Annotated in this window: 41 protein-coding genes, 1 other RNA gene and 1 pseudogene (2 of these 43 only partly in view); 17 read left to right on the top strand and 26 right to left on the bottom strand. The window is 65.6% G+C overall.

All coding sequences use genetic code 11. The annotated features are described in order from the left end of the window. Positions 1 to 57, bottom strand: the beginning of a protein-coding gene (gene xdhA / locus PRtIB026_RS21250; protein ID WP_203651749.1) for a xanthine dehydrogenase small subunit. It extends 1,398 nt beyond the left edge of the window; the window shows 57 of its 1,455 coding nt (coding positions 1-57); the start codon lies at positions 55 to 57; the stop codon falls past the left edge of the window. 272 nt (positions 58 to 329) lie between these two features. On the opposite strand from xdhA, the gene PRtIB026_RS21245 reads away from it, so the two are divergent. The 7 genes from PRtIB026_RS21245 to PRtIB026_RS21215 all read left to right on the top strand — a co-directional run bounded on the left by PRtIB026_RS21245 (position 330) and on the right by PRtIB026_RS21215 (position 10,940). Further along, positions 330 to 989 carry a GntR family transcriptional regulator gene (locus PRtIB026_RS21245; RefSeq protein WP_203651751.1) on the top strand — a complete coding sequence of 220 codons (660 nt, stop codon included), beginning with the start codon at positions 330 to 332 and terminating at the stop codon, positions 987 to 989. Positions 990 to 992: 3 nt separating this feature from the next. Further along, positions 993 to 4,481: a chromosome segregation protein SMC gene (smc, locus tag PRtIB026_RS21240; protein WP_203651752.1), complete on the top strand. Its 3,489-nt coding sequence runs from the start codon at positions 993 to 995 to the stop codon at positions 4,479 to 4,481. 205 nt (positions 4,482 to 4,686) lie between these two features. Continuing rightward, positions 4,687 to 5,577 carry a cell division protein ZipA gene (zipA, locus tag PRtIB026_RS21235; protein ID WP_203651753.1) on the top strand — a complete coding sequence of 297 codons (891 nt, stop codon included), beginning with the start codon at positions 4,687 to 4,689 and terminating at the stop codon, positions 5,575 to 5,577. 100 nt (positions 5,578 to 5,677) lie between these two features. Beyond that, on the top strand, positions 5,678 to 8,020 hold the full coding sequence (gene ligA, locus PRtIB026_RS21230) for an NAD-dependent DNA ligase LigA (protein WP_203651754.1): 2,343 nt from the start codon (positions 5,678 to 5,680) through the stop codon (positions 8,018 to 8,020). 291 nt (positions 8,021 to 8,311) lie between these two features. After that, positions 8,312 to 8,408: signal recognition particle sRNA small type (gene ffs, locus PRtIB026_RS21225), an RNA gene on the top strand. Between the two features lie 163 nt (positions 8,409 to 8,571). Continuing rightward, the gene (locus tag PRtIB026_RS21220) at positions 8,572 to 8,967 is read left to right on the top strand and encodes a hypothetical protein (RefSeq protein WP_203651755.1); all 396 of its coding nucleotides are present in this window, start codon (positions 8,572 to 8,574) and stop codon (positions 8,965 to 8,967) included. 23 nt (positions 8,968 to 8,990) lie between these two features. Continuing rightward, positions 8,991 to 10,940: a hypothetical protein gene (locus PRtIB026_RS21215; protein ID WP_203652620.1), complete on the top strand. Its 1,950-nt coding sequence runs from the start codon at positions 8,991 to 8,993 to the stop codon at positions 10,938 to 10,940. Positions 10,941 to 10,973: 33 nt separating this feature from the next. Here the strand turns inward: PRtIB026_RS21215 and PRtIB026_RS21210 are convergent, their stop codons facing one another. Then, positions 10,974 to 11,375, bottom strand: coding sequence for a helix-turn-helix domain-containing protein (locus PRtIB026_RS21210; protein ID WP_203651757.1), 402 nt, complete (start codon positions 11,373 to 11,375; stop codon positions 10,974 to 10,976). A gap of 84 nt (positions 11,376 to 11,459) precedes the next feature. On the opposite strand from PRtIB026_RS21210, the gene PRtIB026_RS21205 reads away from it, so the two are divergent. Then, positions 11,460 to 11,966 (top strand): DUF2938 domain-containing protein, encoded by a 507-nt coding sequence (locus PRtIB026_RS21205; protein ID WP_203652621.1) that lies wholly within the window; start codon positions 11,460 to 11,462, stop codon positions 11,964 to 11,966. 377 nt (positions 11,967 to 12,343) lie between these two features. Here PRtIB026_RS21205 and PRtIB026_RS21200 read toward each other — a convergent pair whose 3' ends face one another. Next, positions 12,344 to 13,369, bottom strand: a complete 1,026-nt coding sequence (locus tag PRtIB026_RS21200) for an IS110 family transposase (protein WP_203646634.1) — start codon at positions 13,367 to 13,369, stop codon at positions 12,344 to 12,346. A 296-nt stretch (positions 13,370 to 13,665) separates the two neighbouring features. Next, entirely contained in the window at positions 13,666 to 14,424 is a 759-nt protein-coding gene (locus PRtIB026_RS21195) for a substrate-binding periplasmic protein (RefSeq protein ID WP_203651759.1), read from the bottom strand. Between the two features lie 131 nt (positions 14,425 to 14,555). On the opposite strand from PRtIB026_RS21195, the gene dnaX reads away from it, so the two are divergent. The 3 genes from dnaX to recR all read left to right on the top strand — a co-directional run bounded on the left by dnaX (position 14,556) and on the right by recR (position 17,712). After that, positions 14,556 to 16,622: a DNA polymerase III subunit gamma/tau gene (gene dnaX / locus PRtIB026_RS21190; protein WP_203651761.1), complete on the top strand. Its 2,067-nt coding sequence runs from the start codon at positions 14,556 to 14,558 to the stop codon at positions 16,620 to 16,622. 63 nt (positions 16,623 to 16,685) lie between these two features. Next, positions 16,686 to 17,021: a YbaB/EbfC family nucleoid-associated protein gene (locus PRtIB026_RS21185; protein ID WP_023632783.1), complete on the top strand. Its 336-nt coding sequence runs from the start codon at positions 16,686 to 16,688 to the stop codon at positions 17,019 to 17,021. Between the two features lie 88 nt (positions 17,022 to 17,109). Then, entirely contained in the window at positions 17,110 to 17,712 is a 603-nt protein-coding gene (gene recR, locus PRtIB026_RS21180; protein WP_028692866.1) for a recombination mediator RecR, read from the top strand. Between the two features lie 247 nt (positions 17,713 to 17,959). Here the strand turns inward: recR and PRtIB026_RS21175 are convergent, their stop codons facing one another. The 16 genes from PRtIB026_RS21175 to ccoN (PRtIB026_RS21100) form a co-directional block, all read right to left on the bottom strand. Then, positions 17,960 to 18,508, bottom strand: coding sequence for an adenine phosphoribosyltransferase (locus PRtIB026_RS21175; RefSeq protein WP_203651763.1), 549 nt, complete (start codon positions 18,506 to 18,508; stop codon positions 17,960 to 17,962). A 52-nt stretch (positions 18,509 to 18,560) separates the two neighbouring features. Beyond that, on the bottom strand, positions 18,561 to 19,295 hold the full coding sequence (gene fnrA / locus PRtIB026_RS21170; RefSeq protein WP_110739928.1) for a Crp/Fnr family transcriptional regulator FnrA: 735 nt from the start codon (positions 19,293 to 19,295) through the stop codon (positions 18,561 to 18,563). 187 nt (positions 19,296 to 19,482) lie between these two features. Next, positions 19,483 to 20,865, bottom strand: coding sequence for an oxygen-independent coproporphyrinogen III oxidase (gene hemN / locus PRtIB026_RS21165; protein ID WP_050706579.1), 1,383 nt, complete (start codon positions 20,863 to 20,865; stop codon positions 19,483 to 19,485). A gap of 128 nt (positions 20,866 to 20,993) precedes the next feature. After that, positions 20,994 to 21,677 carry a sulfite exporter TauE/SafE family protein gene (locus PRtIB026_RS21160; RefSeq protein WP_203651764.1) on the bottom strand — a complete coding sequence of 228 codons (684 nt, stop codon included), beginning with the start codon at positions 21,675 to 21,677 and terminating at the stop codon, positions 20,994 to 20,996. Next, on the bottom strand, positions 21,670 to 21,882 hold the full coding sequence (ccoS, locus tag PRtIB026_RS21155; RefSeq protein WP_050706577.1) for a cbb3-type cytochrome oxidase assembly protein CcoS: 213 nt from the start codon (positions 21,880 to 21,882) through the stop codon (positions 21,670 to 21,672). Before ccoS ends, PRtIB026_RS21160 begins: the two co-directional genes overlap by 8 nt. Further along, positions 21,864 to 24,335 (bottom strand): heavy metal translocating P-type ATPase, encoded by a 2,472-nt coding sequence (locus PRtIB026_RS21150; RefSeq protein WP_203651765.1) that lies wholly within the window; start codon positions 24,333 to 24,335, stop codon positions 21,864 to 21,866. The genes ccoS and PRtIB026_RS21150 overlap by 19 nt, the downstream gene beginning before the upstream one ends. A 148-nt stretch (positions 24,336 to 24,483) precedes the next feature. Continuing rightward, positions 24,484 to 25,014 carry a FixH family protein gene (locus tag PRtIB026_RS21145; RefSeq protein WP_028692872.1) on the bottom strand — a complete coding sequence of 177 codons (531 nt, stop codon included), beginning with the start codon at positions 25,012 to 25,014 and terminating at the stop codon, positions 24,484 to 24,486. Between the two features lie 15 nt (positions 25,015 to 25,029). Beyond that, positions 25,030 to 26,445 (bottom strand): cytochrome c oxidase accessory protein CcoG, encoded by a 1,416-nt coding sequence (ccoG, locus tag PRtIB026_RS21140; protein ID WP_203651766.1) that lies wholly within the window; start codon positions 26,443 to 26,445, stop codon positions 25,030 to 25,032. Between the two features lie 304 nt (positions 26,446 to 26,749). Then, positions 26,750 to 27,727 carry a cytochrome-c oxidase, cbb3-type subunit III gene (gene ccoP / locus PRtIB026_RS21135; protein WP_203651767.1) on the bottom strand — a complete coding sequence of 326 codons (978 nt, stop codon included), beginning with the start codon at positions 27,725 to 27,727 and terminating at the stop codon, positions 26,750 to 26,752. Beyond that, on the bottom strand, positions 27,724 to 27,915 hold the full coding sequence (locus PRtIB026_RS21130) for a cbb3-type cytochrome oxidase subunit 3 (RefSeq protein WP_186715629.1): 192 nt from the start codon (positions 27,913 to 27,915) through the stop codon (positions 27,724 to 27,726). The genes ccoP (PRtIB026_RS21135) and PRtIB026_RS21130 overlap by 4 nt, the downstream gene beginning before the upstream one ends. Positions 27,916 to 27,920: 5 nt before the next feature. Next, positions 27,921 to 28,529 (bottom strand): cytochrome-c oxidase, cbb3-type subunit II, encoded by a 609-nt coding sequence (ccoO, locus tag PRtIB026_RS21125; RefSeq protein WP_203651768.1) that lies wholly within the window; start codon positions 28,527 to 28,529, stop codon positions 27,921 to 27,923. Beyond that, on the bottom strand, positions 28,529 to 29,971 hold the full coding sequence (gene ccoN, locus PRtIB026_RS21120; protein WP_011533054.1) for a cytochrome-c oxidase, cbb3-type subunit I: 1,443 nt from the start codon (positions 29,969 to 29,971) through the stop codon (positions 28,529 to 28,531). The genes ccoO (PRtIB026_RS21125) and ccoN (PRtIB026_RS21120) overlap by 1 nt, the downstream gene beginning before the upstream one ends. Before the next feature lie 574 nt (positions 29,972 to 30,545). Beyond that, the gene (ccoP, locus tag PRtIB026_RS21115) at positions 30,546 to 31,487 is read right to left on the bottom strand and encodes a cytochrome-c oxidase, cbb3-type subunit III (protein WP_203651769.1); all 942 of its coding nucleotides are present in this window, start codon (positions 31,485 to 31,487) and stop codon (positions 30,546 to 30,548) included. Further along, on the bottom strand, positions 31,484 to 31,678 hold the full coding sequence (locus PRtIB026_RS21110) for a cbb3-type cytochrome oxidase subunit 3 (RefSeq protein WP_023632287.1): 195 nt from the start codon (positions 31,676 to 31,678) through the stop codon (positions 31,484 to 31,486). The genes ccoP (PRtIB026_RS21115) and PRtIB026_RS21110 overlap by 4 nt, the downstream gene beginning before the upstream one ends. 5 nt (positions 31,679 to 31,683) lie before the next feature. After that, entirely contained in the window at positions 31,684 to 32,292 is a 609-nt protein-coding gene (gene ccoO / locus PRtIB026_RS21105; protein ID WP_028692880.1) for a cytochrome-c oxidase, cbb3-type subunit II, read from the bottom strand. 13 nt (positions 32,293 to 32,305) lie between these two features. Further along, positions 32,306 to 33,730, bottom strand: coding sequence for a cytochrome-c oxidase, cbb3-type subunit I (gene ccoN / locus PRtIB026_RS21100; protein ID WP_050706570.1), 1,425 nt, complete (start codon positions 33,728 to 33,730; stop codon positions 32,306 to 32,308). A gap of 49 nt (positions 33,731 to 33,779) precedes the next feature. Here ccoN (PRtIB026_RS21100) and PRtIB026_RS21095 point away from each other — a divergent pair, with 49 nt between their 5' ends. Further along, complete coding sequence (locus PRtIB026_RS21095) at positions 33,780 to 34,472, top strand: alpha/beta family hydrolase (RefSeq protein ID WP_203651771.1); 693 nt, start codon at positions 33,780 to 33,782, stop codon at positions 34,470 to 34,472. Positions 34,473 to 34,574: 102 nt separating this feature from the next. Here the strand turns inward: PRtIB026_RS21095 and PRtIB026_RS21090 are convergent, their stop codons facing one another. Next, entirely contained in the window at positions 34,575 to 34,859 is a 285-nt protein-coding gene (locus PRtIB026_RS21090) for a pyrimidine/purine nucleoside phosphorylase (RefSeq protein ID WP_038705716.1), read from the bottom strand. A gap of 73 nt (positions 34,860 to 34,932) precedes the next feature. Beyond that, positions 34,933 to 35,484: an exonuclease domain-containing protein gene (locus tag PRtIB026_RS21085; RefSeq protein WP_203651773.1), complete on the bottom strand. Its 552-nt coding sequence runs from the start codon at positions 35,482 to 35,484 to the stop codon at positions 34,933 to 34,935. A 188-nt stretch (positions 35,485 to 35,672) separates the two neighbouring features. On the opposite strand from PRtIB026_RS21085, the gene PRtIB026_RS21080 reads away from it, so the two are divergent. Then, positions 35,673 to 36,473 carry a substrate-binding periplasmic protein gene (locus PRtIB026_RS21080; protein WP_203651775.1) on the top strand — a complete coding sequence of 267 codons (801 nt, stop codon included), beginning with the start codon at positions 35,673 to 35,675 and terminating at the stop codon, positions 36,471 to 36,473. Positions 36,474 to 36,660: 187 nt separating this feature from the next. On the opposite strand, the gene PRtIB026_RS21075 is transcribed toward PRtIB026_RS21080, so the two are convergent. Next, positions 36,661 to 37,188 (bottom strand): RNA polymerase factor sigma-70, encoded by a 528-nt coding sequence (locus PRtIB026_RS21075; protein WP_203651777.1) that lies wholly within the window; start codon positions 37,186 to 37,188, stop codon positions 36,661 to 36,663. Between the two features lie 319 nt (positions 37,189 to 37,507). Here PRtIB026_RS21075 and PRtIB026_RS21070 point away from each other — a divergent pair, with 319 nt between their 5' ends. From PRtIB026_RS21070 to PRtIB026_RS21055, 4 genes and pseudogenes are all read left to right on the top strand, one after another. Next, positions 37,508 to 50,455 carry a non-ribosomal peptide synthetase gene (locus PRtIB026_RS21070; RefSeq protein WP_267812856.1) on the top strand — a complete coding sequence of 4,316 codons (12,948 nt, stop codon included), beginning with the start codon at positions 37,508 to 37,510 and terminating at the stop codon, positions 50,453 to 50,455. 148 nt (positions 50,456 to 50,603) lie between these two features. Then, positions 50,604 to 55,163, top strand: coding sequence for an RHS repeat-associated core domain-containing protein (locus PRtIB026_RS21065; RefSeq protein ID WP_203651779.1), 4,560 nt, complete (start codon positions 50,604 to 50,606; stop codon positions 55,161 to 55,163). Between the two features lie 11 nt (positions 55,164 to 55,174). Beyond that, positions 55,175 to 55,594 carry a hypothetical protein gene (locus tag PRtIB026_RS21060; protein ID WP_203651781.1) on the top strand — a complete coding sequence of 140 codons (420 nt, stop codon included), beginning with the start codon at positions 55,175 to 55,177 and terminating at the stop codon, positions 55,592 to 55,594. 86 nt (positions 55,595 to 55,680) lie between these two features. Then, positions 55,681 to 55,815 (top strand): annotated as a pseudogene (locus PRtIB026_RS21055) (IS5/IS1182 family transposase); the annotation flags it as partial. A 182-nt stretch (positions 55,816 to 55,997) separates the two neighbouring features. Here PRtIB026_RS21055 and dsbG read toward each other — a convergent pair. The 3 genes in view from dsbG to dsbD are tightly spaced (at most 1 nt apart) and all read right to left on the bottom strand, a layout consistent with a single transcriptional unit that may run on beyond the window. After that, on the bottom strand, positions 55,998 to 56,756 hold the full coding sequence (gene dsbG, locus PRtIB026_RS21050; protein WP_203651783.1) for a thiol:disulfide interchange protein DsbG: 759 nt from the start codon (positions 56,754 to 56,756) through the stop codon (positions 55,998 to 56,000). 1 nt (position 56,757) lies between these two features. Continuing rightward, positions 56,758 to 57,588 (bottom strand): TlpA family protein disulfide reductase, encoded by an 831-nt coding sequence (locus tag PRtIB026_RS21045; RefSeq protein ID WP_198742788.1) that lies wholly within the window; start codon positions 57,586 to 57,588, stop codon positions 56,758 to 56,760. Next, positions 57,588 to 57,671, bottom strand: the 3' end of a protein-coding gene (gene dsbD, locus PRtIB026_RS21040; RefSeq protein WP_203651785.1) for a protein-disulfide reductase DsbD. Its footprint extends 1,635 nt past the window's final position; 84 of the gene's 1,719 nt are visible here — the last part of the coding sequence; its start codon lies beyond the right edge, outside the window; its stop codon occupies positions 57,588 to 57,590. Before dsbD ends, PRtIB026_RS21045 begins: the two co-directional genes overlap by 1 nt.

The following is a 57,671-nucleotide window of genomic DNA, read 5'->3' as shown; positions in this document are numbered from 1 at the left end:
GTTCGGGTCCAGGGCGTGCTCGTTGCGCAGCTCCTGGTTGACGAGAAACTGGATCACGGGGGAGGGCCTCGCAATGGTTTTATTGTTGTTCGGGCGGACTCTAAGCAACGCTTGACCCTGAGGTCAATAATTTTCTGACTCAAAGGTCAAGATTTCGTCCAGAGGCCTTCCGAACCGCTTCATCGAGCCTTTCTCCAAGCATAGTTCGCGCCGAGTGGGAAAGTTGACCCGCCAGTCGCACAAAGCGCGTCGCGCCGCTGCGCGGGCACGGGACAAGTGCGCTACAATCGCGCCCTTGTGCACAGCTACCCAGATCGCGAAGGAAAACCATGACGTTCAAGGCGCCGGACAGCCTCTCCGAGCAAATTGCCCACTACCTGGCCGAGCGGATCATCCGCGGCGAACTCGCACCCGGCGAGCGCATCCAGGAGCAGAAGGTCACCCAGGCCCTCAACGTCAGCCGCGGCTCGGTGCGCGAGGCGCTGCTCATTCTCGAACGCCGTCACCTGGTGGCGATCCTGCCGCGCCGTGGCGCCCATGTGACCGAACTGGACGAAAACAGCGTGCGCAGCCTGTGCACCCTGATGGGCGAGTTCTACATCCTGCTGGGCAACGCTGTTGCCCAGCATTGGCGCAGCGACAGCGACCTGCGCCCATTCCTGGACATCCAGCAGCGCCTCAAGCAGGCCCATGTCGCCAAGGACATCAAGGCCTTCGTTGGCGACAGCTTCGCGGTGATGCGCGCCGCCTACCCGTTCGCCAACAACCCGTACCTGCAGGAAACCGTCGAGAACCTGCAGCCGGCCATGAGCCGCGCCTACTACCTGGCCCTGGACCAGCGCCAGGCCAACATGGTCGACTACCTCGAGCTGTTCGCCCGCCTGCTCGAAGCCGTGGTCGCCCGCGACCTGCCGCGCATCCGCGAGGTGCTCACCGCCTATTGCCAGCGCAGTTGCGAACTGGTGCTGGCGGCGCTGGCGCGGGTCTGACCGATGCGCCTGAAGTGCATCCGCCTGGCCGGATTCAAGTCCTTCGTCGACCCGACCACGGTCAATTTTCCCAGCAACATGGCGGCCGTGGTCGGTCCCAATGGCTGCGGCAAGTCCAACATCATCGACGCGGTGCGCTGGGTGATGGGCGAAAGCTCGGCCAAAAACCTGCGCGGCGAGTCGATGACCGATGTCATCTTCAACGGCTCCACCAGCCGCAAACCGGTCAGCCAGGCCAGCATCGAACTGGTGTTCGACAACAGCGACAACACCCTGGTCGGCGAGTACGCCGCCTACGCCGAGATCTCGATCCGCCGCAAGGTCACCCGCGACGGGCAGAACACCTATTACCTCAACGGCACCAAGTGCCGGCGCCGTGATATCACCGATATCTTCCTCGGCACGGGCCTGGGGCCGCGTAGCTACTCGATCATCGAGCAGGGCATGATCTCCAAGCTGATCGAGGCCAAGCCCGAGGAGCTGCGCAATTTCATCGAGGAGGCGGCCGGCATCTCCAAGTACAAGGAGCGCCGCCGCGAGACCGAGAACCGTATCCGCCGCACCCAGGAGAACCTGGCGCGCCTGACCGACCTGCGCGAAGAGCTGGAGCGCCAGCTCGAGCGCCTGCACCGACAGGCCCAGGCCGCCGAGAAGTACCGCGAGTACAAGGCCGAGGAACGCCAGCTCAAGGCGCGCCTGGCGGCCCTGCGCTGGCGCGACCTGGACCAGCGGGTGCGCCAGCGCGAGGCGGTCATCGGCGACCAGGAGATCGCCTTCGAGGCGCTGGTGGCCGAGCAGCGCAATGCCGATGCCAGCATCGAGCGCCTGCGCGACGGCCATCATGAGCTGTCCGAACGCTTCAACCAGGTGCAGGGCCGCTTCTATTCAGTGGCCGGCGATATTGCCCGGGTCGAGCAGAGCATCCAGCATGGCCAGCAACGCCTGCGTCAGTTGCACGACGACCTCAAGGAAGCCGAGCGCAGCCGCCTGGAAACCGAATCGCACCTGGGGCACGACCGCACCTTGCTGGCGACCCTCGGTGAAGAGTTGACCATGCTCGAACCCGAGCAGGAACTGACCCTGGCTGCGGCCGAGGAGGCCGCCGCGACCCTGGAGGAGGCCGAGCAGGGCATGCACGGCTGGCAGGAGCAGTGGGACAGCTTCAACACCCGCTCCGCCGAGCCGCGCCGCCAGGCCGAAGTGCAGCAGGCGCGCCTGGCGCAGCTGGAGGCCAGCCTGGAGCGTCTGGCCGAGCGCCAGCGCAAGCTGGGCGAAGAGCGTGACCAGCTCGGCGAGGATACGCAGGATACCGAGACCAGCGACCTGGGCGAGCAGGTGGCCGGCAGTGAGTTGCTGCTCGAGGAACTCCAGCTGCAGGAGCGGCAGGTGGTCGAGCAGCTGGATGCGTTGCGCGAGCAGATGCAGCAGGCCAGCCAGGCGCAGCAGCAACAGCAGGGTGACCTGCAGCGCCTGGGCGGGCGCCTGGCGTCCCTCGAAGCCTTGCAGCAGGCCGCGCTGGAACCGGGTGTCGGGGCCGCCGACTGGCTGCGCGCCCAGGGCCTGGAACAGCGCCCACGGCTGGCCGAGGGGCTGCGGGTCGAGCCCGGCTGGGAGCTGGCGGTGGAAACGGTGCTGGGCGCCGATCTGCAGGCAGTGCTGCTGGATGATTTCGCCGGCCTGGAGTTCGCCGCGCTGGAGCAGGGCGAACTGCGCCTGCTGATGGCGGGGGGAGAGGGCGCGACCGTCGCCGGCAGCCTGCTCGACAAGGTCGAAGGGCGCGTCGACCTGTCGCCCTGGCTGGGCCAGGTCATGCCGGTGGACACCCTGGAGCAGGCCCTGGCCCGGCGGGCGTCGCTGAACGATGGGCAGAGCCTGGTCAGCCGTGACGGCTATTGGGTCGGGCGACACTTCCTGCGGGTCAGCCGAGGAAGCGAGGCCCAGGGTGGCGTGCTGGCCCGTGGCCAGGAGATCGAGCGCCTGGGGCAGGAACAGTTGGAACAGGAGGCCTTGCTCGAACAGCTCGACGAACAGTTGCAACGCCTGCGCGAGCAGCAGCTCGACCTGGAGGAGCAACGCGAGCAGCTGCGTCGTCGCAGTCAGGACGAAGGCCGTCAGCACGGCGAGCTCAAGGCGCGCCTGTCCGCCGGCCGTGCCCGTGCCGAGCAGCTGGAGCTGCGCCGCCGGCGCCTGCAGGAAGAACTGACCGAGCTGCAGGAGCAGCGCGCCCTGGAGCACGAGCAACTGGGCGAGGCGCGCCTGTTGCTGCAGGAAGCCCTGGAACTGATGGCCCAGGACACCGAGCAGCGCGAGCTGTTGATGGCGCGCCGCGACACCCTGCGCGAAGGTCTCGACCGCATCCGCCAGGAGGCCCGCCAGCACAAGGACCACGGTCACCAGCTGGCCGTGCGCCTGGGCTCGCTGCGCGCCCAGCATGACTCGACCCGTCAGGCCCTCGAACGCTTGGAACAGCAGGCCGCACGCCTGGGCGAGCGCCAGGAGCAGTTGAACCTGAACCTGGAGGAGGGCGAGGCGCCGCTGGAAGAATTGCGCCTCAAGCTCGAAGAGCTGCTGGAGCGACGCATGAGCGTCGACGAGGAAATGCGCCAGGCGCGCCTGCACATGGACGAGGCCGACCGTGAGCTGCGCGATGCCGAACGGCGCCGCACCCAGGCCGAGCAGCAGTCGCAACTGTTGCGCGGCCAGCTGGAGCAGCAGCGCCTGGAGTCCCAGGGCCTGGACGTGCGACGCAAGACCTTGCAGGAACAACTGCTCGCCGACGGCTACGATCTTCAGGGCGTGCTCGCCACGCTCGAGGCCGATGCCAGCGAGCAGGGTACCGAACAGGCATTGGAGCAGATCGAGGCGCGCATCCAGCGCCTGGGCGCGATCAACCTGGCGGCCATCGAGGAATACGAACAGCAGTCCGAACGCAAGCGTTACCTGGACGCCCAGGACGCCGACCTGGTTGAGGCGCTGGAGACCCTGGAAAACGTCATCCGCAAGATCGACAAGGAAACCCGCAACCGCTTCAAGGATACCTTTGATCAGATAAATGCCGGATTACAGGCACTTTTCCCAAAAGTTTTCGGTGGCGGCAGCGCTTATCTGGAACTGACGGGCGAAGATCTACTCGATACAGGGGTGACGATCATGGCGCGTCCACCGGGCAAGAAGAACAGCACCATCCATCTGTTGTCCGGCGGCGAGAAGGCACTGACGGCCCTGGCCCTGGTGTTCGCCATCTTCAAGCTGAACCCGGCGCCGTTCTGCATGCTCGACGAGGTCGACGCGCCGCTGGACGACGCCAACGTCGGGCGCTATGCCCGCCTGGTCAAGGAAATGAGCGAGACCGTGCAGTTCATCTACATCACCCACAACAAGATCGCCATGGAAATGGCCGACCAGCTGATGGGGGTGACCATGCACGAGCCGGGTTGTTCACGTCTTGTTGCAGTTGATGTGGAAGAGGCAATGGCCATGGTCGATGCGTAAGGGGTAAAGAATGGGTGTGAACATGTAGGCAAAAGCCTCAGCAGATGCGACAGACGGTGTAAAGTTGCCTTTGGTCGTGCTAGCTTAATGTCACTTGTTTTTTGCGTGGGTAAAACGCCTGTCAGAACATAGAGTTGGCGCCACGTGTTAAAGGCCTTTGAAGCCTTTGTTTTCAAGCATATTTTTTATAGAGGCACGGGATTACATGGAAATCGGTCTGCGCGAGTGGCTGATCGTCATCGGCATCATTGTCATCGCCGGTATTCTTTTCGACGGCTGGCGCCGCATGCGCGGCGGCAAGGGCAAGTTGAAGTTCCGTCTGGACCGTAGCTACGCCAACGCCCCGGACGACGACAGCGGCAGCGCCGAGGTGCTCGGCCCTGCGCGTGTGCTGGATACCCATAAAGAGCCCGAGCTGGACGAGTCCGACCTGCCGTCGGTGAGCGTCCCTGCGCGTGAACGGGAGCGCGAGCGCGAACCCAAGCCGGCCAAGGCCAAGCGCGGCAAGCGCAACCACAGCGAGCCGCAGCAGGGTGACCTGAACCTGGCCGCCGAGCCCCGCGAGCCCGACCTGTTCGAGGGTGGCGACGACGATTTCGCCGCCGACAACACCCGCGCCAACGGCTTCACCGCGCCGAGCACGCCGGCCAAGGAGCTGCCGCCGGCCGAGGAAGTGCTGGTGATCAGCGTCATTTCCCGTGACGAAGGTGGCTTCAAGGGCCCGGCGCTGCTGCAGAACATCCTCGAAAGCGGCCTGCGCTTCGGCGAAATGGACATCTTCCACCGCCACGAGAGCATGGCCGGCCACGGCGAAGTGCTGTTCTCCATGGCCAACGCGGTCAAGCCCGGCGTGTTCGACCTGGACGACATCGACCATTTCAGCACCCGTGCGGTGAGCTTCTTCCTCGGTCTGCCTGGCCCGCGTCATCCCAAGCAGGCCTTCGACGTGATGGTGGCCGCCGCCCGCAAGTTGGCCCACGAGCTCAACGGTGAGCTCAAGGACGACCAGCGCAGCGTGCTGACCGCCCAGACCATCGAGCACTACCGCCAGCGCATCGTCGAGTTCGAGCGCCGCGCCCTGACCCAGAAACGCTGATGTTTACGAGCGGGCGGATCCTGCCTCGATCCGCGCCGCGATGATTCAAGCAAAAGAGCAGCCAGGGGCTGCTCTTTTGCTTTGCAAGAGAAGACAAGCCATGAACGCCGAATCCCGAATCCATGCCCTGCGCGCCGAACTCGACCAGCACAACTACCGCTACTACGTGCTCGACGAACCCAGCGTGCCCGATGCCGAATACGACCGCCTGTTCAACGAGCTCAAGGCGCTGGAGGCCGAGCATCCGCACCTGGTGACCCCGGACTCGCCGACCCAGCGCGTCGGTGGTGCGGCGCTGGCGGCTTTCAGCCAGGTCCGCCACGAGGTGCCGATGCTCAGCCTGGGCAACGCCTTCGAGGAGGATGACCTGCGCGATTTCGGTCGCCGCGTCGTGGAGGGCCTGGACCTGCCGGGCGGTGATCAGGCCGCGGTGGACTACAGCTGCGAGCCGAAACTCGACGGCCTGGCGGTGAGCCTGCTGTACCGCGATGGCCAGCTGGTGCAGGGCGCCACCCGCGGCGACGGCACCACCGGCGAGGACATCAGCACCAACGTGCGCACCGTGCGCAACATCCCGCTCAAGCTGCAGGGCGAGGGCTGGCCGGCGGTGCTGGAAGTGCGCGGCGAGGTGTACATGAGCAAGGCCGGTTTCGACCGGCTTAACGCCGCCCAGGCCGACGCCGGCGGCAAGACTTTCGCCAACCCGCGCAACGCCGCGGCCGGCAGCCTGCGCCAGCTGGACTCGAAGATCACCGCCAGCCGCCCGCTGGAATTCTGCTGCTATGGCGTCGGCCAGGTATCCGAGCCTTTTGGCGACAGCCATATCGGCATCCTCGAAAAGCTCAAGACCTGGGGGTTGCCGATCAGCCGCGAGCTGCGCCATGCCGCCGGCATCGAGGAGTGCCTGGCCTACTACCGCGATATCGGTGCCCGTCGCAATGGCCTGCCCTACGAGATCGACGGTGTGGTGTTCAAGGTCAACAGCCTGGCCTCCCAGCGTGAGCTGGGCTTCCGCGCCCGCGAGCCACGCTGGGCGATCGCCCACAAGTTCCCGGCCATGGAAGAGCTCACCGAGGTGCTCGACGTCGAGTTCCAGGTCGGTCGCACCGGCGCGGTGACCCCGGTGGCGCGGCTCAAGCCGGTCAAGGTGGCCGGCGTGACCGTGTCCAACGCCACCCTGCACAACATGGACGAGATCGCCCGCCTGGGCCTGCGCATCGGCGACACCGTGATCATCCGCCGCGCCGGCGATGTGATCCCGCAGGTGATGCAGGTGGTGCTCGACCGCCGTCCGCAGGACGCCCGGTCGGTCGAGGTGCCCACGCAGTGCCCGGTGTGCGGCTCGCAGGTCGAGCGCACCCAGCTGGTCAAGCGCAGCAAGGGCAAGGAAACCACCAGCGAAGGCGCGGTGTACCGTTGCGTGGGGCGCCTGAGCTGCGCTGCCCAGCTCAAGCAGGCGATCATCCACTACGTATCGCGCCGGGCCATGGACATCGACGGCCTGGGCGAGAAGAGCGTCGAGCAGCTGGTCGACGAGAACCTGATCCGCTCACCGGCCGATCTCTACCGCCTGACCTTCGACCAGGTGGTGGCGCTGGAAGGCTTTGCCGAGGTGTCGAGCAACAAGCTGCTGGCCGCCATCGAGGCGAGCAAGCGCCCGAGCCTGGCGCGCTTCATCTATGCGCTGGGCATCCCCGATGTCGGCGAGGAGACCGCCAAGGTCCTGGCCCGCTCCCTGGGCAGCCTGGCGCGGGTGCAGGTGGCGTTGCCGCAGGTGCTGACCTATCTGCCGGACATCGGCCTAGAGGTTGCCCACGAGATCCACAACTTCTTCGAGGACGCGCACAATCGCGAGGTCATCGCGCAGTTGCTGGCCAGCGGCATGCAGTTGCAGGACGAGGGCGAGCTTGCCGCCGAGTTCGCCGCCAGCACCACGCTGGCCGGGATGCTTGCCAAGCTCGACATCCCCTCGGTCGGCCCGACCGGCGCCGAGAAGCTGGTGGACAAGCTGGGTACGCTGGACAAGATCATCGCCGCCGATGGCATCGATTTGCGCCAGGCCCTGAATACCAAGGCCGCCGACGGGGTGCGCGAGTTCTTCAAGGTCGAGGCCAACCAGCAGCTGGCCCACGCAATCGAGGCCCAGTTGCTGGAATTCGGCATGCACTGGTCGTGTGAGAAGAAAACCGCCGAGGGCTTGCCGCTGGCCGGACAGACCTGGGTGCTGACCGGCACCCTGGAACGCATGAGCCGCGATATCGCCAAGGAGAAGCTGGAAAGCCTGGGGGCCAAGGTGGCGGGTTCCGTGTCCGGCAAGACCCACTGCGTGGTCGCCGGTCCCGGCGCCGGCTCCAAGCTGGCCAAGGCCGCTGAGCTGGGCGTGGCGGTGATGGACGAGGAGGCGTTCGTGGGCTTCCTGGCGGAGCGCGGCATCAGCGTCTGACTCCGCCGTAAATACGGATCAGGTTCCCTGTGGGAGCGGGTTCACCCGCGAAGAATCCAGCGCGGTGGATGGCACCGGCTCCGCCGGTGTTCGCGGGTAAACCCGCTCCCACAGGGGGCGTGGAGCACCTGAGTACTCAGCTTCCTGCGAGCCAGCGCAGCCCGACCCGAGACCGCGTCAAAACCACAAGTCCTTGAGAAATGATGGTTTTTTCACGATCAAAGGTTGTAACTTCGCCCCGGCGCTGTACAATGGCGCGGCTCGTCAGCTGACGAGCCGTCGTGGTGGCCCCATCGGTCCCCCCGCATTGATTACCCGTTAACCTGGTCAGGCCCGGAAGGGAGCAGCCATAGCGGGAACATCGAGTGCCGGGGTGTGGCTGGTGGGGCCGCCTCCATTTTGGGCGCAGGGGTTTTCCGGCGTACCTGTCAGGCGTCGCCCATCAGACGCTTTTCTTTACACCCTCGCACTGTTTTCCGCCTGCACGATCCCGCGCAGCGCCTTATCATGCATCCCATCGTGTCAGCCCATTCGGCCAGGAGATAGCGACCGTGGAACATGTCGACGACCTCACCCGCCAGAAAATCCGTGAGTGGCAGATGCGCCGCCTGGAAATCAAGGACCAGATGGCCGCCAGCCCCGAGCGTGTGCTGGAGTTGTCGCAGGTGCTCGACCAGATGGAAGAAGAGCATGAGCGCATCCTCGAGGAAGCGGCTGCCCCTGTGGCAGTGACGGCTGACGCGGCGGCCTTCGCGTTGCAGGTGCAGGTGTCGGCGCACTCGGTGCGTGACTTGCGCAAGTTGCTGGAACTGGCCCTGCATGAGCTCGATGGCGTACTTGATGCGCCGCAGGCGGGTATCAGCTATCCCGGCGACATGGCGGGGTCGTTGGGAGCCTACCGCTTCGAACTGGTGGTGGGGCAGGCCGCTGAATCCGACAACCCTTGAGTGATCCCCGGACCCGTACCGATATGCAGCCCGAGCACTTCGACTTTTCCCATCCGGTGTACCTGCCGGTCAGCGCAGAGGTATGCCAGGCCTTGCTGCAGGCCGAGGGCGCGCCTGCGCTCGACGCCTTGGGCGAGCCGGAGCTGGCAGCAATACTGGTGATCCAGAACCTGGCCCAGACACCGGGCCAGGTCGATGCGCGGGCGGCGGAAAAGGTCCTGGGCAAGCTGCTGGCGTGGGCGGTCGATGGCGCGCACTCGCCTGGCGTGGGCTTGCTGTCCGAGGCCCGTCGGCTGTTCGATGCGCGCAAGCTCTATTTCGGCCTCGAGGTGATCAAGGGCTCGAAACTGCGCCTGCTCGATGCCGAACAGGTGCAGGCGCGGGAGTACCTGCTGGCGGATGGCAAATGGGATTTTGACTACCGCATCCGCCTGCATCACAGTGACAACCCGTTCAGCCAGCGGGTGACCACCGGCTTCGACAGCGAGCGCTGGCTGACCGTCGAGCAGGACAAGCTGCTCAAGGTCATCCAGGCCAACCTCGACGAGGATATCCACGTGCAGGGCTATGCCGGGATCGGCAAGAGCTACCTGCTCGGCGCCCTGATGGAATGCCTGCCGCGTGGCCGGGTGCTGGCCCTGGCGCGCACACCGGCCAAGCTCGGTACCCTGCGTCGGCGCATGGGGCTGGATGCCCAGGCCAAGGTCGGCATGACCTTCGGCCAGTTCGCCCGGGCCCTGCTCAAGGATAACCGGCCGGTTTCCGCCCGGGCGGCGCCGCGCGGCCCCGGCAAGCGCCGGCTGGCCGAAGAGCTGGGGGTCGTCGGGCTGCGCCAGTACGACGCCGAGCACGCCCTGGATATCTGCCTGGAAGTGCTGCGCAACTATTGCGAGTCGCGGGACTACAGCCTGTCCAACCGCCACCTGCCGCACTTTCGCCAGGCGCTGTCCAGCCTCGATGCCCAGGTGCTGCTCGAGTACGCCAGCCGCCTGTGGCGTTACCTGGAGGCGCAGCCGAGCTGGGGTACGCAGACCGGGTTCGAGGCGTTGCTGCTGCTCAAGCGCGCCAGCCTGGGTGGCTGCAGCGTGCCCGGGCGCTTCAGCCATGTGATCATCGACGAGAGCCAGGATGTGCCGGCCTCGCTGCTGCAGGTCATCGAGCGTGGCCGCCAGGTGCTGATCACCCTGGGCGACGAATACCAGAAGGCCAGCGGCGAGGTGGTCAGGCGCGAGCGTCAGGTGCGCCAGAAGGACATGGCCTTCGCCGTGCGCTCCGGGCCCAAGGTGGAGCGCCTGATCAACCCGCTGATCGGTGTGCACTCGAAAAAATCCAAGGTCGCGTTCGAGGCGGCGCGGCATGTCGATGTCGGCATCGAGCACTTCCCCGAAGGTTTTGTCCCGCCCGAGGGCTGCGTGGTACTGACTGCCTCGCGCTGGGACACGATGCGCTGGGCCATGGAGATGGCCGAGTCCAACTGCCTGCTGAACTTCCCCGACTGGCCAGATATGCGGCGGTTCATGGTCACAGCGATTGGCCTGTTCAGGTCGGCGTTCTATGCGCCGGGGCAGGACGCCGAAGGGCCGCATGGGTACTTCGCGCACCTGCTCGACTGGCAGCAGGTGCGCGAGTCCGAGCGTTTCGATGCCGCGTTTCAGTGGGTCGAGGCGCGGCTGGAGGCGGGTTTCAAGCTTGCCGACCTGACCGGTCTGGATGCGCGCGTCGCCGTGCAGCCCACCAGCCTCACACTGTTGATGGCTGAGGAGGCCGGTGGCCTGGAGTTCGATCAGGTGCTGTTGACGCCGGAGCTGATGACCACCCAGCGCTTCAAGGACGCCTACGCCTTCGATGCGCGGATCTGCGCGGTGTACATCGCCCTGTCGCGGGCGCGGCGGCAGTTGTACCTGCCCTATGACGTGGAGGAGTGGATCAACTACCACAAGGGCCAGCCGTTCCGCGAGTTGCACGGCTACTGAACCCGTCGCCGTGCTCTGGTCTGGTGGGCCTCATCACGGGGCCAGGCGACTCCCACGCTTGCCCCTGCTGGCCGACACTTGCATCAATCGCTGGAAGGTCGGGCACTGCAGGTGGTTCTCCTCGGGGCACACCGCCGCATGCCGCAGCCCTTTGCTCATCGCCTGCAGGCGCTTGATCTTCTGCTCGATCTCATCGGCCTTGGCCAGCAGCAGCGCTCGGTCGACCCGTTGCTCGTCCAGCATCGCCGCCACCTCGTCCAGCGAAAATCCCGCCGCCTGGCCCAGGGCGATCAGGGCCAGGCGTTCGGGCGTATCCGCCGGGAATTGCCGGCGCTGGCCGCGGCCAGCGAGTGATGTGAGCAAGCCCTTGTTCGCGTAGTAACGCAATGTCGACGCCGGCACTCCGGTGCGCCTGGCGACATCGGCAATGTCCATCGCGGCTCCCTTGACTTGAAGTTGACTTCAACTTGCATGCTGCTCGGCATCGACCTTTCCGTCAATCTGCCAAGGGCTTTTGTCATGAGCGTTTCTTCTCTCGTATTTTCCATTCTGCTGATCGGCATCGGCGCCACCCTGGTCATGGACCTGTGGACCCTGCTGCTCAGGCGCCTGGGCATTACCACCCTGAACTACGCGATGGTCGGGCGCTGGGCGGGCCACCTGTTCGCGGGGTGCTGGCGGCATGCGGCGATCGGCAAGGCTGCGCCGGTCAGGGGGGAACTGGCGTGGGGCTGGTTGCTCCATTACGCCACGGGGCTGGTGTTTGCGGCGCTACTGGTGGCAATTGCAGGGGAGGGGTGGTTGCAGGGGCCGCTCCTGTGGCCCGCGTTGCTGTTCGGGGTGGTCTCGGTGCTGGTGCCGTTGTGTGTGGTGCAGCCTGCGTTTGGGGCGGGGTATTTTGCCAGCCGTACCCCGACGCCGCTCAGGAGTTGCCTGCGTAGCTTGGCCACGCATGGCGTGTTCGGTTTTGGGTTGTTCCTGAGTGCGGTAGTGCTGGCAGGGGTTCGGGGAGGGGTGGCAGGTTAAACAGGTGTGTTTGGACCAATGGAGCCTGCCTTATGCTTGCCTTGGGTGAGGGCCTCCAGATGTCCGCCGCAACCCCTGCAGCGCCTATCAGATCGAGCGCCGCCCGCGCGGCGCATCGCGGGACAATCTATGGTTACCCCCATTTCTGCAATACTGTACTGAGATGTGCGTGAGTTTGGTTTGCGTCAATCTATACGGCGTCGTGTGGGAGGTTGGTCCCGCGCCTCGATGAAAATCGCGCCCGACGAGCCTAGATATTTGTTCGGCTTCTGAAGCCGAGTAGGAGCTCAGGTTGATCGCCAGGCCGGTATACCGTTCACGTCATCTGTGTGCAGCATCGCAAAACCAGGTGGGTTGTTACTCGTGTGTCTGCAGGGTCAAGCGTTCATGGCGCTTGACCCTGCATCAAATTCGCTGTGGTGTGCCGTGATGGCCCAGGCGATTCGGGCCAGTTTGTTGGCGATAGCGCACACCACCAGGTTGGGGTGGTGAACACGTAGCAAGCCACGTACCCAGTCCGCCAGCTTGCCGGTTTTGCGCTCCAGCCCAATCAGATAGACCCTCGCGCACTGGATCAGCAGTCGTCGCTGATTGCCGTCGCCCCGCTTGCTGATTCGCCCCAGGCAAGGTTTGCCGCCTGTCGTGTGCTGCCTGGGAACCAGGCCTATGGAGGCTGAATAATTTCGCCCACAGCGGAACTGCTTACCATCACCCAATTCCGCAGCCAGGGCGGTAGCGGTGATCGGGCCAATACAAGGTATCGACATCAAACGGGAAGCAAGATCATCGCTAACGGCCTGGCTATGCACTTCCTTGTCTAGAGCCTTGATCCGATCATCGAGATAGCGGAAGTGGGCATGTAGGTCCAGCAACAGCTTCTTGATCAACGGTGAGAAGGTACTGTCGTCCAGCAGAATGGGGAGCTCCCGGACCGCCTTGAAGGTGGGTGCCAAACTGACCCCCACCTCGAGCAAATAAGCGTGGATGCGGTTCATGGTGGCAGTACGGTCTCTGATGAAGCTGTCGCGCAGTGAATTGAGCATCGCCAGCGCCTGCTGGGCCTCGGTTTTGGGAGGCACGAAGCGCATCTGATCGCGGGTTGCCGCCTCACCGATAGCGGCAGCATCGGCAAAGTCATTCTTGTTGCTTTTCACGTAGGGGCGAACGAACTGTGCGGGAATAAGTTTGGGCGTATGACCCTGTCTCGTCACCTCTCGCGCCATGAAATGAGAGCCACCACAGGCCTCCATCGCCACCGTACAGGGCGCAAGATTGGCAAGGTGGCGGATGAGTGACTCACGGTTGAACCTGCGGTGATAGAGCTCATGACCCCGATCATCCTGAGCGTGTACATGGAAGCTCAACTTTCCCAGGTCGATGGCGATGATGGCGACAGTGTTCATGGCGTTGCACTCCGATAGGCACCCTGTGAAAGCTTAGAGGGCTGACACAGGGTGGGGCGGGGGTAGCCATTTCATTATTTGTTGCAACGTGCCGAACCTGTCAGGCCATGGTAGCCCGCCTTGGTGCATGTCTTGAGACAGATGAGGCGGCAGTGGTGCCCACGCTGAAACCGTGTCGGACCAACAAGGCGGACCAGGTAATGGCACAGGATTGACTGGCCCGAAACAGATGTAGGAGCGGCCTTGCGCCGCGATGCGCCGCGCGGGCGGCGCTCGAACTGATAGGCGCTGCAACACTAACGTCGAGCACCTTGAAAGACCTGGCCGTCGGTATACCGCTGGACAATCCGCTGCATCTCCCCGGACTCCTTGATCCGCACCAGCGCCCTGAGCACACCTTGGGTCGGTAGTTGGGGATCATTGCGCACCATGCAGCCCAGCGCTTGCTCTTCCAGCACGGCCAAGGCTTGCAGGCGTTGCCCCGGCGGCAGGGAGCGGTTGTACCATTGCAATGACAACTGGTTGCTGATCGCGTGGCGAAAGCGTCCGGCCTGGAGCTTCTGCAGGGCCAGCAACTGGTTGCGGCTGTCCTCGCGTTGCAGGCGGCCCTGGCTGAACAGGGGTTCGAGGGTGGGGTAGGTGTAGCCGAGTACAGTGCCGATGGCCTGCGGCGGCAGTGCTTCCGGGTGGGTGGGGCCGCTGTCGCCGGGGCGGCCGATCAGCAGGTCACGCTGTTCGATGACGGGGATGCTCCACAGGAAGTCGCCCGGCCGGTCGGTCAGCCACTGGGTGGAGACGTAGCAGCGCACGTCGATTTCGCCGGCCTGCATCGCCTCCTGCAGGCGCAGGCGGGCCATCACGTGGTATTGCGGGCGGGCGTCGACCTCCCGGGCAATGGCCTGCATCAGCTCGAAAAGGATGCCTTCCACCGGTTGCTGGTCCTCGGTGCGCATCAACGGCATGCTCCAGCTTTCGGCGACGGAAAAGCGCAGCACCGGCGGGTGCGCCAGGCTTTGGGTGGTCCACAGCAACAGGATAGCCAGGACTCGCCGCACGCCTCATCCTCCCTGATCCGCCGTCCGTGTGCCCGCTACTGAGCTTAGTCGAGATCGGCAGGGTGCAATTTCGGCCCCGCTCCGCTAGCATTAGCGCTCTTTCCGCCCGCTCCGGTCACGATGGTTTTTTGATGAGTTATCAGGTTCTTGCACGTAAATGGCGTCCGCGCTCGTTCCGCGAAATGGTCGGCCAGACCCATGTGCTCAAGGCTTTGATCAACGCCCTGGACAACCAGCGCCTGCACCACGCCTACCTGTTCACCGGTACCCGGGGCGTGGGCAAGACCACCATTGCGCGGATCATCGCCAAGTGCCTGAACTGCGAGACTGGCATCACCTCCACGCCGTGCGGCACCTGTTCGGTGTGCCGGGAGATCGACGAGGGCCGATTCGTCGACCTGATCGAGATCGACGCCGCCAGCCGCACCAAGGTCGAGGACACCCGCGAACTGCTCGACAACGTGCAGTACGCGCCGAGCCGCGGACGCTTCAAGGTCTACCTGATCGACGAAGTGCACATGCTCTCCACCCACTCGTTCAACGCCTTGTTGAAGACGCTGGAAGAGCCGCCGCCCTACGTCAAGTTCATCCTCGCCACCACCGACCCGCAGAAGCTGCCGGCGACCATCCTGTCGCGCTGCCTGCAGTTCTCGCTAAAGAACATGAGCCCGGAACGGGTGGTCGAGCACCTGACCCATGTGCTGGGCGCCGAGAACGTGCCGTTCGAGGACGACGCCCTGTGGTTGCTCGGTCGCGCCGCCGATGGTTCGATGCGCGACGCCATGAGCCTGACCGACCAGGCTATCGCCTTCGGCGAGGGCAAGGTGCTGGCCGCCGATGTGCGGGCGATGCTCGGCACTCTCGACCATGGCCAGGTGTACGGTGTGCTGCAGGCGTTGCTCGAGGGCGATGCCCGGGCATTGCTGGAGGCGGTGCGCGATCTGGCCGAACAAGGTCCGGACTGGAACGGCGTACTGTCGGAAATGCTCAACGTGCTGCACCGGGTGGCGATTGCCCAGGCCCTGCCCGAGGCGGTCGACAACGGCCAGGGCGACCGTGAGCGCGTGCTGGCGCTGGCCCAGGCCCTGCCGGCCGAGGATGTGCAGTTCTACTACCAGATGGGCCTGATCGGCCGACGCGACCTGCCGCTGGCGCCGGACCCGCGTGGTGGCTTCGAAATGGTCCTGCTGCGCATGCTGGCCTTCCGCCCGGCCGACACCGACGATGCACCGAAGCCGGTACTAAAGCCGGTGGGGATCAGCCAAGCCACAGCTGATCCGGCCCAACCGGTGGCAGCGGCGCCTGCGGTCGTGGCGCCGCCCGTTGCCGCCAGCCCTGTCGCTGAAACGGTCGCGCCGGAGCCCGTGGCTGAGCCATCTGTACAGCCAGAGCCGCCAGTCGTCGAAGTGCCGGCCGTTGCCGAGGTTATCGAGGCACCGCAACCGCAATCGGAACCAGAGCCCGAGCCGCAGCCCGTCGAGGAGGTCATCGACCTGCCTTGGGAGGAGCCCGTTGCCGCGCCGGCGCCGGTTGCGCCCGAGCTGCCGCCCGAGCCTGCACCTGCGGTCGAAGCCGCCAACCCGCAGCCGGACTACGACGAGCCGCCATTCGATCCGTCGGCCTACAGCCCGGCGGGCATGGAGCGCGACGACGAGCCGCCGGCGGACGAGGACTACTACACGCCCGACAGCGACCCGGCCGGCTTCAGCTACCTGGACGAGTTGGCCGAGCACGTGCAGGAAGAGGCGCCCGCCCAGGCGCCGGAGCCGCTGCCGGCGGCCATGCCCGCGAGCGGCCTCGCCCTGCAATGGCTGGAATTATTCCCACAGTTGCCTGTCTCCGGTATGACAGGCAACATCGCCGCAAACTGTACGCTGATCGCCGCCGATGGCGATGACTGGCTGTTGCACCTGGACCCGGGGCAGGGCGCGCTGTTCAACTCGACGCAGCAGCGCCGCCTGAACGACGCGCTCAACCAGCAGTTGGGTCGCGAGATCCGCCTGAAGATCGAGTTGATCCGCCCTGAGCAGGAGACCCCGGCCCAGGCCGCCTCGCGCAAGCGTGCCGAGCGTCAGCATGATGCGGTTGTGTCGATCGAGCAGGATCCGCTCATCCAGCAGATGATCCGGCAGTTCGGCGCGACGGTCAGGCAGGATACTATTGAGCCTGTAGACGCCCTGGCCAGCCAGGGCCAATGAACGGATAACCATGTGGCCCGCCTGTGCCGGGCCGCATCACATGACCCAATCGAGGTATACCCCATGATGAAAGGTGGCATGGCCGGCCTGATGAAGCAGGCCCAGCAGATGCAGGAGAAGATGCAGAAGATGCAGGAAGAGCTGGCCAACGCGGAAGTCACCGGCCAGTCCGGCGGCGGCCTGGTCAGCGTGGTGATGACCGGTCGCCACGACGTCAAGCGCGTCAGCATCGACCAGAGCCTGATGTCGACCGACGCCGACGACAAGGAAGTGCTCGAGGACCTGATCGCCGCCGCGCTGAACGACGCCGTGCGCAAGATCGAGCAGAGCAGTCAGGAAAAGATGGGCGGCATGACCGCTGGCATGCAGCTGCCGCCTGGTTTCAAGATGCCGTTCTGATCGGCTTCTGGCTTCAAATGGGGAGCAACGACCCGACGGTCGTTGCTCCCTTGTTCATTCTGTTTCCTGAATTGGCAGGCCTGCACACATGAGCTTCAGCCCCCTGATCCGCCAACTGATCGACGCCCTGCGCATCCTGCCCGGCGTCGGTCAGAAAACCGCCCAACGCATGGCCCTGCAACTGCTCGAACGCGACCGCAGCGGCGGCACGCGCCTGGCCCAGGCCCTGAGCCAGGCCATGGAGGGCGTTGGCCACTGTCGACAGTGCCGGACCCTGACCGAGCAGGAGCTGTGCCCGCAGTGCGCCGATCCGCGCCGCGACGACAGCCAGCTGTGTGTGGTGGAGGGGCCGATGGATGTGTACGCGGTGGAGCAGACCGGCTATCGCGGTCGCTACTTCGTGCTCAAGGGGCACCTGTCGCCGCTCGATGGCCTGGGGCCTGAGGCCATCGGTATTCCGCAGCTGATGGCGCGGATCGAGGAGCAGGGCACCTTCAGCGAGGTGATCCTGGCCACCAACCCTACGGTGGAAGGGGAGGCGACGGCGCATTACATCGCCCAGCTGCTGGCCGAGAAGGGCCTGGCTGCCACGCGTATTGCCCATGGCGTGCCGTTGGGCGGGGAGCTGGAGCTGGTGGATGGCGGGACGCTGGCCCATGCTTTCGCGGGGCGCAGGCCGATTTCGTTGTAAGACCAAGCCCTTTCAAGGTGTCGATATTTGGCGTTCGGCTTGGATGTGCCGGGGCTGCCTTGCAGCCCTTTCGCGGCACAAGGCCGCTCCTACAGGCGACTGTGCCCCCCTGTAGGAGCGGCCTTGTGCCGCGAAAGGGTCGCAAAGCGACCCCGGCAATCCTGAGTTGGAACGGTCATATCCAAAAAATCGCAAAACCTTGAAGGAGGCTGGCTGTAAGCCCTAGCAAAGCATCGCCAACGCGAACTCAGTATTCGCTCAGGGAAAACTCGGTCAGGCAGAAGGTCGGCACCCCGGCCGCTTGCAGGCGGCGCGAACCTTCCAGCTCCGGCAGGTCGATGATTGCCGCCGCCTCGAACACCCGGGCGCCGGTGCGACGCACCAGGTTGGCCGCGGCCAGCAAGGTGCCGCCGGTGGCGATCAGGTCATCGAAGATCAATACCGAGTCGCCATCGCACAGGCTGTCGGCGTGCACTTCCAGGAAGGCCTCGCCGTATTCGGTCTGGTAGCCCTCCGACAGCACGTCGGCCGGCAGCTTGCCCTGCTTGCGGAACAGGATCAGCGGCTTGTTCAGCTGGTGGGCGATGATCGAGCCGATCAGGAAGCCCCGCGCGTCCATGGCGCCGATATGGCTGAACTCGGCCTCGACATAACGCTCGATGAACTGGTCGGCGACATAGCGCAGCCCGCGCGGCGACTGGAACAGTGGGGTGATGTCGCGGAAGATCACGCCCGGCTTGGGAAAGTCCACTACCGGGCGGATCAGGGCTTTGAGGTCGAAGGTGTCGCTGTGCATGGGCGGGTATCCTGGAAAAACTCGGCGCCAGTATACCCCGTCCGCAGGGCGATCAGGCGTCCAGCGCACCACCGGCCAGCGCGCACAGCTGGATCGGATCGAGGATGTGCACTTCCTTGCCTTCTGCCTTGAGCAAACCGTTCTGCTGGAAGCGGGTGAACACCCGCGACACGGTTTCCACCGCCAGGCCCAGGTAGTTGCCGATCTCGTTGCGCGACATGCTCAGGCGGAACTGGTTGGCCGAGTAGCCGCGGGCACGGAAGCGTGCCGACAGGTTGACCAGGAAGGTGGCGATGCGCTCGTCGGCGGTCTTCTTCGACAGCAGCAGCATCATCTGCTGGTCGTCGCGGATCTCGCGGCTCATCACTCGCATCAGCTGGCGGCGCAGCTGCGGCAGCTGCACCGAGAGTTCGTCGAGGCGCTCGAAGGGGATCTCGCACACAGAGGTGGTTTCCTGGGCCTGGGCCGACACCGGATAGGCCTCGGTGTCCATGCCGGACAGGCCGACCAGCTCGCTGGGCAGGTGGAAACCGGTGATCTGCTCTTCGCCGGCATCGCTGAGGCTGAAGGTTTTCAGGGCGCCAGAGCGAACCGCGTAGACCGAGCCGAAATTGTCACCCTGGCGGAACAGGAACTCGCCTTTCTTCAACGGGCGGCCGCGTTTGACGATTTCATCCAGTGCATCCATGTCTTCCAGGTTCAGGGACAGGGGCAGGCACAGGGGGGCCAGGCTGCAATCCTTGCAGTGGGCCTGGTTGTGTGGGCGCAGTTTTACTGGCTCGGACATTTCTTTCGATCCTTGTGGGAAAGCACACATAAGCCGTAAGGATAACCTGCGGCATGGGCTGTAGGCCAGTGTGCGCATTTTTGGTGCACGCTAGCGGCGGTGCGGAAGGGGTGTTCCGCTACCGTTCAACTGTCCATAGTGTGCCCCGAAAGGCGGGCTGTCCATGCGGTGAAACGCCTCAATCGCCTCAGATCACCCGGGAGAAACGCTGGCGATTCTGCTGCGCGAGGTAGGCGTCGAACACCATGCATACCGAGCGCGCCAGCAGGCGACCGGCTGGCAGGATGCGGATGCCTTTGCTGTCCAGGCTGATCAGGCCGTCGCGCTGCATGGCTTGCAGCTGTGGCCACAGCTCCTTGAAGTAGCCACGAAAATCGATGGTGAAGGCCTGCTCGAACGCCTCGAAATCCAGTTCGAAGTGGCAGATCAGTTGCTGGATCACCGCCCGGCGCAGGCGGTCGTCCTGATTGCAAAGAAGGCCGCGCTGGGTCGCCAGCTGGGCGGTGGAGAGCGTGTCCTGGTAGGTATTGAGGTCGCTGCTGTTCTGGCAGTACAGGTCGCCGATCTGGCTGATCGCTGACACGCCCAGGCCGATCAGGTCGCAGTGGCCATGGGTGGTGTAGCCCTGGAAGTTGCGCTGCAGGGTCCCTTCTTCCTGGGCAATGGCCAGCTCGTCGTCGGGCAGGGCGAAGTGGTCCATGCCGATGTAGCGGTAGCCGGCGGCGGTCAGTTGGTCGATGGTAGCGTGGAGCATTTCCAGCTTGGCCGCCGGCGCCGGCAGGTCGGCGCTGTCGATACGCCGCTGGGGCATGAAGCGCTCGGGCAGGTGTGCGTAGTTGAATACCGACAGACGGTCGGGCTGCAGGCGGATCACTTCCTCGACGGTGCGGGCAAAACCTTCCGGGGTCTGCTTGGGCAGGCCGTAGATCAGGTCGAGGTTGATCGAGCGAAATTGCAGGGTGCGCGCCGCCTCGATCAGGGTGCGGGTCTGCTCCAGGCTCTGCAGGCGGTTGACCGCGCGTTGCACGGCCGGATCGAGGTCCTGCACGCCGAGGCTGACGCGGTTGAAGCCCAGCTCGCGCAGCAGGCCCATGGTCGACCAGTCGGCCTCGCGCGGGTCGATCTCGATGCCGTAGTCGCCGGAGTCGTCGTCCAGCAGGTGAAAGTGCTGGCGCAGGGTGGCCATCAGCTGGCGCAGTTCCACGTGGCTGAGGAAAGTCGGCGTGCCGCCGCCGAAATGCAGCTGCTCGACCACCTGTTTCGGGTCGAGGTGGCAGGCGATCAGCTGGATTTCCTGCTCCAGGCGCTGCAGGTAGGGCGCGGCGCGGCCACGGTCCTTGGTGATGACCTTGTTGCAGGCGCAGTAGTAGCAGATGTTGGCGCAGAACGGCACGTGCACGTACAGCGACAGCGGGCGCGTGGCGCGGCGGCTTTCGCGCAGGGCGTGAAGCAGGTCGAACGAGCCCACTTCGCCGTGCAATTGCACGGCGGTCGGATAGGAGGTGTAGCGTGGCCCGGCCAGATCGTAGCGACGAATCAGGTCGGCGTCCCAGCGTAGGTCGTCGAGCATGTGGGTGGTCCCCGGATAGAGCTGCAGTGTCCGGAGTCTAGGGGCGGATGTAAGAAGTCGTGTTGATTTGTATCAAGGTGAGTTGGCGGCCGTCGCGGGGCTGGCGTGGGAGCGGGCTTGCCCCGCGATCAATGCCCCATCAACCAATGCTGGTGAGGTCCGGGCAGTGTCCACAGGCCAAAGAGGATCACCAGCACGCCGCCGGCCATGCGCACCCCGCGCTTGCGCAGCAGGCGACCCACGCGCTCGGCGGCAAGCCCGGTGGCCAGCAGCACCGGCCAGGTGCCGACGCCGAACGCCAGCATCAGCGCCGCGCTGTGCAGCGCATCGCCCTGGCTCGCCGCCCACAGCAGGGTGCTGTACACCAGCCCGCACGGCAGCCAGCCCCACAGGGCGCCCAGCAGCAGGGCGCGAGGCAGGCTGGACACCGGCAGCAGGCGGGTGGCGATCGGTTGCACATGGCGCCACAGGCCGCGGCCGAGCGCCTCGATTCGGGTCAGGCCGCTCCACCAGCCGGCCAGGTACAGGCCCATGGCGATCAGCAGCAGTGCCGCGACAACGCGCAAGCCGATGGCCAGCGGGCTACTGGCCAGCGCCACGCCGGCAAGGCCCAGCAACAGGCCGGCGGCGGCATAGCTGAGGATGCGCCCGAGGTTGTAGGCCAGCAGCAGGCGCAGGCGGCGGCCGCGCTGTTCAGCAGGGATGGCCAGGGTGAGGGCGCCCATCAGGCCGCCGCACATGCCCAGGCAGTGGCCGCCACCAAGCAGGCCCAGGACCAGCGCCGAGCCCAGCAGTGGAATCAGTTCAGGCACGTGGCGCGGGGTCCTTGTCGTCGGGCTGTTCGTCCCCGGGCTTCACGGCGGCCTGGTGGCGCGGGTCCTGGTCATCGAACAGGATGCTGTGGGCCGGGCCTTCGAGGTCGTCGTACTGGCCGCTGTCCACCGCCCAGAAGAAGATGTACACGGCGACGCCGACCAGCAGCAGTGCGGCGGGGATCATCACGTAGAGGGCGGGCATAGCGGTTTCCTTTCGAGCGACGTCGGCTCGCGCGCGCCCGGCGCCGCCTCGGCGGGCAGCCGGGTCAGGCGCAGGGCGTTGAGCACCACGATCAGCGAACTGACCGACATGCCGATCGCCGCCCACACCGGGGTGATCCAGCCGAGCGCGGCGAACGGCAGCATGAGGCCATTGTACAGCGTCGCCCAGAGCAGGTTCTCGACAATGTTGCGGCGGGTCCGGCGAGCCAGGTCGAAGGCCTGCACCAGCGCCTGCAGGCGGTTGGACAGCAGCACCGCGTCGGCGCTGGTCTTGGCAAGGTCGGTGGCGCTGCCCATGGCGATGCTGATGTCGGCGGCGGCCAGTACCGGCACGTCGTTGACGCCGTCGCCGAGCATCAGCACCTTGCGTCCTTCGCCTTGCAGGGCCTTGAGGCGGGTCAGCTTGTCGTCCGGGCGCAGGCCGCCGATCGCCTGCTCGATGCCCAGTTGCGTGGCCACTTCAGCAACCATTGGCGAGCTGTCGCCGGACAGCAGCAGCGTTTGCCAGCCCCGGGCCTTGCAGGCGGCCACCAGATCCTGGGCGTCGTCGCGCAGGCGGTCGTCCAGTCCGAACCAGGCCAGCGGCCCTTGCCGGTCGCCCAGCAGCAGCCATTGCCCGCGTGGCTCCGGCACGGCGGGGACCTCGGCGCCGCTGAGGGCGCAGACGAAGGCGGGCTGGCCGATGCGCAGGCGCTGGCCGGCCAACTCGCCTTCCAGGCCCAGCCCCGGCATGGTGCTGACGCTTTCGGCGGCCTCGGCGGCGCGGCCAAAGGCGCGGGCGATGGGGTGCTCGGAGCGGTTCTCCAGCGCGGCGGCCAGCGCCAGGCACTGGTCGCCGTCCAGCCGGCCCAGTGGGCGCACGCTGCGCAAGGCCAGGCGGCCCTCGGTGAGGGTGCCGGTCTTGTCGAAGATCACCGTGTCGATCTGGTTCAGCCCCTCCAGTACATGCCCGCGGGTGACCAGCAGGCCGAGCTTGTGCAGGCTGCCGGTGGCGGCGGTAAGGGCGGTCGGCGTGGCCAGCGACAGGGCGCAGGGGCAGGTGGCGACCAGCATGGCCAGGACGATCCAGAACGCCCGGGGCGCATCAAGCTGCCACCAGACCACACCGATCACGGCGGCCGCCACCAGGGTGAACAGCAGGAACCATTGCGAGGCGCGGTCGGCGATTTCCGCCAGGCGCGGCTTTTCCGACTGGGCACGCTCCAGCAGACGGACGATGGCCGACAGCCGCGAGTCCTGGCCCAGGGCCTGGACTTCGACCGTGAGGGTACTCTCGACGTTGAGGGTGCCGCCGGTCACCCGGTCGCCGGCGCGGCGGGCCAGGGGCAGGTATTCGCCGGTGAGCAGCGACTCGTCGACGCTGGAGCGCCCGTCGACGATCAGCCCGTCGGCCGGGATCACCGCGCCGGGCAGCACCTGCACCCGGTCGCCGCACTGCAGTTCGCCAAGCAGGATGCGCTCGCCCTGGCCGTTGGCGTCCAGGCGCAGGCACGAGGCCGGCAACAGGTTGACCAGTTGCGCGGTGGCCGCCGCAGTGCGCTCGCGGGCCCGGCGCTCCAGATAGCGGCCGGTGAGCAGGAACAGGGCGAACATGCCGACGGTGTCGAAGTACAGCTCGCCGCTGCCGGTGATCGCGGTCCAGATCCCGGCGCAGTAGGCCAGGGCGATGGCCAGCGACACCGAGACGTCCATGGTCAGGTGGCGGGTACGCAGGTCGCGGGCCGCGCCCTTGAAGAACGGCGCGCAGCTGTAGAACACGATAGGGGTGGTGAGGAACAGCGCGACCCAGCGCAGGATGGTGTGCAGCTCGGGCGACAGGTCGATGTTGAATTCCGGCCAGGTGGCCATGGTCGCCATCATCGCCTGGAACCACAGCAGCCCGGCCACGCCCAGGCGGCGCAGGGCGCTGCGGTTTTCCCGGGCCAGCTGTTCGGCGGCCTGGTCGGGTTGGTAGGGGTGGGCGGCGTAGCCGATCTGGCGCAGCTCGGCCAGCAGCCTGGACAGCGGCAGTTGCTGGTCGTCCCAGCTGACCAGCAGGCGGTGGTTGGACAGGTTCAGGCGGGCGTCGTCGACGCCGGGAAGGTTGCGCAGGTGCTTCTCGATCAGCCAGCCGCAGGCGGCGCAGCTGATGCCCTCGACCATCAGGATGGTTTCGGCCAGCTCGCCTTCATGGCGAACGAACGTCTGTTGCACGTCGCTGCGGTCGTACAGCGCCAGTTCATCCTGGAGCTGGCGGGGTAGGGCTTCGGGGTTGGCGCTGGTGTCGCTGCGGTGCTGGTAGTAGTGCTCCAGGCCGCCGGCGACGATGGACTCGGCCACTGCCTGGCAGCCGGGGCAGCAGAACTGTCGCGGCTCGCCGAGGACCACGGCGGTGAAGCGGTTGCCGGCGGGGACGGGCAGGGCGCAGTGGTAGCAGGGGGTGGGTTGGGTCATCTTGGGTCTGTCTTTTGGCTTGGAATGGCCGGGGGCGCTTTGCGCCCCTTTCGCGGCACAAGGCCGCTCCTACAGAAGCACGCGTTCCCCTGTAGGAGCGGCCTTGTGCCGCGAAAGGGCTGCAAGGCAGCCCCGGCGGTGCGGCGGTTCATTGCTGGTGCTCGGCACCTTGCAACGCCTCATCCCCCAGCTGCAAGGTCACCCCATGCTCGACCTTCTCCTCCTCGAACAACCGCCACACATGCTCATCCTGGCTGCCCAGCAGTTCGACGAAGCGCCGCCCCTGGACCTTGTCGTCGAGCTGGCCGACATAGCGGCCCTGTTCGGCGCGGATCAGCGGCACCTTGCGGTCCTTGTCCGGCTGGGTCGGCGAGATCAGGTTCAGCTCCAGCGTCTGCGGGTCGCTGTTGCCGGTCAGGCGTACTTCCACTTCGCCGGTCAGCTCGTCCAGGTGCACGCTGGCCTTGAGGTTGAGGGTCTGGGCCAGCAGTTCGCGGTCCAGCGAGCGGTTGATGCCCTTGCCGGCCTCGTAGTAGTTGTCGTTGACCAGGTTGTCCGGGTTGCGCACGGCAATGCTGACCATGGTCAGGCTCAGGCACACCGAGGTGGCCAGGATGCCGATGATGATCCAGGGCCAAAGGTGCTTGTACCAGGGGCTGGCGGCGGTGGCTGCAGGCATTGTTGGTGTTCTCTCTCAGCGGATCTGTGGGCCGATGAAGCGGCTCTTGGCTTCAACCTGGCTGGCGCTGTCGTCGGCGTCCTTGAGGATGAAGGTGATTTCGTTGGTGGTCGAGGGCAGTTGTTCCGGGGCGACCGACAACTGCACCGGCAGGTTGACGATGTCGCCGGCGCTCACGCGGATCTCACGCTGGCCTTCGAGCTTGAGGTCGGGCAGGCCGGCGGCGTCAAGCACGTAGACGTGGTCGCGCTGGTCCTTGTTCATCACCTTCAGGCTGTAGACGTTCTCGATCCGGCCCTGGGCGTTCTCGCGGTACAGCACGCGGTCCTTGGCCACGTCGAAACCGATCAGCGAACGGGTGGCGAAGGCGGTGGCCAGGGCGCCGATCATCACCAGCAGCACCAGGGCATAGCCGATCAGGCGCGGGCGCAGCATGTGGGTCTTCTGCCCGGACAGGTTGTGCTCGGTGGTGTAGCTGATCAGGCCCTTGGGATAGTTCATCTTGTCCATGATGCTGTCGCAGGCGTCGATACAGGCGGCGCAGCCGATGCACTCGATCTGCAGGCCGTCACGGATGTCGATGCCGGTGGGGCAGACCTGCACGCACATGGTGCAGTCGATGCAGTCGCCCAGGCCCTTGGCCTTGTAGTCGATGTCTTTCTTGCGCGGGCCGCGGGTCTCGCCGCGGCGCGGGTCGTAGGAGACGATCAGGGTGTCCTTGTCGAACATCACGCTTTGGAAGCGCGCGTACGGGCACATGTAGATGCACACCTGCTCGCGCAGCCAGCCGGCGTTGCCGTAGGTAGCGAGGGTGAAGAAGCCGACCCAGAAGTAGGCCCAGCCATCGGCTTGACCGGTAAAGAACTCGATGGCCAGCTCGCGGATCGGCGAGAAGTAGCCGACGAAGGTCATGCCGGTGACGAAGCCGATCAGCAGCCACAGGCCGTGCTTGGCCAGCTTGCGCAGGAACTTGTTGGCGCTCATGGGCGCCTTGTCCAGTTTCATGCGCTGGTTGCGGTCACCCTCGGTGACTTTCTCGCACCACATGAACACCCAGGTCCACACGCTCTGCGGGCAGGTATAGCCGCACCAGACCCGCCCGGCGTATACGGTGATGAAGAACAGGCCGAAGGCGGCGACGATCAGGATGCCCGAGAGCAGGATGAAGTCCTGGGGCCAGATGGTGGCGCCGAAGATGTAGAACTTGCGTTCCGGCAGGTTCCACCAGACGGCCTGGTGGCCGCCCCAGTTCAGCCAGACGGTACCGAAGTACAGCAGGAACAGCACCGCGCCACCGACCATCCGCAGCCTGCGGAAGATGCCGGTGAAGGCGCGGGTGTAGATTTTTTCGCGCGAGGCGTAGAGGTCGACGGAATCCTTCCCTTTGCTGGCAGGCGGGGTGACGTCATGTACCGGAATTTGCTTGCTCATCATCAAGTCCCACGGCAGTGGAGAAATGCCGCGGCCAGTGCGTGCCGGCCGCAGTCTCGCGCGTTCTGCTAGCGCTCTGCGGCCCATGATACGCCTGAGATGGCGCGTGCGGGGCGCGCTGCGACCTTTAGTCGCGTTGGGTTCGTGGCGTGAATCGTGTTATGGCGGGTGTCAATTGATTCAGGTCATGAGGCCTGCAGGAATTGTGCTGTCAGTGCCGGCCTCTTCGCGGGTAAACCCGCTCCCACAGGTTCAGTGAAGTACCTGTGGGAGCGGGTTTACCCGCGAAGAGGCCAGGCCTGCCTTACTCGGTCTTGGCCGGTTCCGCCTGATGCGACAAGCTGTACACATAAGCGGCCAGCAAGTGCACCTTGTCATTACCCTGCATCTGCGCCTGGGCCGGCATCTGCCCCTGGCGGCCATAGCGGATGGTCTGCTGCAACTGGGCGAAGCTCGAGCCGTAGATGAATGCCTGCGGATGGGTCAGGTTAGGCGCGCCCATGGCCGGGGTGCCCTTGCCTTCAGGCCCGTGGCAGGCCACGCAGTTGGTGGCGAAGATCTGCTGGCCCTTGGCCGGGTCGGCCTTGGCGTCCTCGGGCAGCTTGCGACCGTCAAGGTTGGTCAGCACGAAGGCCGCCACATCCGCCACGCCCTGCTCGCCGATCACCGTGGCCCAGCCCGGCATCACGCCGTGGCGACCGTTCATGATGGTGGTCTTGATGGTCTCCGGCTCACCGCCCCAGCGCCAGTCGCTGTCGGTCAGGTTGGGGAAGCCGTAGGCGCCGCGGGCGTCGGAACCGTGGCATACCGAGCAGTTGGAGGCGAACAGGCGCGCGCCCATCTTCAGGGCCTGCGGGTCCTTGGCCACATCCTCCAGCGGCATGGCGGCGAACTTGGCGAAGATCGGCCCGAAACGGGCGTCGGCCTTGGCCATTTCCTTTTCCCACTCGTGCACGCCGGTCCAGCCGGCCTGGCCGTTGGAGAACTCGGTCTTCTTGTCGTTGTCGACGTAGGCGTAGCCCGGCAGGATGCCTTTCCAGTTGCCCAGGCCGGGGTACAGCACCAGGTAGCCGAGGGCGAAGACGACGGTGCCGACGAACAGCCAGAACCACCATTTCGGCAGCGGGTTGTCGTACTCCTCGATGCCGTCGAAGGCATGGCCGACGACTTCGTCGGTAATCTCTTCGCGCTGGCCCTTGCGGGTCGACAGCAGCAGCCAGGTCAAGGCGAAGATGGTGCCCAGGGTCAGGACGGTGACGTACAGACTCCAGAAGGTTGTCATTGTTGTTTGCTCCTAGAAGCTTTTGCTTGCTCGACGTGCCGGGTGGCGTCTGGATCGTCCGCGAACGGCAATTGCGTCGCTTCGTCGAATTCCTGCTTGCGCCGCGGGCTGAACACCCACAGCGCCAGGCCCACGAAGGCCACCAGCACCACGACGGTGCCCAGGCCGCGAATCATCCCGATATCCATCAGCGTCACCGTTTGCTTTTGATGAGGGTGCCAAGGCCTTGCAGGTACGCGACGATGGCGTCCATTTCGGTCTTGCCCTTGACCGCGTCGCGGGCACCGGCGATGTCTTCGTCGGTATACGGCGTGCCCAGGGTGCGCAGCACTTCCATCTTCTTGGCGGTGTCCTTGCCGTCGAGCTTGTTCTCCACCAGCCACGGGTACGACGGCATCTTCGATTCCGGTACCACGTTGCGCGGGTTGTACAGGTGGGCGCGGTGCCAGTCGTCCGAGTAGCGGCCGCCGACCCGGGCCAGGTCCGGGCCGGTGCGCTTGGAGCCCCACAGGAACGGGTGGTCCCACACGCTTTCGCCGGCCACCGAGTAGTGGCCATAGCGTTCGGTCTCGGCGCGGAACGGCCGGATCATCTGCGAGTGGCAGCCCACGCAGCCTTCGCGGATGTAGATGTCGCGGCCTTCGAGCTCCAGCGCGGTACGCGGCTTCATGCCCTCGACCGGCTTGTTGGTGACGTCCTGGAAGAACAGCGGGACGATCTGGGTGAGGCCACCGACGCTGACGGCGATGACCATGAAGAAGGCCATCAGGCCGATATTCTTCTCGACTTCTTCATGCTTCATCAGTGGGCTCCCACGACGACGATCTTGGCGGCTTCCTCAGCCTGAACCGGGTTGGCGGCGCGCACGGTACGGAACACGTTGTAGGCCATCAGCAGCATGCCGGAGGCGAAGAACGCACCGCCCAGGGCGCGGACGATGAAGCCCGGGTGGCTGGCCTGCAGGGCTTCGACGAAGGAGTAGGTGAGGGTGCCGTCGTCGTTGATGGCGCGCCACATCAGGCCCTGGGTGATGCCGTTGACCCACATCGAGGCGATGTACAGCACGGTGCCGATGGTGGCCAGCCAGAAGTGCGCGTTGATCAGGCCGACGCTGTGCATCTGCTCGCGGCCGTAGAGTTTCGGGATCATGTGGTAGACCGCGCCGATCGAGATCATCGCCACCCAGCCGAGGGCGCCGGCGTGGACGTGGCCGATGGTCCAGTCGGTGTAGTGCGACAGCGAGTTGACCGTCTTGATGGCCATCATCGGGCCTTCGAAGGTGGACATGCCGTAGAACGCCAGTGAGACGACCAGGAAGCGCAGGATCGGGTCGGTGCGCAGCTTATGCCAGGCGCCCGACAGGGTCATCATGCCGTTGATCATGCCGCCCCAGCTCGGCGCCAGGAGGATGATCGACATCACCATGCCCAGCGACTGCGCCCAGTCCGGCAGTGCGGTGTAGTGCAGGTGGTGGGGACCTGCCCAGATGTACAGGGTGATCAGCGCCCAGAAGTGCACGATCGACAGGCGATAGGAGTAGATCGGGCGTTCGGCCTGCTTGGGCACGAAGTAGTACATCATCCCGAGGAAGCCGGTGGTGAGGAAGAAGCCCACGGCGTTGTGCCCGTACCACCACTGGATCATCGCGTCGGTGGCGCCGGCGTAGGCCGAGTAGGACTTGAACAGGCTCACCGGCAGCGAGATGTGGTTGACGATGTGCAGCATCGCGGTGACCACGATGAAGGCGCCGTAGAACCAGTTGCCGACGTAGATGTGCTTGGTCTTGCGCTTGACGATGGTGCCGAAGAACACCAGGGCGTAGGTGACCCAGACGATGGCCAGCAGGATCGCCAGCGGCCACTCGAGCTCGGCGTATTCCTTGGTGGTGGTGAAGCCCATCGGCAGGGTGATCAGCGCGCCGACGATCACCGCCTGCCAGCCCCAGAAGGTGAAGGCGGCCATGCTGTCGGAGATCAGGCGGGTCTGGCAGGTGCGCTGCACCACGTAGTAGCTGGTGCCGAACAGGGCACAGCCACCGAAGGCGAAGATCACCAGGTTGGTGTGCAGCGGGCGCAGGCGGCCGAAGCTCGTCCATGGCAGGTCCAGGTTGAGCTGGGGCCATACCAGTTGCGAGGCGATGAAGACGCCGAGCCCCATGCCAAGGATCCCCCAGACCACCGTCATGATGGCGAACTGGCGGACGACCTTATAGTTATAAGCAGTCGGACTGATTGCAGTGCTCATTCTAAGGTTCCACGGTTTGGGTGTTCTTGTTGGTTGGTAAATCGGCGCCAGTATCGATAACCACCAGGGTTATGGCAACGCAAGGAAACCTGCGCCGACCCGTGTCCAGACCCTTTTCACCGCCGTCCCGCGGCTCTTGGGCTGGATGATTGTACACAAATAAATATTTGTAATGTGTACCGTTTTCCATGTTTTTCTGATCGTTCGGTCAAGCTTTTTAATCGGGGACGGGCACGCAAGGCGTCATCCCAAAGCCGCAGGCTCGTGAGCGTGGAGTCGAGGCGTGATGTCAGGCTGTGCACCACGTCTGTTCCGGTCGCTGCGAGCGGAGCCACTGTGGCAACAAGCTTAGTTGTGTTCGGAGGGGGTGCAAGGCGTAGGGGCGGGGCGGGATTTGCGCTAGAACCTGTAGGAGCGGCCTTGTGCCGCGAAAGGGCTGCGTAGCAGCCCCGGGATTTCAGTATTTAACAAAGATCGCCGGGGCCGCTTTGCGGCCCTTTCGCGGCACAAGGCCGCTCCTACAGGGGTCGCGCATGAAGTTAGCGCGGTCGAGTGAGGCTTGCCCCACGAGGTATTACTTGGCGGTTACGGTTTCAGGCACTTGCTCCTGCGACAGGCTATACACATAGGCCGCCAGCAGGTGGACCTTGTCGTTGCCCTGGATGTCGTGCTGCGCCGGCATCTGGCCCTGACGGCCATAACGGATGGTCTGCTGCAGCTGGGCGAAGCTCGAGCCGTAGATGAACGCCTGCGGGTGGGTCAGGTTCGGCGCGCCCATGGCCGGGGTGCCCTTGCCTTCTGGCCCGTGGCAGGCCACGCAGTTGGTGGCGAACAGCTCCTTGCCCTTGGCCGGGTCGGCCTTGGCATCAGCCGGCAGGGTGCGACCGTCGAGATTGGTCAGCACGAACGCCGCCACATCGGCCACGCCCTGCTCGCCGATCACGGTGGACCAGCCCGGCATGATGCCGTGGCGGCCGTTCATGATCGAGGCCTTGATGGTCTCCGGCTCGCCGCCCCAGCGCCAGTCGCTGTCGGTCAGGTTGGGGAAGCCGTAGGAGCCCTTGGCGTCGGAGCCGTGGCACACCGAGCAGTTGGAGGCGAACAGCCGGCTGCCCATCTTCAGCGCTTGCGGATCCTTGGCCACTTCCTCCACCGGCATGGCGGCGTACTTGGCGAAGATCGGGCCGAACTTGGCGTCGGCCTTGTCCATCTCTTTCTGCCACTCGTCCACCTGGGTCCAGCCATTCTCGTAGCCGGGCAGGATGCCTTTCCAGTTGCCCAGGCCCGGGTAGAGGATCAGGTAGCCGACCGAGAACACCAGGGTGCCGACGAACAGCCAGAACCACCATTTCGGCAGCGGGTTGTCGTACTCCTCGATGCCGTCGAAGCTGTGGCCCATGGTCTGGTCGGTGGTGTCGCTGCTCTGGCCCTTGCGGGTGGCGAGCAGCAGCCAGGTCAGGCCGATCAGGCTGCCGATGGTCAGTACGCTGATGTACGTACTCCAGAAGGTGGTCATTGCCGGGTACTCCTCATTGCAGCAGGTTCCTGCCCGGCGGGGGGCAGGCGGTCGTCGACGAAGGGCAGCAGGCGCGCTTCGGCGAAATCACGGTCGCGGCGACGGTTGAACACCCAGAGCGACAGGCCGATGAAGGCGATCATCACCACCAGGGTGCCCAGGCCGCGGATCATGCCGATGTCCATTTCCATCGCACTCACCTCTTGTTCTTGATCGCGGTGCCGAGCACCTGCAGGTAGGCGACCAGCGCGTCCATCTCGGTCTTGCCCTTGACCGCGTCCTTGGCACCGGCGATGTCGTCGTCGCTGTAGGGCACGCCGAGGCCGCGCAGGACGCGCATCTTGACGTCGGTGTGGCTGTTGTCGACCTGCGCGGCCACCAGCCACGGATACGACGGCATCTTCGACTCCGGCACCACGTTGCGCGGGTTGTACAGGTGCGCGCGGTGCCAGTCGTCCGAGTAGCGGCCGCCGACGCGGGCCAGGTCCGGGCCGGTGCGCTTGGAGCCCCACAGGAACGGATGGTCCCACACGCTCTCGCCGGCCACCGAGTAGTGGCCGTAGCGCTCGGTCTCGGCGCGGAACGGCCGGACCATCTGCGAGTGGCAGCCCACGCAACCTTCGCGGATGTAGATGTCGCGGCCTTCGAGCTGCAGGGCGGTGTAGGGCTTCATGCCCTCGACCGGCTTGTTGGTGACGTCCTGGAAGAACAGCGGGACGATCTGGGTCAGGCCGCCGATGCTGACGGCGAACACCATCAGCAGGGCCATCAGGCCTATGTTTTTCTCAACGACTTCATGGTTCATCAGGCTCTACTCCTCAAGCCAGCTGGGCGTTGGCGGTGGCTTGCTCGGCGGCCGGGGCGCGCACGGTACGCCAGGTGTTCCAGGCCATCAGGAACATGCCGCTGAGGAAGATCACGCCGCCGACGAAGCGCACGACGAAGCCTGGGTGGCTGGCCACCAGGGTTTCGACGAACGAGTAGGTCAGCGTGCCGTCGCTGTTGACCGCGCGCCACATCAGGCCCTGGGCGATGCCGTTGACCCACATCGAGGCGATGTAGAGCACGGTGCCGATGGTGGCCAGCCAGAAGTGCGCGTTGATCAGCCCGAGGCTGTACATGCGCTCCTTGCCGAACACTTTCGGGATGGTGTGGTACAGCGCGCCGATCGAGATCATCGCCACCCAGCCGAGGGCGCCGGCGTGGACGTGGCCGATGGTCCAGTCGGTGTAGTGGGACAGGGCGTTGACCGTCTTGATGGCCATCATCGGGCCTTCGAAGGTGGACATGCCGTAGAACGCCAGCGAGACGACCAGGAAGCGCAGGATCGGGTCGCTGCGCAGCTTATGCCAGGCGCCCGAGAGGGTCATCATGCCGTTGATCATGCCGCCCCAGCTCGGGGCCAGCAGGATCAGCGACATGATCATGCCCAGCGACTGCGCCCAGTCCGGCAGCGCGGTGTAGTGCAGGTGGTGGGGACCGGCCCAGATGTACAGGGTGATCAGCGCCCAGAAGTGCACGATCGACAGGCGATACGAGTACACCGGACGTTCGGCCTGCTTGGGCACGTAGTAGTACATCATCCCCAGGAAGCCGGCGGTCAGGAAGAAGCCCACGGCGTTATGGCCGTACCACCACTGCACCATGGCATCGGTGGCGCCGGCATACAGCGAGTAGGACTTGGTCAGGCTGACCGGCACTTCCAGGTTGTTGACGATGTGCAGGATCGCCACGGTGAGGATGAAGGCGCCGAAGAACCAGTTGCCCACGTAGATGTGCTTGGTGTTGCGCTTCATCAGCGTGCCGAAGAACACCACGGCATAGGCCACCCAGACGATGGTGATCAGGATGTCGATCGGCCATTCCAGTTCGGCGTATTCCTTGGTGCTGGTGTAGCCCAGCGGCAGGCTGATCGCCGCCAGCAGGATCACCAGCTGCCAGCCCCAGAAGGTAAACGCGGCCAGGCGTGGCGCGAACAGGGTGGTCTGGCAGGTGCGTTGCACCGAATAATAGGAGGTGGCGAACAGGGCACAGCCGCCGAAGGCGAAGATCACCGCGTTGGTGTGCAAGGGTCGCAGGCGGCCGAAGCTGGTCCACGGCAGGTCGAGGTTGAAGGCGGGCCAGGCGAGCTGGGCGGCAATGAAGACGCCGAGCCCCATCCCGACGATGCCCCACACCACCGTCATGATGGCGAATTGGCGGACCACCTGGTAGTTGTAGGCGGTACTGCTGGTTGTGTTCATGTATGGGTTCCCATCCACGGTTATAGGCAGGCTAAACAGCGAGGCAAGCATGATTAATGGGCAAAGTGCCGGTATTGACGGGGATCAATGGGCGAAGATCGGAAATGTCCCAGGCTTGCGCTGCGATCCTCCGAAAATGGCGGAGGATCGCGGCATTTCCAGCTGCCTGATCCTGGCCCATGGCGCCGGTGCGCCAATGGACAGCGGGTTCATGGAGGACATGGCGCAAAGGCTGGCAGGGCAAGGGGTAGGGGTGGTGCGCTTCGAGTTTCCGTACATGGCCGAGCGGCGCCTGAACGGTGGCAAGCGACCGCCCAATCCGCAGAAGGTGTTGCTCGAATGCTGGCGGACTGTATACGACCAGCTGCGACCATTGGTCGCAGGGCGGTTGGCTGTCGGCGGCAAGTCCATGGGCGGGCGCATGGCCAGCTTGCTGGCAGACGAACTGGGCGCCGATGCGCTGGTCTGCCTGGGGTATCCGTTCTATGCCGTGGGCAAGCCTGAGAAGCCACGGGTGGAGCACCTGGCCGGGCTACGCACGCGCACGCTGATCGTGCAGGGCGAGCGGGATGCCCTGGGCAATCGTGAGGCGGTGCAAGGATATGAGCTATCGCCGGCGATCGAGGTGAGCTGGCTGGTGGCGGCCGATCATGACCTCAAGCCGTTGAAGGCGTCGGGGTTCAGCCATGAGCAGCACATGCAGGCGGCGGCGCAGCGGGTGGCGGCTTTCCTGAAAGATTGATGCAGCCTTCTTCGCGGGTAAACCCGCTCCCACAGGGACGGTGCAATGCTCGAACCCTGTGGGAGCGGGTTTACCCGCGAAGAGGCCGGTGCAGGCTATCGCTTAGTCGCGGTACTCGCACAGGTAAGCGGTATCCACGGCGACCTTCAGCTGGAACTTGCTGTCGGCGGCCACGTTGAACTTGTCGCCAGCATTGAAGGTTTCCCAGTTGTCGCTGCCCGGCAGCTTCACGCTCAGGGCGCCGGAGACCACGTGCATGATCTCGCGCTTGGCGGTGCCGAACTCGTATTCGCCCGGGGCCATCACGCCCACGGTGGCCGGACCTTCCTTGCCTTCGAAGGCGATCGACTTGACGGTGCCATCGAAGTACTCATTGACCTTGAACATCGGGCGACTCCTGAAAAAGGACTGAAAAAAGGGCTGGCCAGTATGCCCAAGGCCCGCCCCTGCGTCATCTGTTTCAGGCGCTGCCCGGCGGCAGGCTCAGGGGCAGCAGGCGTGCGGTGTTGCGGGCGTCTTCCAGGGCCCGGTGCTGTTGCCCGGAAAACTGCAGGCCGGCCAGTTGCAGGGCGCTGTTCAGGCCTGCCGGGCGCTGCAGGTGGCGGGCCTTGGCGAAGCGTTGCTTGAGGTTGATGTGCGGCAGTTGCTCGAGCAGGCTGCGCACATGGTGCGCCTGCCATTCCTGCAGCAGCTGCTTGCGATCGTAGTCGCCCCAGCTGACCCAGGCCTGCAACTGTGCCTGGTGATGGCCCAGCCAGCGTTCGAACGCGGCCCAGACCTCGGGGAAGGGCGCAGCCGCATCGACCTCGGCCTGGCCGATGTGGGTCAGCTCGCAGCAGAAGGGGGTCAGCTGCGGCCGCCGCCGGGGCCGTACGAAGCGCTGGAAGTGGTCGACCTCGCGCCCATCGCGGGTGACCAGGCTTGCGCCGATTTCAATGATTTCCATCTCCGTGACCGGCCAGCCGCCGTCGTCGGTGGTGGCTTCCAGGTCGATCACCAACCAATGGCCCATGCCAGGCTCCCTATCAATGCAGAAAAGCCTGCGCGCTCGCCGGGGCGCGTGCGCAGGCCAGTAGAGCGTAGCCAAACTCGAGGCCCACGACATCCCCTGGCACTTTGGCATATTCGGCGGTTGTGCCTGTGCGGGAAAACGCCTAGCTTAGGCGCATTCAGGCCTTTACCCGTGATGAGTGTCCCGACTTGACTCCACTGCCCAATGCCAAGCTGTCGTCCGCCCTGTTGCTGTTCGCGACGGTTTTGCTGAGTGCTGCGGCGCAGGCCGAGGTGGTGCGGGAAGTGAAGATTGGGGCGGCGCATTTCCCGCCCTACACCGTGCGCCCGGAGCAGGGTGCCGATACCGGCCTGCTGCCGCAGTTGGTGGAATCGCTCAATCGCTCGCAGTCCCTGTATCGTTTCGTCCTGGTGCCCACCTCGATTCCCCGGCGTTTCGGCGATTTCCAGCAGGGCCGCACCGACATGGCGATCTTCGAGAATCCGCAGTGGGGTTGGCAGGAGATCGAGCACAAGGCGGTGGACATGGGCCTGGAGGATGCCGAGATCTTCGTCAGCCGCCAGCAGGCCGGGCGTGACCAGCATTACTTCGACGACCTCGAGGGCAAGCGCCTGGCGCTGTTCAATGGCTACCACTACGCCTTCGCCGATTTCAACGCGGACCCGGCCTGGCTGAAGAAGCGCTACCGCGCCACGCTGACCTATTCCCACGACAGCAACCTGAACATGGTCGAGCGCGGGCGTGCCGACATCGCCCTGGTCACCCGCTCGTACCTGAGCGACTTCCTCCAGCGCAACCCGGACAGCGCCGGCCAGTTGTTGGCGTCGCAACGGGTCGATCAGGTCTACCATCACTACGCGCTGCTGCGCCCGGGTGCGGCCATCAGCCCCGAGGCCTTCGCCAGCCTGTTGCGCCAGCTGCGGGAAAATGGCGAACTGCTGCGCATCTTCAAGCCCTACAAGATCACCGTCGAAGCGCCGCACGACTAAATTTCGGCGAAGTTGCCGCGTATTCAGTAATGAGCGTGCAGGATTCTGCAGTGCCCGAGGCAAAGGCGTGCTCCTGTGGGAGCGGCTTCAGCCGCGAACACCGGCGCAGCCGGTGCCAGGCGCCGCGTTGGATTCTTCGCGGGTAAACCCGCTCCCACAGGGTCCAGCAGAATCGATGGAGAACAGCTCAGCCCAGGCGACTGCTCTTGCGGCAATGGATCAGCGCATCGCGGATCATGAAGTTGACCAGCGTCGGCGACACCCCCAGCTCCTTGGCGATGTCCTTCTGTGGCACGCCATGCAGGCGGTACATCTCGAAGGCGTAGCGGGTGCGCTTGGGCAGTTCGTCGAGGGCGTCGGCGATGTGCTCCAGGGCGGCGAGATTGATGTGGGTGGCTTCAGGCGAGGCGTTCTGGATGACCACGTTCATCCCTTCCTCTTCGCTGCCGGTGTATTTCAGCTCCATGGCCTGCTTGCGGTAGTGATCGATGGCCAGGTTGCGCACGATCTGGAACAGGTAGCTGAGCTGGGCCTTGAATGAAGAGGTGATCTGCGGGGCGGCGCTGAGCCTGAAGAAGGCGTCCTGCACCACATCCTCGGCGCGGGAGCGGCAACCGGTGATGCGCGCCGCGATCTTCACCAGGATGCTGCGGTTGTCGACGAATGCCTGGAGTAATGGTGAATCGCACTTACTTGTGGATAGTTGTTCCGCCATGGAAATCACCTTGTCTCGAAGAGGAGTGGGAGCGCACCCCTGAGGGAGGCTTCCTACGACGTGCGACAAACTATTCGTAATGATAATGATTGTCAAATACGAAAGTTAATGAGTTTTGATCCATTTTGATTCTAAGCTCCAGGCTGTGAACGGCTTCACTCCATCCCTCTGCGCCCGGCCTTCCCGGGCCGTCCGACGGGCCTAATTTCTTCCCAGGCCCATCCGTTCCCCTGTGTACATCTCGGCTGCCGAACACTGCCCGCCTGTCGTGCGCGGGCCAGTCAGGCGCGACTCACCCAGACACTGGCAGGAACATTCCATGACGGACGCCTTCGAACTCCCGCACTCGCTGGTCCAGGCCCTGGCGCAGCGCGCCGCCCAGACCCCTGAGCGCATTGCCTTGCGCTTCCTGGCCGACGCGCCCGGCGAGCAGGCGGTGCTCAGCTACCGGGACCTCGACCAGCGCGCGCGGACCATCGCCGCGGCGTTGCAGGCCCGGGTCGGGTTCGGCGAGCGCGCCGTGCTGCTGTTCCCCAGCGGCCCGGACTATGTCGCGGCCTTCTTCGGCTGCCTGTATGCCGGGGTGATCGCCGTGCCGGCGTATCCGCCGGAGTCTTCGCGTCAGCATCACCAGGAGCGCCTGCTGTCGATCATCGACGACGCCGAGCCGCGCCTGCTGCTGACGGTAGAAGCGCTGTGTGACAGTTTGCAGGGCCTCGAAGCCCTGGCAGGGGCCAACGCCCCGGGCCTGCTGGCAGTGGATCGCCTGGACCCGCAGTTGGCCGGGCAGTGGCGCGAGCCTGAGCTCAAAGGCAATGACATCGCCTTCCTGCAGTACACCTCCGGCTCCACCGCGCTGCCCAAGGGCGTGCAGGTCAGCCATGGCAACCTGGTGGCCAACGAGCAACTGATCCGCCAGGGCTTCGGCATCGACCTGAACCCGGACGACGTGATCGTCAGCTGGCTGCCGCTGTACCACGACATGGGCCTGATCGGCGGCCTGCTGCAGCCGATCTTCAGTGGCGTGCCCTGCGTGCTGATGTCGCCGGGCTACTTCCTCGCCCGGCCGCTGCGCTGGCTGCAGGCGATCAGCGAATACGGCGGCACCATCAGCGGCGGCCCGGACTTCGCCTACCGCCTGTGCAGCGAGCGGGTCAGCGAGGCCGCAATCGCCGGCCTGGACCTGAGCCGCTGGCGCGTGGCCTATTCCGGTTCCGAGCCGATCCGCCAGGACAGCCTCGACACCTTCGCCGAAAAATTTGCCGCCTGTGGCTTCGACGCCAGCAGTTTCTTCGCCAGCTACGGCCTGGCCGAGGCCACCCTGTTCGTCAGCGGCAGCCGCCGTGGCCAGGGCATCGGCGCCCTGGAACTGGATGCCGAGGCCTTCGCCGCCAACCGTGCCGAGCCGGGCAAGGGCAGCGTGCTGATGAGCTGCGGCTATCCGCAGCCGGACCACGCGGTGCGCATCGTCGAGCCGCAACAGCTGCAGGTGCTGGCTGACAACCAGGTGGGCGAGATCTGGGCCGGTGGCCCGAGCATCGCCCTGGGTTACTGGCGCAACCCCGAGGCCAGCGCCCGTACCTTCGTCGAGATGGACGGCCAGACCTGGCTGCGCACCGGCGACCTGGGCTTCATGCGCGACGGCGAGGTGTTCGTCACCGGGCGCCTGAAGGACATGCTCATCGTCCGTGGCCAGAACATCTACCCGCAGGACCTGGAAAAGACCCTGGAGCGTGAGGTCGAGGTGCTGCGCAAGGGGCGTGTGGCGGTATTCGCCGTCGACGACCAGGGCGAGGAAGGCATTGGCGTGGCGGTGGAGATCAGCCGCAACGTGCAGAAGGCGCACACGCCCGAGGCGCTGATCAACACCCTGCGCCGGGTCATCGCCGACGCCTGCCGCCAGGCGCCGGCCGTGGTCCTGCTGCTCAACCCCGGCGCGCTGCCCAAGACCTCCAGCGGCAAGCTGCAGCGCTCGGCCTGCCGCCTGCGCATGAACGACGGCAGCCTGGATATCTATGCGCGGTTCCCGACGGCGCAAACGGAGCAGGGTAATGGCGTGGCTGGGGACGACCTGCAGGCACGGATCGCTGGCATCTGGCGTGAGCTGCTCAAGGTCGAATCGGTGGCGGCGGACGATCACTTCCTGCTGCTGGGCGGTAACTCCATCGCCGCCACCCAGGTGACGGCGCGCCTGGGCGACGAGCTGGGCCTGCAACTGAGCCTGCGCATCCTGTTCGAAGCACCGACCCTGGCCGAGTACAGCGCCGCCGTGGCGGCCATCCTCGCCGAAGGCGGCAGCGCCGCCGGCGTCATCCACAACCAGGACCGCGACCAGGCGTTGCCGCAGTCCCTGGCGCAGAATCGCCTGTGGCTGTTGTGGCAACTGGAGCCGCAGTCCGCCGCCTACAACATCCCCGCCGGCCTGCACCTGCGCGGCGAGCTGGACGAAGCGGCGCTGCTGGCGAGCTTCCAGTCCCTGGTCGCCCGCCACGAATCCTTGCGCACGCTGTTCGACGAGGTCGACGGCCAGGCCGTGCAGCGCATCCTGCCGGCCCCGTCGTTCACCCTGCGCCATCTGGACCTCGAAGGGCTGTCGCCCGCCGAAGTGGCCGCGCGCCGTGAGGACGAGGCGCAGCAGCCGTTCGACCTGCGCCAGGGCCCGCTGCTGCGGGTGACCCTGGCGCGCCTGGACGACGAAGAGCACCAGCTGTGGGTGACCCTGCACCACATCGTCGCCGACGGCTGGTCGCTGAATATCCTTCTGGATGAGTTCGCCCGCCTGTACGCCGCCCAAGGCCAGGCCGTGCAACTGCCCGAACTGACGCTGGGCTACGCCGACTACGGCCAGTGGCAGCGCCAGTGGCTGGCCGACGGCGAGAGCGCCCGTCAGCTCGACTACTGGAAGAACACGTTGGGTGATGAACTGCCGGTGCTCGACCTGTGCACCGACCAGCCCCGCGCCAGCCAGCAGCACACCCGCGCCGCGCGCCACAGCCTCAAGGTGCCGGCGGCGCTGACCAGCGCCCTCAAGGACCTGGCCCGCGACCAGCAGGCCAGCCTGTTCATGGTCCTGCTGGCCGGCTGGCAGGCCCTGCTGCACCGCTACAGCGGCCAGGGCGACATCCGCGTCGGCGTGCCCAACGCCAACCGCCCGCGCCTGGAAACCCAGGGCATGGTGGGCTTTTTCATCAACACCCAGGTGCTGCGCGCCGAACTCGACGGCCGCCTGCCGTTCGCCGGGCTGCTGGCCCAGGCGCGCCAGGCTACCCTGGAAGCCCAGGCCCATCAGGACCTGCCGTTCGAGCAACTGCTCGAAGCGCTGCCGCAGGCCCGTGAACAGGGCCTGTTCCAGGTCATGTTCAACCACCAGCAGCGCGACCTGTCGGCCCTGCGCCGCCTGCCCGGGCTGCTGGCCGAAGAGTTGCCGTGGCACAGCCGCGAGGCCAAGTTCGACCTGCAGCTGCACAGCGAGGAAGACCACCAGGGCCGCCTGACGCTGGCCTTCGACTACGCCGCCGGGTTGTTCGAGGCGGCCACCGTCAAGCGCCTGGCCAGCCATCTGCTGGCCTTGCTCGAGCAGGTCTGCGCCGAGCCGCAACTGGCCCTCGGCGAGGTGCGCCTGCTCGACGAGCAGGGCCGCGCGCAACTGCTCGGCTGGGGGCAGGCGCCGATGGCGAGCGCGCCGCGGCTGCTGGTCGAGCAACTCAATGAACAGGCCCGCCTGACCCCCGAGCACACCGCGCTGGTGTGGGAGGGCGGCCAGCTCAGCCATGCCGAGTTGCACCAGCAGGCCAACCGCCTGGCCCATTACCTGCGCGACAAGGGCGTCGGCCCGGACACCTGCGTGGCCATTGCCCTCGAGCGTTCGCCGCAGTTGCTGGTCGGTCTGCTGGCCATTCTCAAGGCCGGCGCCGCCTATGTGCCGCTGGACACCGACTACCCGGCCGAGCGCCTGGCCTACATGCTGGCCGACTGCAAGGCCGGCCTGCTGCTCAGCCACGCCAGCCTGCTCGACAAGCTGCCGCAGGTGGACGGCGTCAGCGCCATCGCCCTTGATCAGCTGCACCTGGACAGCTGGCCGAGCCAGGCCCCGGGCTTGCACCTGCACGGCGACAACCTTGCCTACGTGATCTACACCTCCGGCTCCACCGGCCAGCCCAAGGGCGTGGGCAACACCCACGCGGCCTTGGCCGAACGCTTGCAGTGGATGCAGCAAACCTACGCGCTGGACGCCAGCGACGTGCTGATGCAGAAGGCACCGATCAGCTTCGACGTGTCGGTGTGGGAGTGCTTCTGGCCGCTGGTCACCGGTTGCCAGCTGGTGCTGGCCGGCCCCGGCGAGCACCGTGACCCGCAGCGCATCGCCCAGCTGATCCAGCAACACGGGGTGACCACGCTGCACTTCGTGCCGCCGCTGTTGCAGGTGTTTGTCCAGGAGCCGCTGGCCGCTGGCTGCACCAGCCTGCGCCGGCTGTTCTCCGGTGGCGAGGCGCTGTCCGCGGCCTTGCGTGACCGCGTGCTGCAACTGCTGCCGCAAGTGCAACTGCACAACCGCTACGGCCCGACCGAAACCGCCATCAACGTCACCCACTGGCACTGCCAGGCGAGTGATGGCGAACGCTCGCCGATCGGCCGCCCGCTGGGCAACGTGCTGTGCCGGGTGCTGGACGACGAGTTCGAGTTGAGCGCGCCGGGCGTGCCCGGCGAGCTGTGCCTGGGGGGCGCGGGCCTGGCCCGTGGCTACCTCGGCCGCCCGGGGCTGACCGCCGAGCGTTTCGTGCCCCAGCCCGATGGCGACGGCGCGCGCCTGTACCGCAGTGGCGACCGTGCCCGCTGGCATGTGCAGAGCCAGGCCCTGGAGTACCTGGGCCGCCTCGACCAGCAGGTGAAGGTGCGCGGTTTCCGCGTCGAGCCCGAGGAAGTGCAGGCGGTGCTGCTGGCCCAGCCGGGTGTTGCCCAGGCCCTGGTGCTGATTCACCAGGACGCCGTTGGCGCCCAACTGGTGGGTTACTACAGTGGCATCGAGCAGAGCGACGCGCTGCTGGCCGCGCTGGCGGAGTGCCTGCCGGCCTACATGGTGCCGGCCCAGCTCATCCACCTGGCGCAGATGCCCCTGGGGCCGAGCGGCAAGGTCGACCGCAGGGCGCTGCCGGCGCCGGTCTGGCAGCAACGTGAGCATGTCGAGCCGCAAAGCGCGCTGCAGCAGCAGGTCGCGGCGATCTGGCGCGAGGTGCTGAACCTTCCGCAGGTTGGCCTGCAGGACGATTTCTTCGCCCTCGGCGGCCACTCGCTGCTGGCCACCCAGATCGTCTCGCGTACCCGCCAGGCGCTGGATGTCGAGCTACCGCTCAAGGCCCTGTTCGACGCCAGCGAACTGGGCGCGTTCTGCGCCGAGATCGCCCGCCTGCAAGGCAGCGGCGAGCGTAACCGGCAAGGCGTCATCGCCCGTGTCGACCGCCGCCAGGCCGTGCCACTGTCGTACTCGCAGCAGCGCATGTGGTTCCTCTGGCAGATGGACCCGCACAGCCCCGCCTACAACGTCGGCGGCATGGCCCGCTTCCAGGGACCGCTGCACGTGGACGCCTTCGAGCGTGCCCTGCAGGCGCTGATCGTGCGCCATGAAACCCTGCGCACCACCTTCCCCAGCATCGACGGCAAGCCGTACCAGTGCGTGGCCGATGACAGCCACCTGCAACTGCACTGGCACGACTTCAGCGCCCTGGCCGACGAGGCCCGCCAGCAACGTCTGCAGCAACTGGCCGACGACCAGGCGCACCAGCCGTTCGACCTGGAGCGTGGCCCGCTGCTGCGTGCCTGCCTGGTCAAGGCCGGCGAGCGCGAGCACTACTTCGTCCTGACCTTGCATCACATCGTCACCGAAGGCTGGGCCATGGACATCTTCGCCCGTGAACTGGGCGAGCTGTACGAGGCTTTCGTCGACGAGCGCGAGTCGCCGCTGGCGCCGCTGCCGGTGCAGTACCTCGACTACAGCGTCTGGCAGCGCCAGTGGCTGGAAGGCGGCGAGGGCGCCCGTCAGCTGGCCTACTGGAAAGACCGTCTGGGCGAGGAGCATCCGGTGCTGGCGCTGCCGGCCGACCGTCCGCGCCCGGCAGTGCAGAGCCACCGCGGCGAGCTCTACCGCTTCGACCTGGATCCTGCGCTGGTCAAGCGCGTGCATGCCTTCAACAGCCAGCGCGGCCTGACCCTGTTCATGACCATGACCGCCACCCTGGCCACGCTGCTGCACCGCTACAGCGGCCAGCGCGACCTGCGCATCGGCGCGCCGGTGGCCAACCGCATCCGTCCGGAAAGCGAAGGGCTGATCGGCGCCTTCCTCAACACCCAGGTGCTGCGCTGCGAGCTGGACGGGCAGATGAGCGCCGGCGCGTTGCTCGACCAGGTGCGCCAGACCATCATCGACGGCCAGTCGCATCAGGACCTGCCGTTCGAGCAACTGGTCGAGGCCCTGCAGCCGCCGCGTTCGAGCGCCTACAACCCGCTGTTCCAGGTGATGTGCAACGTGCAGCGCTGGGCCTTCCAGCAGAGCCGTGAGCTGGTGGGCATGCAGGTGGACTACCTGGTCAACGACGCCAGCGCCACCAAGTTCGACCTGTACCTGGAGGTCACCGACCTCGATGGCCGCCTGGGCTGCTGCTTCACCTACAGCCGCGACCTGTTCGACGAACCGCGTATCGCCCGCATGGCCGAGCACTGGCAGCAACTGCTGGTGGCGTTGATCGACGACCCGCAACAGCGCCTGTGCGAACTGCCGATGCTGGCCGAGGCCGAACAGCAGGTGCTGATCGGTCAGCTCCAGGGCGAGCAGGACTTCGAGCTGAACCAGACGCTGCACGGGTTGTTCGCCGCCCAGGCCGAGCGTACCCCGCATGCCCTGGCCCTGACCTTTGCCGGCCAGCACCTGAGCTACGCCGAGCTCGACCAGCAGGCCAATCGCCTGGCCCGCGCCCTGCGCGAGCGCGGCGTAGGCCCGCAGGTGCGGGTAGGCCTGGCGCTGGAGCGCTCGCTGGAGATGGTGGTGGGCCTGCTGGCCATTCTCAAGGCCGGTGGCGCCTACGTGCCGCTGGATCCGGAATACCCGCTCGACCGCCTGCGCTACATGATCGAGGACAGCCGCCTTGGCCTGCTGATCGGCCAGCGGGCGCTGCTCGACACCTTGGGCGAACTGCCGCCAGGTGTCGCGCGCTGGAGCCTGGAGGACGATGCCGCGAGCCTGTCCGCCTACAGCGACGCCGCCCTGGACAACCTCAACCTGACGCAGCACCAGGCTTATCTGATCTACACCTCCGGCTCCACCGGCAAGCCCAAGGGCGTGGTGGTCAGCCACGGTGAAATCGCCATGCACTGCAAGGCGGTGATCGCCGAGTTCGGCATGCGCAGCGACGACTGCGAGCTGCATTTCTATTCGATCAACTTCGACGCCGCCAGCGAACGCCTGCTGGTACCGCTGCTGTGCGGCGCCCGCGTGGTGCTGCGCGCCCAGGGCCAATGGGGCGCCGAGGAAATCTGCCAGCTGGTACGTGAACAGCAGGTCAGCGTGCTCGGCTTCACCCCGAGCTACGGCAGCCAGCTGGCCCAGTACCTGGCCGGGCAGGGCGAGCAGTTGCCGGTGCGCCTGGTGATCACCGGTGGCGAGGCGCTGACCGGCGAACACCTGCTGCGCATCCGCCAGGCTTTTGCCCCGCAACAGTTCTTCAACGCCTATGGCCCGACCGAGACCGTGGTCATGCCGCTGGCGTGCCTGGCGCCGGACACGCTGCCCGTCGATGCCGGCAGCGTGCCGATCGGCCGGGTGATCGGCGCCCGCACAGCCTATATCCTCGACGACGACCTGGCCCTGTTGCCGCAGGGTGGCATCGGTGAGCTGTACGTGGGCGGCGCGGGCCTGGCCCAGGGGTATCACGACCGCCCAGGCCTGAGCGCCGAGCGCTTCGTCGCCGACCCGTTCAGCCATGACGGTGGCCGCCTGTATCGCACCGGCGACCTGGTGCGCCTGCGCGCCGATGGCCTGGTGGAATATGTCGGGCGTGCCGACCAGCAGGTGAAGATCCGCGGCTTCCGTATCGAGCTGGGCGAGATCGAGAGCCGCCTGCAGGAGCACGCCGACGTCGAGGAGGCGGTGGTCCTGGCCCTCGACCTGCCGGGCGGCAAGCAGCTGGTGGGCTATCTGGTGTGCCCGCAGGCCGGCGCCGACGCCGAGGCCCAGGCCCTGCTGCGCGAGGCGGTCAAGGCCGATGCCCGCCAGCATCTGCCGGACTACATGGTGCCGGCGCACCTGGTGCTGCTCGACAGCTTGCCACTGATGGGCAACGGCAAGCTCGACCGCCGCGCGCTGCCGGCGCCGGACCTGGAGCAGGCGCGCCAACACTACCAGGCCCCGGCCAATGAGCTGGAAAGCCAGCTGGCGCAGGTCTGGCGCGAAGTGCTCAACCAGTCGCGCATCGGCGTGCAGGACAATTTCTTCGAACTGGGCGGCGACTCGATCCTGTCGATCCAGGTAGTCAGCCGGGCCCGCCAGCTGGGGTTGCAGTTCACCCCGCGCGACCTGTTCCAGCACCAGACCATCCAGACCCTGGCGGCCGTGGTGACCCGCAGCGAGGCGCCGAGCAGCATCGAGCAGGGCGCGCGCGAGGGCCACAGCGGCCTGACGCCGATCCAGCACTGGTTCTTCGACAGCGAAGTGCCGCAACCGCAGCACTGGAACCAGGCGGTGCTGCTGCAGGCGCGCCAGCCATTGCAGGCGGAGGCGCTGGAGCAGGCCCTGGCCGCGCTGGTCGAGCACCACGACAGCCTGCGGCTGCGCTTCGACCAGGCCAACGGCCGCTGGCGGGGCGAGTACGCCCAGCAGAGCGCCCAGCCGTTGCTGTGGACCGCGACGGTGACCGACTTCGAGGACTGCCAGGCGCTCTATACCGATGTGCAGCGCAGCCTCGACCTTGCCGAGGGGCCGCTGCTGCGTGCCTTGCTGGTCAGCGACGGCCAGGGTGCCCAGCGCCTGCTGCTGGCGATCCATCACCTGGTGGTCGATGGTGTGTCCTGGCGCGTCCTGCTGGAAGACCTGCAGGCGCTGTACCGCGGTGAAACGCTGGCTGCCAAGACCCATGCCATGGGCGACTGGGCGGCGCGCCTGGCCAGCTATGCCGGCAGCGATTCGCTGCGCGACGAGCTGGGCTGGTGGGAAGCCCAACTGGGTAGCGCCCGCCGCGAACTGCCCTGCGATCATCCCCAGGGTGGCAACCTGCACCGCCATGCCCGCAGCATCGCCATCGAACTGGACGTCGAACAGACCCGTCAGCTGCTGCAACAGGCGCCGGCGGCCTACCACACCCAGGTCAACGACCTGCTGCTGACCGCCCTGGCGCGCACCCTGTGCCAGTGGAGCGGCGACCAACAGGTGTTGGTGCAACTGGAGGGCCATGGCCGCGACGGCTTGTTCGAGGATATGGACCTGACCCGCAGTGTCGGCTGGTTCACCAATACCTACCCGCTGAGCTTGAGCCCGCAGATGGGTGAGGGCGAATCGGCCCGTGCCGGCTCGATCAAGCGCATCAAGGAGCAGCTGCGCCAGGTGCCGCACAAGGGGCTGGGTTATGGCGTGCTGCGTTACCTGGCCGACGAGGCCGGGCGCGAACGCATGGCCGCGCTGCCCCAGGCGCGCATCACCTTCAACTACCTGGGCCAGTTCGACCAGCAGTTCGACCAGGCGGCGTTGTTCCAGCCGCTGGACGCCCCCGCAGGCCTGGCCCATGACCTCGACGCGCCGCTGCCGAACTGGCTGAGCGTCGATGGCCAGGTGTACGGTGGCGCGCTGCAACTGCGCTGGAGCTTCAGCGCCGAGCGCTACGACGAAGCGACCATTGCCCGCCTGGCCGAAGCCTACCGCCAGGAACTGCTGGCCCTGGTCGGCCGCTGCCTGGCGGACGGCAACGGCAGCTTCACGCCGTCGGACTTCCCGCTGGCGCAACTGACCCAGGAGCAGATCGACGCGCTGCCGATCCCGGCCGCCGAGATCGAGGATGTCTACCCGCTGACGCCGATGCAGGAAGGCCTGCTGCTGCACACCCTGCTCGAGCCGGGCACCGGCATCTATTACATGCAGGACCGCTACCGCATCAACAGTGCCCTCGACCCCGAGCGCTTCGCCCAGGCCTGGCAGGCCGTGGTGGCGCGCCACGAGGCGTTGCGTGCGTCGTTCAGCTGGAACGCCGGCGAAGCGATGCTGCAGATCATCCACAAGCCCGGCAAGACCCCGGTGGACTACCAGGACTGGCGCGGCCTCGACGAGACCGCCCAGGAAGCGCGCCTGCAGGCCCTGCACAAGCAGGAGCGCGAGGCCGGATTCGAACTGCTGCGCGAAGCGCCGTTCCACCTGCGCCTGGTGCGCGTCGACGACGCACGCTACTGGTTCATGATGAGCAACCACCACATTCTCATCGATGCCTGGTGCCGCTCGCTGCTGATGAACGACTTCTTCGAGATCTACCAGGCCCTGGGCGAAGGGCGCCAGGCCCAGCTGCCGGTGCCGCCGCGCTACCGTGACTATATCGGCTGGCTGCAGCGCCAGGACCTCGACGAGGCGCGCCAGTGGTGGCAGGCCAACCTGGCCGGCTTCGAACGGGCCACGGCGATCCCCAGCGACCGACCGCTGCGCCACGATCACGTCGGTGACGGCATGGTAGTGGGTGATTGCTACACCCGCCTCGAGGTGAGCGAGGGCGCGCGCCTGCGCGAACTGGCCCAGGCCCACCAGCTGACGGTCAACACCTTCGCCCAGGCGGCCTGGGCGCTGACCCTGGCCCGTTACAGCGGCGACCGCGACGTGGTGTTCGGCGTCACCGTGGCCGGGCGTCCGGTGAGCCTGCCACAGATGCAGCGCACGGTCGGCCTGTTCATCAACAGCATCGCCCTGCGCGTGCAGATGCCGCAGCCCGGCGAGCGACGCAGCGTGCGTGACTGGCTGCAAGGCCTGCTCGACCGTAACATGCAGCTGCGCGAGTACGAGTACCTGCCGTTGGTGGCGATCCAGGAGTGCAGCGAGCTGCCCAAGGGCCAGCCGCTGTTCGACAGCCTGTTCGTGTTCGAGAACGCCCCGGTGGAAACCACCGTACTCGACCACGCCCAGCACCTGGACGCCAGCTCCGACTCGGGCCGCACCCACACCAACTTCCCGCTGACCGCGGTGTGCTACCCGGGCGATGACCTGGGCCTGCACCTGTCGTTCGACCAGCGTTACTTCGACTACTCGACCGTCGAGCGCCTGCTCGCCGAGTTCAAGCGCCTGCTGCTGGCGCTGGTCGAGGGCTTCAATGGCGAGGTGGATGAGCTGGCGCTGCTGGGTGCCGACGAGCAGCGCTTCCTGCTCGAGGACTGCAATCGCACCGAGCACAGCTACGCCCTGGAGCAGAGCTACGTCGAGCTGTTCGAGGCGCGGGTCGCCGCGCACCCGCAGCGCACCGTCGCCCGCTGCGAGGCGGCCGCTTACGACTATGCGGGCCTGAACGTGGCGGCCAACCGCCTCGGCCATGCCCTGGTCGCGGCCGGCGTGGCCATCGACCAGCCGGTGGCGCTGCTGGCCGAGCGCGGCCTGGCGCTGTTGGGCATGATCGTCGGCAGCTTCAAGGCCGGCGCCGGCTACCTGCCGCTGGATCCGGGCCTGCCGTCCGCGCGCTTGCAACGCATCGTCGAGCTCAGCCGCACGCCGGTGCTGGTGTGCAGCGCGGCCTGCGCCGAGCAGGCGCGCCAGCTGCTTGACGAAGTGGCGGGCGCGGCGCGGCCGAAGCTGCTGGTCTGGGAAGAGCTGCAGGCGAGCAACGTGGCCAGCCACAACCCCGGCATCCACAGCGCGCCGGACAACCTCGCCTACGTGATCTACACCTCCGGGTCCACCGGCCTGCCCAAGGGCGTGATGGTCGAGCAGCGCGGCATGCTCAACAACCAGCTGAGCAAGGTGCCGTACCTGGCCCTGGACGAGCAGGACGTGATCGCCCAGACCGCCTCGCAGAGCTTCGACATCTCGGTGTGGCAGTTCCTCGCCGCGCCGCTGTTCGGGGCCAAGGTGCAGATCGTGCCGAACGCCATCGCCCATGACCCGCAAGGCCTGCTGAGCCATGTGCAGGCCACCGGCATCACCGTGCTGGAGAGCGTGCCGTCGCTGATCCAGGGCATGCTGGCCAACGACCACCAGGCCCTCGACGGCCTGCGCTGGATGCTGCCGACCGGCGAGGCGATGCCGCCCGAGCTGGCCGCCCAGTGGCTGCAGCGCTACCCGGCCATCGGCCTGGTCAACGCCTATGGCCCGGCGGAGTGCTCGGATGACGTGGCGTTCTTCCGCGTCGATGCCGCGTCGACCCAGGGCAGCTACCTGCCGATCGGCACGCCGACCGACAACAACCGCCTGTACCTGCTCGGCGAGGACCAGACCCTGGTGCCGCTGGGCGCGGTGGGCGAGCTGTGCGTCGCAGGTACCGGCGTGGGCCGTGGCTATGTCGGCGACCCGCTGCGCACGGCGCAGGCCTTCATCCCGCACCCGTACGGTGCACCGGGCGAACGCCTGTACCGCACCGGCGACCTGGCTCGCCGTCGTCCGGACGGCGTGCTGGAGTACGTCGGGCGTATCGACCATCAGGTGAAGATCCGCGGCTACCGCATCGAACTGGGCGAGATCGAGGCACGCCTGCACGAGCAAACCGAACTGCGCGATGCCGCGGTGGGCGTGCAGGAAGGCGTCAACGGCAAGCACCTGGTCGGCTACCTGGTGGCGCACCAGGGCGTCGCCGCCGACGCCGCGCTGCTCGACCAGCTCAAGCAGCGCCTGCGCGCCGAACTGCCGGAGTACATGGTGCCGCTGCACTGGGGCTGGTTCGACAGCCTGCCGCACAACGCCAACGGCAAGCTCGACCGCAAGGCGCTGCCGGCCATCGAGATCGGCGGCCAGCACAGCCAGGCCTACCTGGCGCCGCGCGACGAGCTGGAGCAGACCCTCGCCGGCATCTGGGCCGATGTGCTCAAGGCCGAACGGGTGGGAGTGCGCGACAACTTCTTCGAGCTGGGCGGGCATTCGCTGCTGGCGACACAGATCGCCTCGCGGGTGCAGAAGGCCCTGCAGTTGAACGTGCCGCTGCGGGCGATGTTCGAGTGCAGCACGGTGGAAGAGCTGGCGGACTATGTGCGCGGGCTGCAGGACAGCGCGCTGGATGACGCCAAGGTCGATCGGTTGAGCGACCTGATGGCGGAGCTGGAGGCGTTGTAGCCGCATTGCCTTCAGCGCGGGGCGTGCCTGTTCCCACAGGATCAGGCAGGCCCCGCGCTGACGCGCCGATGTGGCGTATGGCCACCCTGTAATCCTCACCCTTGCCGGTGCTACGCTGCACACAGTGCGCAAGGATTTCACGGGTTTCATGGACGATAGCCTGCATGCCGCCCGCATGGGCGATCTCATACTTCATCCCCCGCTGATGGCCGAGCTGGTCAGTGGCCTGGTCGAGGCCGCCGTCTATGCGGCGGCGGTCGCCGCGGTCGGTGCCGCCATTGGTGGCGCGGTGGTCGCGGTGGTCGGTACCGGCGGTGCCGCCGCCGTGCTCACGCCGTTGATCGCCGGGGTCATGGTCAGTGCCGCCGCCATGCTGCCGGCCGGTGAAGACAAGAGCATTGGCGACCATATCAGCGACTTCAGCAACTGGGTCGGCAATTCGCTGTTTCCGCCCGAGCCGTACGGCTCGATCAGCAGTGGCTCGCACAATACCCGCATCAACGGCATCCTCGCGGCGCGCGCCGCCGGGGTGAGTGGTGGCCCGGTCGAGGCGCCGGGCCCAGCCGATGAACCGTCGATCCTCGAAAACATCGGGGCCTACGCCATGGTTGGCGCCTCGATGGTATTGCCGGTGATCGGCTTGGCGCAGGAGATCAACAGCATCTTCAACCCGCCGGTGACCACGCCAGCCGCGCCCGGATCGATTCCCAAGCCCGAGGACAAGGCGGTCTGCAGCAAGCATCCTCCAATGCCCGAACAGTTCGTTGCCCAAGGCTCGGACAAGGTGTTCATCAATGGCCAGCCGGCAGCGCGGGTCGGAGACAAGACCACCTGCGACGGGCCGATCGGCATGACCTATTCGCCCAATGTGCGCATCGGTGGCGGCACCACCACCGTGCGCGACATCCACGACGGCAAGAGCGCTGCGGCGAAAATCATTGGTCTGATTGCCGGGATGCTCATCAGTCGCCGGGGCATGCTCAAGGGTCGCCGCTGCGGGGTGGGCAACCCGGTGGCTCCAGCCATGGGCAGCAAATTCCAGGATGGCCCCGAGGATGTGGATTTCAAACTCGCGGCGCTGGTCCCGATCACTTGGGCGCGGCGCTATGACAGCAACGACCGACGTAGCGATGGCCTGTTCGGCATAGGTTGGAGTGTGCCCTACGAAGTGCGCCTGGAGCGTGTCGCGCACCCTGAGGGGGGCGAGTTGTGGATCTACGTCGATGATGAGGGCGCCAGGCTGGAGCTCGGGCGTCTGCAGGTCGGCAGTGCCTTCGTCAGCATTCTCGATGGCCTGGCGTTTTTTCATCAGGACAACGGCTTCACCATCGTCGAGGACATCAACAGCGGGTTGTACCAGGTGTTCCATACCGATCCATTGGACAGTCGGCGGTCGCGCCTGGTCAAGGTCGGTGATCGTAACCTCAATTGCCTGGAGCTGTTCTACGACGAACAAGGCCGATTGCAGTTCCTCGGCGACAGCTCGGCCCGGATCTTCATCGAACTGCGCTTTGCCGACGGGCAACCGCGCCGGGTAGCCGAGATACACAGATTGTACTTGCGGGCCGGTCGGGCCTTTGCCGTCGAGCAGCGCGAATGCCTGGTGCAGTATCGCTACACCTCGGCAGGGCAATTGGAGGTTGTCGCCGATGCCGAAGGGCAATTGCTGAGGCAGTTTACCTACACCGACCAAGGGTTGCTGGCCAGCCATACGCTGCCCATGGGGGCTACGCGGTACTACGAGTGGGCCCGCTTCACGCCACCGCCGGCGCGCCAACCGTGCAGTCTGGATGGCACGCCTTACGCCATGCCCGCGCTGTTGGAGCTACAGCCCGAGCATGAATGGCGCGTGGTTCGGCACTGGGGCAGCGACGGCGAGGACTATCGCTTCATCTATGACCTGGAGCATGGCCATACCCAGGTCATCGATGGCCTGGGGCGTGAGGAGCACTATCACTGGGGCGCGCTGAACGAGGTCCACACCTACATCGATGCGCTGGGATACTGCTGGCGGCACGACTATGTCGATGGCCTGTTGCGGCGCACCCTCGATCCACAAGGTGGCGAGTGGTCCTATAGCTACGATGCGCTCGGGCGCGTGGTTGCCACTGCCGACCCGTTGGGGCGTCGTGAAAGCATCGGTTACACCGAACATTGGGCCTTGCCCACCCGTATCGTCGACGGAGCAGGGCATGAGCGTCGTTATACCTATGATGCTCGGGGCAACCTGTTGTCCGAGGTCGATCCGCTCGGGCAACTGACACGTTACGACCACGATCGTCAGGGACGTATGGTGCGTAGTGTCGATGCCATAGGCAAGGAACGTTCGTTCAAGTGGAACGGGCGTGGCCAGCTGACTGCCTCACGCGATTGCTCGGGGCAACAGACTCACTATCGTTACGACCTGCGTGGGCACCTGAGCGAGGTGCACAATGCCGAGGGCGGCGCCACGCGCTATCGTTTCAATGTGCGTGGCCATCTGCAGCAGCGCGAATTGGCCGATGGCCGGGTCGAGCACTATCAGATCGATGCCGCCGGTCAGTTGGCCCGCCATGTCGACCCAGCGCAGCGCATGACCCAATGGCAATATGACGGCAGCGGTCGACTGCTGCAGCGTACTGATGCACTGGGGCACACTGTGCGGTTGCACTGGGATGCCTACGGCCGCTTGCAGCAGTTGGAAAACGAGAACGGCGAGCACTATCGCTTCCAGTGGGATGCGCTAGACCGGTTGGTTGGTCAGCGTAACCTCGATGGTGGCGGTTTCAGTCTGCTTTATGATGCCCTGGATGCGATCACCCAACGCACCGTGCATCCATGCCGCGAAGCGGAGCCCGTGTTGCCGGGCAGCCCGGATGAGCCCGAAGTGTTTGCACAGGTTCACCACCATGAACACGATGCGGTCGGTCGTCTGCTGTGCAAGCGGACCGACGATGGCGAGACGACCTACCGCTACGATGCTGCTGACAATCTGCTGGCGATCCATTTCACTCACCGTAGTGGGCAGGTCCAGCAGTTGGACTTCACCTACGACGCCATGGGGCGATTGCTGAGCGAAAGCCAGGGTCCAGGGCAACTCGGTTACACCTATGATCCCCTAGGTAACCTGCAGACCTTGACGCTGCCTGACTCCCGCCGGATCAACTACCTGTGCTATGGCAGCGGACATCTGCACCAGATCAATCTCGACGGGCGGGTGATCAGCGACTTCGAGCGCGATGCGTTACACGACGAGGTCTTGCGCAGCCAGGGTGCATTGCTTACCAGAACCCGTTATGACAGTACGCGGCGCCTGCTGCGCAAGGCTGTGGAATATCAGGATGGCGAGCGCACCCGCATGCCCTTGCTGCAGAAGGACTATGAGTACGATGCGGCGGACAACCTTGTCGGCGAGGTACTGACCCAGACCCAGCGCGCTGGTAGCGGGCTGGGGGTGGAGCTTGAGCATCTGGTCGGTCGTTTCCAGGCCGGTGCCGGTGGGCGTGGCAGCTACCAGGGGCGCATAGGTTATGACTACGGGCCCACCGAGCGAATTCATGGCGCGTCACGCCAGTTGCCTCAGCAACAGCCGATGGTCGAGCACTTTGGCTACGACCTTGCCGGCAACCTGCTGGAGGGATATCAGGTCAACGGTCGGGTACGGCACAACCGAGTCAAGGTGTTCCAAGATAGACGCTATCGCTACGACCGCTTTGGTCGGCTCGAGGAGAAGCGCTCCGGCAATCGTCTGCTCCAGCGCTTTGAATACGATGCAGAGCATCGGCTGGTCTGTATCCGTCAGCGGCGTGGGCCGCTTCGCGAACGGATCGAGTTTGCTTACGACCCCTTGGGCAGGCGCATCGACAAACGAGTCTACCGTGACGACCTGGACGCGCCGGTCAGTCGAACCGAGTTTCAGTGGCAAGGCCTGCGTCTGTTGCGAGAAGTTCAGGACGGCAAACCGAGTCTTTATCTGTACGCAGACGCGGTGGGCCATGAGCCGCTGGCCAGGGTAGATGGGGTGCCTGGGCATGAGCAGGTTTTCCACTTTCATACGAATCTGGTCGGCCTGGTAGAGCAACTGACCGACGAACACGGGATAACTGCCTGGCAGGGGCAGCACCAGGTATGGGGCAACAACTGCGAGGAATGGCATGCGCCGGAGCAGGTCAGTCGGCAGAATGTGCGTTTTCAGGGGCAGTACCTGGATCGGGAAACTGGGCTGCACTACAACACATTCAGATTTTATGACCCGGATATCGGGCGATTTACCCAGCAAGACCCGATAGGCTTGAGGGGCGGGATCAACCTCTATCAATATGCGCCTAATCCTCTGTCATGGATCGATCCGTTAGGCTTGGAGGTGGTGCGTGTTTATCATTACACGAGCAAGGAAGGTTATAAGGGAATCATGGGGACAGGCGTGATTAATCAAAGTGACCCCGGCGCCAGGGGGCGAGGCGCTATTCAAGGCAAGCCCAAAGGTGTCTACGTGACGACACTAACGCCTGAGGAAATGGAGAGCACCAATGTAAGAGGTAAAATGGGGCTGACCAAAGAGAAAAGTACCCATTTTGTTTCATTTGAAGTTGATAGCGGGAAAGTTAAAAAAGTGGATCGGCAGAATGCTTATCTAAGGCTCTACATACAAGAAGATATTCAGCTCCGGGACGCTAATAGAAGACTTCGTGCTGATGTCAGTCACGGTGCTTCCGGATGCAAGCTATAGGAGACAGTGGGATGGCTGATTGGTCGGGTGTCATGTATGGCTTCTATACCGATACGTCGCTGGAACTGGGGCTCGCGGCATTGATGGAAAAAGCAGCACGTTTGGGGTTTCAGTCACAGCAGGAGTGCATTCGGGGAGAGGAGTTTGTTCTTTTCTATAAAGATGAGGGGATGCTGAAGGCCCACCTTGAGCAAGGTTACAACCTGGGGGCGACGGGCGAGGGGTGCTTTGGCGTTGAGGCAAAGCCAGCAGCGTTGAACGGGATCGCTACGCTATTCGAGTTTGAAGGTGATTCGGATTTCGAACCCTACGATATCAATTTGCGCTTCAATCGAATTTTTTACTATGTATTGGTGTTGCCGGACAGTGTCGATGAATCAGATTTCTGCCGGCGTATACACACTATGTTTTCCGAGACCTTGATGGATTGAGCCACGATCAAGGTCGAGGGTGAAGCGGGCGTATCAATGAGCCTGAAAAGGACGGCTCCGGCCTGGCGACCGTAACTCCTTGTCCACGACTGTTTGGTCGGCTGAAGGAGAACCGCCGCCTGGATACACGCTACTGCAAGCTGGAGGAAAGCTCTGCTGCAATGGTCACGCTGGCTTGCTGGCGGCGGTGTCTACGACATGATTTTGCGTACAGTGCCTAGGCTTTGTACGAAAAGTGCCTGATCGCCGCTCGGCTACTTTTCGTACAGTGCCTAAGCGAACGCAAAGCGCTCTGCGACCCATCAGGATCGCTGGGCTTGAAGCGCTATCTGCTGGTTGGTTACGACAGCCATGTCGAGGTATTCGCCAAAGGCTATCGTTGCACCTTCAGATAGACTGCGGTTTAACGCTTGCCGAGTATCCTCCCCAGCATCTCCGGCCGCGGCGCGCCTTGCTGGCTCTGCAACTGCCCCTTTTCATCCTGATAGAAGATCGCCGGGGTTGCGGCCAGGCCCAGTTCTTCCATCAGGGCCAGGTTCGCCTCGAGCTTCTTCTGCACCGCCTCCGGCACCTTGTCCAGCGCCTTGAGCGTGCTGGCCTTGCCGGCCTTCTCGTGTTCCTGCAAGGCCTTGGCCGGGTCCTTGGCGGCGAGCAGCGCGGCGGACTTGCCCGGGCTGTCCTCGCGGATGATGCCGACCATGATGTGACGCAGTTGCACCTTGCCCGACTCGACCCAGGGCCGGGCCTGCTGCCAGAACATGTTGCAGTAGGGGCAGTTGGGATCGCTGAACAGGTAGACGGTGCGTGGTGCGTCCACCTTGCCGTCCTGGATCCAGGCGGATTTTTCCATCTTCGCCCAGACCGCCTTGCTCATCGGTGCGTACACCAGCTTTTCCAGCGGCTCGGCGCTGAGGTCCTTGCCTTGTTCGTCGAACAGGCTGCCCACCAGCACGTGCTTGCCGTCGGGCGTCAGGTACAGGGCGATGCCGTTGTTGTGGTACTCGGCGGCGTAGCCACGCAGGCCGTTGGGAGCGTCGAAGCTGCCCTTGATCACGGCGCCCTTGGCCTGCAGTTGCTGGATCGCCTTGGGTAGCTCTTCGGCGTGCAGCGGGGGCGCAGCGAGCAGGGTGAGGGTCAGGGGCAGCAGTGCATTCAGTCGCATGTCAGTTTCCTTGTGGGGCGGGCGCATCGGCGCGTTCGAAGGGTTCCAGGGCGTGGCGCAGGCTGGCGCGCGACAGTTCGCCCAGGTGGCTGCCGACCAGCCGCCCTTCGGCGTTGTAGAACAGGGTGGTGGGCAGGGCCATGGAGCCGACCTTGCGGGCCAGCTCGCCGGTGCCGTCGAACAGCACGTGGGACAGAGTCAGGCCGGTGGTGGCCATGAAGGTGCTGACGTTCTCCGGGGTTTCTCCCTGGTTGACGAACAGGAAGGTCACGTGGGGATAGTCGTCCTCGGCTTGTTGCAATACCGGCATTTCGCGCCGGCAGGGCGGGCACCAGGTGGCCCAGATGTTGATCACCAGCGGCCGCCCGCGGTAGCTGTGCAGGGCCACCGCCTGGCCACGGTTGTCGCGCAGGCTCATGTCCGGCAGCTCGGTGCCCTTGCTGTACAGGTGGCTGGCCAGGCTGCCGAGGCCCCAGAACAGCGCGCCGCTGAACAACGCCCAGCCCAGGGGGCGGCGCAGACCGGGGCGCCGCCAGCCCTGCCACAGGGTGCCGAGGACGAGGCCCAGCAGGCCGCCCCAGAGCAGGAAGCCGCCGTCGCGGATATCGATGACCTGCAGCGGGTCGTCGCGGTACATCGGCCAGTAGGCCAGGACGAAGCCCAGGCGGGCGAACAGCAGGCCCAGCAGGAACAGGTTGAACAGCGCCGACTCTGGGTTCTCGCCGCCGCGCCTGGCCACCCGCCAGCCGACCAGGCTGGCGATGCCCAGCGCCGCGAGCAGCAGCAGGTGGTTCAGGGCCATGGTCAGCGGCCCGAGGGTGACGGTCAGCATCAGCCTTGGCTCCTGGTCTGGGCCCAGTGTTGCAGGAAGCCGGCGGCATCGATCTCGCCGGTGATGCGGCGGGCGCGGCGCTC

This window comes from Pseudomonas sp. RtIB026 (assembly GCF_016861355.2).
GTDB lineage: Bacteria > Pseudomonadota > Gammaproteobacteria > Pseudomonadales > Pseudomonadaceae > Aquipseudomonas > Aquipseudomonas peradeniyensis.
The sequence above is the reverse complement of the archived record's forward strand: the minus strand, read 5'-3'. Positions and strand labels throughout refer to the sequence as shown.

What these genes read in the sequence shown, in the direction of transcription:
- PRtIB026_RS21210 (WP_203651757.1), bottom strand. Translation starts at nt 11,375, where the DNA reads ATGGACATTGCCGATGTCGCCAGGCGCACCGGAGTGCCGGCGTCGACA.
- ccoG (WP_203651766.1), bottom strand. Translation starts at nt 26,445, where the DNA reads ATGAGCAAGCAAATTCCGGTACATGACGTCACCCCGCCTGCCAGCAAA.
- recR (WP_028692866.1), top strand. Translation starts at nt 17,110, where the DNA reads ATGAGCTTCAGCCCCCTGATCCGCCAACTGATCGACGCCCTGCGCATC.
- PRtIB026_RS21090 (WP_038705716.1), bottom strand. Translation starts at nt 34,859, where the DNA reads ATGTTCAAGGTCAATGAGTACTTCGATGGCACCGTCAAGTCGATCGCC.
- ccoO (WP_028692880.1), bottom strand. Translation starts at nt 32,292, where the DNA reads ATGAACCATGAAGTCGTTGAGAAAAACATAGGCCTGATGGCCCTGCTG.
- PRtIB026_RS21110 (WP_023632287.1), bottom strand. Translation starts at nt 31,678, where the DNA reads ATGGAAATGGACATCGGCATGATCCGCGGCCTGGGCACCCTGGTGGTG.
- hemN (WP_050706579.1), bottom strand. Translation starts at nt 20,865, where the DNA reads ATGCTCGACGACCTACGCTGGGACGCCGACCTGATTCGTCGCTACGAT.
- PRtIB026_RS21075 (WP_203651777.1), bottom strand. Translation starts at nt 37,188, where the DNA reads ATGGCGGAACAACTATCCACAAGTAAGTGCGATTCACCATTACTCCAG.
- ccoN (WP_011533054.1), bottom strand. Translation starts at nt 29,971, where the DNA reads ATGAGCACTGCAATCAGTCCGACTGCTTATAACTATAAGGTCGTCCGC.
- PRtIB026_RS21095 (WP_203651771.1), top strand. Translation starts at nt 33,780, where the DNA reads ATGATTAATGGGCAAAGTGCCGGTATTGACGGGGATCAATGGGCGAAG.
- ccoO (WP_203651768.1), bottom strand. Translation starts at nt 28,529, where the DNA reads ATGAAGCATGAAGAAGTCGAGAAGAATATCGGCCTGATGGCCTTCTTC.
- PRtIB026_RS21205 (WP_203652621.1), top strand. Translation starts at nt 11,460, where the DNA reads ATGAGCGTTTCTTCTCTCGTATTTTCCATTCTGCTGATCGGCATCGGC.
- zipA (WP_203651753.1), top strand. Translation starts at nt 4,687, where the DNA reads ATGGAAATCGGTCTGCGCGAGTGGCTGATCGTCATCGGCATCATTGTC.
- ccoP (WP_203651767.1), bottom strand. Translation starts at nt 27,727, where the DNA reads ATGACAACCTTCTGGAGTCTGTACGTCACCGTCCTGACCCTGGGCACC.
- PRtIB026_RS21200 (WP_203646634.1), bottom strand. Translation starts at nt 13,369, where the DNA reads ATGAACACTGTCGCCATCATCGCCATCGACCTGGGAAAGTTGAGCTTC.
- PRtIB026_RS21245 (WP_203651751.1), top strand. Translation starts at nt 330, where the DNA reads ATGACGTTCAAGGCGCCGGACAGCCTCTCCGAGCAAATTGCCCACTAC.
- PRtIB026_RS21085 (WP_203651773.1), bottom strand. Translation starts at nt 35,484, where the DNA reads ATGGGCCATTGGTTGGTGATCGACCTGGAAGCCACCACCGACGACGGC.
- dsbG (WP_203651783.1), bottom strand. Translation starts at nt 56,756, where the DNA reads ATGCGACTGAATGCACTGCTGCCCCTGACCCTCACCCTGCTCGCTGCG.
- PRtIB026_RS21065 (WP_203651779.1), top strand. Translation starts at nt 50,604, where the DNA reads ATGGACGATAGCCTGCATGCCGCCCGCATGGGCGATCTCATACTTCAT.
- ligA (WP_203651754.1), top strand. Translation starts at nt 5,678, where the DNA reads ATGAACGCCGAATCCCGAATCCATGCCCTGCGCGCCGAACTCGACCAG.
- ccoS (WP_050706577.1), bottom strand. Translation starts at nt 21,882, where the DNA reads ATGCCCGCCCTCTACGTGATGATCCCCGCCGCACTGCTGCTGGTCGGC.
- PRtIB026_RS21150 (WP_203651765.1), bottom strand. Translation starts at nt 24,335, where the DNA reads ATGACCCAACCCACCCCCTGCTACCACTGCGCCCTGCCCGTCCCCGCC.
- ccoN (WP_050706570.1), bottom strand. Translation starts at nt 33,730, where the DNA reads ATGAACACAACCAGCAGTACCGCCTACAACTACCAGGTGGTCCGCCAA.
- PRtIB026_RS21045 (WP_198742788.1), bottom strand. Translation starts at nt 57,588, where the DNA reads ATGCTGACCGTCACCCTCGGGCCGCTGACCATGGCCCTGAACCACCTG.
- PRtIB026_RS21185 (WP_023632783.1), top strand. Translation starts at nt 16,686, where the DNA reads ATGATGAAAGGTGGCATGGCCGGCCTGATGAAGCAGGCCCAGCAGATG.
- PRtIB026_RS21175 (WP_203651763.1), bottom strand. Translation starts at nt 18,508, where the DNA reads ATGCACAGCGACACCTTCGACCTCAAAGCCCTGATCCGCCCGGTAGTG.
- ccoP (WP_203651769.1), bottom strand. Translation starts at nt 31,487, where the DNA reads ATGACCACCTTCTGGAGTACGTACATCAGCGTACTGACCATCGGCAGC.
- fnrA (WP_110739928.1), bottom strand. Translation starts at nt 19,295, where the DNA reads ATGTCCGAGCCAGTAAAACTGCGCCCACACAACCAGGCCCACTGCAAG.
- dnaX (WP_203651761.1), top strand. Translation starts at nt 14,556, where the DNA reads ATGAGTTATCAGGTTCTTGCACGTAAATGGCGTCCGCGCTCGTTCCGC.
- PRtIB026_RS21130 (WP_186715629.1), bottom strand. Translation starts at nt 27,915, where the DNA reads ATGGATATCGGGATGATTCGCGGCCTGGGCACCGTCGTGGTGCTGGTG.
- PRtIB026_RS21215 (WP_203652620.1), top strand. Translation starts at nt 8,991, where the DNA reads ATGCAGCCCGAGCACTTCGACTTTTCCCATCCGGTGTACCTGCCGGTC.
- PRtIB026_RS21070 (WP_267812856.1), top strand. Translation starts at nt 37,508, where the DNA reads ATGACGGACGCCTTCGAACTCCCGCACTCGCTGGTCCAGGCCCTGGCG.
- PRtIB026_RS21145 (WP_028692872.1), bottom strand. Translation starts at nt 25,014, where the DNA reads ATGCCTGCAGCCACCGCCGCCAGCCCCTGGTACAAGCACCTTTGGCCC.
- smc (WP_203651752.1), top strand. Translation starts at nt 993, where the DNA reads ATGCGCCTGAAGTGCATCCGCCTGGCCGGATTCAAGTCCTTCGTCGAC.
- PRtIB026_RS21060 (WP_203651781.1), top strand. Translation starts at nt 55,175, where the DNA reads ATGGCTGATTGGTCGGGTGTCATGTATGGCTTCTATACCGATACGTCG.